This is a genomic window from Mammaliicoccus sp. B-M6, assembly GCF_022386965.1.
GTDB lineage: Bacteria > Bacillota > Bacilli > Staphylococcales > Staphylococcaceae > Mammaliicoccus > Mammaliicoccus sciuri_A.
On sequence record NZ_JAJNHJ010000018.1, the window covers coordinates 1 to 47,403 of the forward strand.

Annotated in this window: 44 protein-coding genes, 2 pseudogenes and 1 riboswitch; of the genes and pseudogenes, 21 read left to right on the forward strand and 25 right to left on the reverse strand. The window is 32.8% G+C overall.

Going from position 1 to position 47,403, the window contains the following annotated elements; translation table 11 throughout:
* Positions 1–1,838: YSIRK-type signal peptide-containing protein (locus LQ693_RS08040; RefSeq protein WP_239743652.1), on the reverse strand; the 1,838-nt coding region annotated here is incomplete at its 3' end.
* A gap of 377 nt (positions 1,839–2,215) precedes the next feature.
* A complete protein-coding gene (locus LQ693_RS08045) occupies positions 2,216–2,734 on the reverse strand; it encodes an NUDIX hydrolase (RefSeq protein ID WP_199185206.1) in 519 nt (172 codons plus the stop codon).
* Positions 2,735–2,868: 134 nt separating this feature from the next.
* On the opposite strand from LQ693_RS08045, the gene LQ693_RS08050 reads away from it, so the two are divergent.
* On the forward strand, positions 2,869–3,648 hold the full coding sequence (locus LQ693_RS08050) for a class I SAM-dependent methyltransferase (RefSeq protein ID WP_204172452.1): 780 nt from the start codon (positions 2,869–2,871) through the stop codon (positions 3,646–3,648).
* A 37-nt stretch (positions 3,649–3,685) separates the two neighbouring features.
* On the opposite strand, the gene LQ693_RS08055 is transcribed toward LQ693_RS08050, so the two are convergent.
* The 14 genes and pseudogenes from LQ693_RS08055 to LQ693_RS08125 form a co-directional block, all read right to left on the reverse strand.
* Positions 3,686–4,033, reverse strand: coding sequence for a DUF2200 domain-containing protein (locus LQ693_RS08055; protein ID WP_025906944.1), 348 nt, complete (start codon positions 4,031–4,033; stop codon positions 3,686–3,688).
* Positions 4,034–4,101: 68 nt separating this feature from the next.
* The gene (locus LQ693_RS08060; protein WP_239703151.1) at positions 4,102–4,497 is read right to left on the reverse strand and encodes a PTS sugar transporter subunit IIA; all 396 of its coding nucleotides are present in this window, start codon (positions 4,495–4,497) and stop codon (positions 4,102–4,104) included.
* 18 nt (positions 4,498–4,515) lie between these two features.
* Entirely contained in the window at positions 4,516–5,373 is an 858-nt protein-coding gene (locus LQ693_RS08065; protein WP_107590781.1) for a PTS system mannose/fructose/sorbose family transporter subunit IID, read from the reverse strand.
* A complete protein-coding gene (locus LQ693_RS08070) occupies positions 5,360–6,262 on the reverse strand; it encodes a PTS mannose/fructose/sorbose/N-acetylgalactosamine transporter subunit IIC (RefSeq protein ID WP_025906947.1) in 903 nt (300 codons plus the stop codon). The genes LQ693_RS08065 and LQ693_RS08070 overlap by 14 nt, the downstream gene beginning before the upstream one ends.
* A 27-nt stretch (positions 6,263–6,289) precedes the next feature.
* The gene (locus LQ693_RS08075) at positions 6,290–6,766 is read right to left on the reverse strand and encodes a PTS sugar transporter subunit IIB (protein WP_025906948.1); all 477 of its coding nucleotides are present in this window, start codon (positions 6,764–6,766) and stop codon (positions 6,290–6,292) included.
* Positions 6,767–8,551, reverse strand: coding sequence for a glycoside hydrolase family 35 protein (locus tag LQ693_RS08080; protein ID WP_239703152.1), 1,785 nt, complete (start codon positions 8,549–8,551; stop codon positions 6,767–6,769).
* A 22-nt stretch (positions 8,552–8,573) separates the two neighbouring features.
* Positions 8,574–9,515, reverse strand: coding sequence for a tagatose 1,6-diphosphate aldolase (locus LQ693_RS08085; RefSeq protein ID WP_107590783.1), 942 nt, complete (start codon positions 9,513–9,515; stop codon positions 8,574–8,576).
* The gene (locus LQ693_RS08090; RefSeq protein WP_107590784.1) at positions 9,512–10,447 is read right to left on the reverse strand and encodes a 1-phosphofructokinase family hexose kinase; all 936 of its coding nucleotides are present in this window, start codon (positions 10,445–10,447) and stop codon (positions 9,512–9,514) included. Before LQ693_RS08090 ends, LQ693_RS08085 begins: the two co-directional genes overlap by 4 nt.
* Positions 10,448–10,459: 12 nt before the next feature.
* Positions 10,460–11,560, reverse strand: coding sequence for an SIS domain-containing protein (locus tag LQ693_RS08095; protein ID WP_107590785.1), 1,101 nt, complete (start codon positions 11,558–11,560; stop codon positions 10,460–10,462).
* A 55-nt stretch (positions 11,561–11,615) separates the two neighbouring features.
* On the reverse strand, positions 11,616–12,326 hold the full coding sequence (locus LQ693_RS08100; RefSeq protein ID WP_025906953.1) for a GntR family transcriptional regulator: 711 nt from the start codon (positions 12,324–12,326) through the stop codon (positions 11,616–11,618).
* A 98-nt stretch (positions 12,327–12,424) separates the two neighbouring features.
* Positions 12,425–13,603 carry a YbfB/YjiJ family MFS transporter gene (locus LQ693_RS08105; RefSeq protein WP_107590786.1) on the reverse strand — a complete coding sequence of 393 codons (1,179 nt, stop codon included), beginning with the start codon at positions 13,601–13,603 and terminating at the stop codon, positions 12,425–12,427.
* Positions 13,604–14,078: 475 nt separating this feature from the next.
* Positions 14,079–14,201: pseudogene (locus tag LQ693_RS13830) on the reverse strand (LPXTG cell wall anchor domain-containing protein); the annotation flags it as partial.
* 30 nt (positions 14,202–14,231) lie between these two features.
* On the reverse strand, positions 14,232–17,237 hold the full coding sequence (locus LQ693_RS13710) for an NEAT domain-containing protein (protein ID WP_275584179.1): 3,006 nt from the start codon (positions 17,235–17,237) through the stop codon (positions 14,232–14,234).
* Positions 17,238–17,433: 196 nt separating this feature from the next.
* Positions 17,434–18,435: an NADP-dependent oxidoreductase gene (locus LQ693_RS08125; RefSeq protein WP_107577127.1), complete on the reverse strand. Its 1,002-nt coding sequence runs from the start codon at positions 18,433–18,435 to the stop codon at positions 17,434–17,436.
* A gap of 259 nt (positions 18,436–18,694) precedes the next feature.
* Here LQ693_RS08125 and LQ693_RS08130 point away from each other — a divergent pair, with 259 nt between their 5' ends.
* Together LQ693_RS08130 and LQ693_RS08135 are read left to right on the forward strand one after the other, a co-directional pair.
* Positions 18,695–20,074 (forward strand): amino acid permease, encoded by a 1,380-nt coding sequence (locus LQ693_RS08130; RefSeq protein ID WP_037590619.1) that lies wholly within the window; start codon positions 18,695–18,697, stop codon positions 20,072–20,074.
* Between the two features lie 97 nt (positions 20,075–20,171).
* A complete protein-coding gene (locus LQ693_RS08135; RefSeq protein WP_037590620.1) occupies positions 20,172–20,459 on the forward strand; it encodes a putative quinol monooxygenase in 288 nt (95 codons plus the stop codon).
* A gap of 194 nt (positions 20,460–20,653) precedes the next feature.
* Here LQ693_RS08135 and LQ693_RS08140 read toward each other — a convergent pair whose 3' ends face one another.
* Positions 20,654–22,099, reverse strand: a complete 1,446-nt coding sequence (locus LQ693_RS08140; protein ID WP_239703153.1) for a CoA transferase — start codon at positions 22,097–22,099, stop codon at positions 20,654–20,656.
* A gap of 126 nt (positions 22,100–22,225) precedes the next feature.
* Between LQ693_RS08140 and LQ693_RS08145 the strand changes: the two genes are divergently transcribed.
* The gene (locus LQ693_RS08145) at positions 22,226–22,816 is read left to right on the forward strand and encodes a TetR/AcrR family transcriptional regulator (RefSeq protein ID WP_239703154.1); all 591 of its coding nucleotides are present in this window, start codon (positions 22,226–22,228) and stop codon (positions 22,814–22,816) included.
* A 25-nt stretch (positions 22,817–22,841) separates the two neighbouring features.
* On the opposite strand, the gene LQ693_RS08150 is transcribed toward LQ693_RS08145, so the two are convergent.
* From LQ693_RS08150 to LQ693_RS08160, 3 genes are all read right to left on the reverse strand, one after another.
* Complete coding sequence (locus LQ693_RS08150; RefSeq protein ID WP_107590788.1) at positions 22,842–24,161, reverse strand: Nramp family divalent metal transporter; 1,320 nt, start codon at positions 24,159–24,161, stop codon at positions 22,842–22,844.
* Between the two features lie 130 nt (positions 24,162–24,291).
* On the reverse strand, positions 24,292–25,560 hold the full coding sequence (locus tag LQ693_RS08155; RefSeq protein ID WP_107590789.1) for a pyruvate MFS transporter: 1,269 nt from the start codon (positions 25,558–25,560) through the stop codon (positions 24,292–24,294).
* Positions 25,561–25,760: 200 nt separating this feature from the next.
* Positions 25,761–26,576 (reverse strand): MetQ/NlpA family ABC transporter substrate-binding protein, encoded by an 816-nt coding sequence (locus tag LQ693_RS08160; protein WP_204172457.1) that lies wholly within the window; start codon positions 26,574–26,576, stop codon positions 25,761–25,763.
* An 81-nt stretch (positions 26,577–26,657) separates the two neighbouring features.
* Positions 26,658–26,763: riboswitch (SAM riboswitch) on the reverse strand.
* Positions 26,764–27,131: 368 nt separating this feature from the next.
* On the opposite strand from LQ693_RS08160, the gene isaB reads away from it, so the two are divergent.
* Complete coding sequence (gene isaB / locus LQ693_RS08165) at positions 27,132–27,638, forward strand: immunodominant staphylococcal antigen IsaB family protein (protein WP_107590790.1); 507 nt, start codon at positions 27,132–27,134, stop codon at positions 27,636–27,638.
* A 70-nt stretch (positions 27,639–27,708) separates the two neighbouring features.
* Here the strand turns inward: isaB and LQ693_RS08170 are convergent, their stop codons facing one another.
* Complete coding sequence (locus tag LQ693_RS08170) at positions 27,709–28,419, reverse strand: MerR family transcriptional regulator (RefSeq protein WP_107590791.1); 711 nt, start codon at positions 28,417–28,419, stop codon at positions 27,709–27,711.
* A 288-nt stretch (positions 28,420–28,707) separates the two neighbouring features.
* Here LQ693_RS08170 and LQ693_RS08175 point away from each other — a divergent pair, with 288 nt between their 5' ends.
* The 8 genes from LQ693_RS08175 to LQ693_RS08210 all read left to right on the forward strand — a co-directional run bounded on the left by LQ693_RS08175 (position 28,708) and on the right by LQ693_RS08210 (position 37,152).
* On the forward strand, positions 28,708–30,336 hold the full coding sequence (locus LQ693_RS08175; protein WP_119475230.1) for an APC family permease: 1,629 nt from the start codon (positions 28,708–28,710) through the stop codon (positions 30,334–30,336).
* 347 nt (positions 30,337–30,683) lie between these two features.
* Entirely contained in the window at positions 30,684–32,669 is a 1,986-nt protein-coding gene (locus tag LQ693_RS08180) for a BglG family transcription antiterminator (protein ID WP_239703155.1), read from the forward strand.
* A gap of 19 nt (positions 32,670–32,688) precedes the next feature.
* The gene (locus LQ693_RS08185; RefSeq protein ID WP_037590476.1) at positions 32,689–33,156 is read left to right on the forward strand and encodes a PTS sugar transporter subunit IIA; all 468 of its coding nucleotides are present in this window, start codon (positions 32,689–32,691) and stop codon (positions 33,154–33,156) included.
* Between the two features lie 57 nt (positions 33,157–33,213).
* Positions 33,214–33,492, forward strand: a complete 279-nt coding sequence (locus LQ693_RS08190; protein ID WP_037590477.1) for a PTS sugar transporter subunit IIB — start codon at positions 33,214–33,216, stop codon at positions 33,490–33,492.
* An 84-nt stretch (positions 33,493–33,576) separates the two neighbouring features.
* The gene (locus tag LQ693_RS08195; RefSeq protein WP_025906970.1) at positions 33,577–34,836 is read left to right on the forward strand and encodes a PTS galactitol transporter subunit IIC; all 1,260 of its coding nucleotides are present in this window, start codon (positions 33,577–33,579) and stop codon (positions 34,834–34,836) included.
* 20 nt (positions 34,837–34,856) lie between these two features.
* On the forward strand, positions 34,857–35,888 hold the full coding sequence (locus tag LQ693_RS08200) for a zinc-binding dehydrogenase (RefSeq protein WP_103361799.1): 1,032 nt from the start codon (positions 34,857–34,859) through the stop codon (positions 35,886–35,888).
* A gap of 41 nt (positions 35,889–35,929) precedes the next feature.
* On the forward strand, positions 35,930–36,088 hold the full coding sequence (locus LQ693_RS08205; RefSeq protein ID WP_088592136.1) for a hypothetical protein: 159 nt from the start codon (positions 35,930–35,932) through the stop codon (positions 36,086–36,088).
* A gap of 26 nt (positions 36,089–36,114) precedes the next feature.
* Complete coding sequence (locus tag LQ693_RS08210) at positions 36,115–37,152, forward strand: galactitol-1-phosphate 5-dehydrogenase (protein WP_103361800.1); 1,038 nt, start codon at positions 36,115–36,117, stop codon at positions 37,150–37,152.
* A gap of 229 nt (positions 37,153–37,381) precedes the next feature.
* On the opposite strand, the gene LQ693_RS08215 is transcribed toward LQ693_RS08210, so the two are convergent.
* Complete coding sequence (locus LQ693_RS08215; protein ID WP_239703156.1) at positions 37,382–38,260, reverse strand: nuclease-related domain-containing protein; 879 nt, start codon at positions 38,258–38,260, stop codon at positions 37,382–37,384.
* Between the two features lie 156 nt (positions 38,261–38,416).
* Between LQ693_RS08215 and LQ693_RS08220 the strand changes: the two genes are divergently transcribed.
* Complete coding sequence (locus tag LQ693_RS08220; protein WP_103361802.1) at positions 38,417–39,001, forward strand: LysE family translocator; 585 nt, start codon at positions 38,417–38,419, stop codon at positions 38,999–39,001.
* 46 nt (positions 39,002–39,047) lie between these two features.
* Here the strand turns inward: LQ693_RS08220 and LQ693_RS08225 are convergent, their stop codons facing one another.
* Positions 39,048–40,691 carry an alpha-keto acid decarboxylase family protein gene (locus LQ693_RS08225; RefSeq protein ID WP_103361803.1) on the reverse strand — a complete coding sequence of 548 codons (1,644 nt, stop codon included), beginning with the start codon at positions 40,689–40,691 and terminating at the stop codon, positions 39,048–39,050.
* A gap of 214 nt (positions 40,692–40,905) precedes the next feature.
* Here LQ693_RS08225 and LQ693_RS08230 point away from each other — a divergent pair, with 214 nt between their 5' ends.
* Complete coding sequence (locus LQ693_RS08230; RefSeq protein ID WP_119475226.1) at positions 40,906–41,352, forward strand: MarR family winged helix-turn-helix transcriptional regulator; 447 nt, start codon at positions 40,906–40,908, stop codon at positions 41,350–41,352.
* Between the two features lie 56 nt (positions 41,353–41,408).
* Here LQ693_RS08230 and LQ693_RS08235 read toward each other — a convergent pair whose 3' ends face one another.
* Complete coding sequence (locus tag LQ693_RS08235) at positions 41,409–41,630, reverse strand: hypothetical protein (protein ID WP_151359212.1); 222 nt, start codon at positions 41,628–41,630, stop codon at positions 41,409–41,411.
* Positions 41,631–41,637: 7 nt separating this feature from the next.
* Positions 41,638–42,813, reverse strand: coding sequence for a DUF418 domain-containing protein (locus LQ693_RS08240; protein ID WP_239703157.1), 1,176 nt, complete (start codon positions 42,811–42,813; stop codon positions 41,638–41,640).
* 134 nt (positions 42,814–42,947) lie between these two features.
* On the opposite strand from LQ693_RS08240, the gene LQ693_RS08245 reads away from it, so the two are divergent.
* From LQ693_RS08245 to LQ693_RS08265, 6 genes and pseudogenes are all read left to right on the forward strand, one after another.
* Entirely contained in the window at positions 42,948–43,607 is a 660-nt protein-coding gene (locus LQ693_RS08245; RefSeq protein WP_048540557.1) for a response regulator transcription factor, read from the forward strand.
* A 4-nt stretch (positions 43,608–43,611) separates the two neighbouring features.
* Positions 43,612–45,075 carry a sensor histidine kinase gene (locus LQ693_RS08250; RefSeq protein ID WP_239703158.1) on the forward strand — a complete coding sequence of 488 codons (1,464 nt, stop codon included), beginning with the start codon at positions 43,612–43,614 and terminating at the stop codon, positions 45,073–45,075.
* A 13-nt stretch (positions 45,076–45,088) separates the two neighbouring features.
* Positions 45,089–45,442, forward strand: a complete 354-nt coding sequence (locus LQ693_RS08255; protein WP_107565956.1) for a hypothetical protein — start codon at positions 45,089–45,091, stop codon at positions 45,440–45,442.
* A 395-nt stretch (positions 45,443–45,837) separates the two neighbouring features.
* Positions 45,838–46,110: pseudogene (locus LQ693_RS08260) on the forward strand (transposase); the annotation flags it as partial.
* Positions 46,111–46,157: 47 nt separating this feature from the next.
* Entirely contained in the window at positions 46,158–46,349 is a 192-nt protein-coding gene (locus LQ693_RS13835; RefSeq protein ID WP_239709477.1) for a transposase, read from the forward strand.
* A gap of 290 nt (positions 46,350–46,639) precedes the next feature.
* The coding region (locus LQ693_RS08265; RefSeq protein ID WP_239703195.1) for an IS256 family transposase at positions 46,640–47,403 on the forward strand (764 nt) is incomplete at its 3' end.

Below are 47,403 nucleotides of genomic sequence, written 5' to 3' on the forward strand. Positions count from 1 at the left end.
GCGTCCGAATCACTGTCTGCATCTGAGTCACTATCTGCGTCTGAATCTGAGTCTGCATCCGAATCACTGTCTGCATCCGAGTCACTATCTGCGTCTGAATCACTATCTGAATCTGAGTCGGAATCTGCGTCTGAGTCACTATCTGCGTCTGAGTCACTGTCTGAGTCGGAGTCGCTGTCTGAGTCTGAGTCGCTATCTGAATCCGAGTCGCAGTCGGAGTCCGAATCTGCGTCGGAATCACTGTCTGCATCTGAGTCACTGTCTGCATCCGAGTCCGCATCGGAGTCACTATCGGAATCTGAGTCGCTATCGGCATCGGCATCCGCGTCATCTTCAATAATTATTGAATCAGAATCACCACTACTTGCTAATAAATCAACATCAATAAGACCACCTCCAACTGCTGATCTAAAGTTATATTCATGTCTTCCTGGTTGATCAGAGTCTGGAAGAATACCACCAGCTGTTAGCGCATTTAAATCTAAAGTTAAAGTATACGTAATTCTACTAGCAATAGATAATGAGATTAATTCCGGTGCTTGACCATATATTACACCAGTATTTGGATCGATATTTAGATTATTTCCTGTAATTGATCCTGTTCTTCTTGATCCTATTAACATTGGAGGCAAGTCATAATCAATTTTTACTGCGTTTCTAAAATTAGGATTCGACATTAATGCTCTAAATTGAGGAGGCAACTGAAATGTCGGATAACTAGAACCTAAACCAACATTCAAGACTGGATAGCCTTCTAATTTCAATTGTAACTTCCCATCATTGTGGGATGCGTCTAACTTCATATTGCTTAATAAATCTACATCAATTAAAGCATTAGTGCCAATATTCCCTATTCTCTTATTCGTAGCTTCGGTTTGTGTATTATTAGTTACACCTTTAGGCAATGATTCATCTTTTGATGTTTCTACTTTTTCGTCTGTATTTTTTTCAGACTCATCTTCTTTGATTTCATTATCAGATGCAACATCTTTTTCTGAATCTTTATTTGCATCTACGGCATCTTTTGTTGTCTCTTCTTCATTACTTGGTTCTTCAGCATTATCACTGTCTGTTTTCTCTGAATTATCTTCTAAATCATCTTTTGTAGCTGTATCATCTTCAGATGTTTCATCAGAGTTTGATGCATTGTCTTCATCTGCTTCAGAAACATCGTCAGTAATTTCACCTTTATCTTCTGATGTTATATCTTCCACATTCTCACTATTTTCTGAAGGACGATCATTATTTGATTGGTCAATGTCATCTTTAGTATTGTCTTCTACATTTTGTTCATCAGTTGGAGAATCTTCTGATTCATTCCCTTGTTCAGTTTGATCTACTGTTGTTTCTTCTGAATTTTGTTTATTTGTATCTTTTGAGTCATTATTACTTACTGGTTGCTCTTGAGACGGTTGACCGTCATATGTAGCTTCCCCTTGATCATTTGTTACTTCTTCATTATTTATTACTTCGGATGAATCTTCTGCAACATCAGAGCTATTACTATTCTCTTGTTCTGAAGTTGGTTCTTGAACTTCTGATTCATTTAATTCATTTCCCGTATTATTACTTGTAACATTGACTTTCGAATCTTGCTCAGTTGATTTTAAAGTAGATTGTTGTTGTTCAGAATTCAAACTACTTTCCTGTATTGCATCACTGTCTTGATCACTATCATCAGAATCATCTGATGCATTATCCGAAATCTTGATGGATGTTTCATAATTATTTTCGCTTGCTTCTACTGTATTTAATCCCGAGTACAGCGTTAAACCTATTAAAACTGATCCTGCTCCTACCGTGAATTTGCGTATCGAGTATCTTCTCTTTTCTCTCATATTTTACTCCTCCCAAATTATTTAAATACAACTTAATATTACTATATAATTTTAATTTTGCACCATATTTTTTTATACTGAAACTAATATTATACCATGTAGCTATATTTATATAAGATTTTCCAACTGTTATAAAATTACATTTAAGGAGTAAATGAAATAAATTAATCCAATTATTAGAATTTATATGATTCGTTTTATACATCATAATATATATCATTATCAATATTTATCATGATTTAACATTTTCAAATATAAAATATCCAAAATTTATTGTTATAAACTTAAACGTGTTTCAAAATAGAGTCTGACTATTTTGAATATTTTATTTATATAATAAAATTTACGCAAAAAAAAGAAACAGTTAAACTGTTTCTTTACTCTCTTATTGTTCCTAATTCATTATTCATTTCAAATATAAATTCTATAAGACTATTCCTATACGGAATAAATAAACCTTCTTTAATCATGTCTAATAATTCATCTTTTGTAACCCATTTTACTTCTTGTACTTCTTCTGTTGGAAAGCTTAGTTTTTCTATATTTATCTCTTGATGCACTATGAAAAAATCATCATATCCATCGTCAAAATTAATTGTGATATGTGGTCTTTGATTAGTTAAGTCTAATTTAATACCTAGTTCTTCATATGTTTCTCGTTCTGCTGCAACTCTATTTGTATCACCTTGAACCGCACTACCTCCTGCTGAGAAATCCCACTTACCTGGCCATCCTTGTTTGTCATCTCTTCTTTTTTGTATTAGTAATTGTCCCTGTTTATTAATAATACAGACATGAATCACAAGATGATATCGATTAGCAGGTACTACATTTCCTCTTGTCATCGTTTCATTTAATAACTGCCTATTTTCATCGTATAAATCCCAAGTCTCCATTCTCACCACTCCGTAATCATAGTAATTATATTTTATCACATTGAAATTAACACCTTGTTATAGCTATACATAAGTTATGTGTATTATTACAACTATCCATTTAGGTGTATTGTGTAAGGAAAGGGGATGATATTTTGAATAATATTTTTCATGATGAGCATAATAAGTATATGTATAGTGGACGAAAGGTTGATTATAATTGGGTAACTTTGATAAGTGGCATCATCAAACAATCTAATATTGATAAGAATAATGCACTAGACATCGGGTGTGGCGGCGGCATTTACACAAATCAATTAAGTGAATTTGGATTTAAGCATGTCTTAGGTATAGACCAATCTGAAATAATGATCGCATCAGCTAATGAACAAGCTTACAATAACCATATACAATTTGAAGTTGGAGATATATTCAGTAATCATTTAGCCAACCAGTCACAGAATTTTATCCTTTCAAGAGCGCTCATTCATCATATTCAAGATTTACAAAAAGCTTTTTTAGAAACAAAGCGTATTCTAAAAGATAACAGCATATTTGTCATTCAAGATCGAACTATTGAAGATTTAACGATTCCCGCTTCTTCAAACAATCTACGCGGATATTTATATGAACATTTTCCAAGGCTTCGGGATTTTGATTCAAAGAGAAGACATTCAGAAGCAGATGTTACAAAGGCATTATATGATGTTGGATTTAATAATGTTGAAACATTAAAAATTAATGAAATTAGACAAACATATGCAACGATAGAATCCTTACAGCATGATTATTTATCAAGAAAAGGTCGTAGTATTCTATTTGAATTATCAGATCAAGAATTAAAATCATTTGTAGCACAATTCCCTAAATATGTAAGAGCCGATTCTCCGATAATAGAAAAAGATCAGTGGACACTTTGGGTAGCATATCATTAAAAAAGCACGGGAGATTATCCCATGCTTTTACTTCATATCACCTAAATATGTTTTCTTTTTTCTTACCTCTTGCTAACTCATCTATTAATTTGTCTAAGTATCTAATTTCTTGCATAAGTGGTTCTTCGATTTCTTCAACTCTTATGCCACATATGACGCCTTTGATCAGTTTACGATTTGGATTCATATTTGGTGCTTCTTCAAAAAATGTTCTAAAATCAGTTTTGTTTTCTAACTGCTGATCTAATGATTCTTGACTATAACCTGTTAACCAAATGATGATTTCATCTACGTCTGCTTTTGTTTTACCTTTTTTCTCAGCTTTTGTGACGTAATGTGGATAAACATTTGATACTGGCATGTCATATATTTTTTCATTTTTCATTATGCATCCCTCATTTTTATCTTTACTTTATTATAAAGGGTAACAGCATTTATTGACTAATTTAATCGTTATTCATCATCTTCGTCTAAGTCTTGAAGTAAATCATTTACTTTTACGATACTTTTTTGTGTTTCATTAATGATGTCCGCTTCTTGATTCAACATTTCTCCATTTAGATAGGCAATAACCATAGGCAAATTCATTCCGGCATATAAATCAAACTGCTTTCCAGTCATTAAAGTTTTAGAAATGACATTAGCTGGAGTACCGCCTAGTAAATCTGTAAATACAGTTACTTCTTCATCATTGATTGCTTCTAGAAATTTCTTTTCAAAGTCTTCTTGTCCTTCATCCGGCAAAAGTGCAACAGTTTCAATATTATCTTGTGGTCCTAATATCATTTCGACACTTTCTTTTAAACCTTCACACATTGAACCATGACTTGCTAAAATTAATTTTCCCATTGTGAAAACTCCTATTGATTAAATTTTTGCTAATACACCTAATGCAGATAATATAACCGTTACAATGATAACGATAAAGATTGCACGTGTTGAATTCATATGTTTTTTGCCTAATAACCAATAAACACCTAGTACAATTGCTAATGGTAATAATTTTGGTAAGATCATATCGACATTATTTTGAATATTAACCGTTAAATCACCAATTTTTGGTTCCCAAGCAAATTGAACTTTAACCATCGTGGCGACGAGTGCTCCGACCATAAATACCCCGAGCAATGTAGCGGCATTTGTTAATGATTCGAGCTTATGTTGCATCGTTGTTACTAAAGATATACCCTCTTTATATGCAAATTCTAATTGTTTCCATCTAAAGACCATAACGGCAATTTGCGCTGCTAACCATATAAAAGCACCAAAAGGATTTCCGTTAATCGCCATATTGGCAGCTAACGCCCCAAATATAGTTGGAATTAATGAACCGAATATAGAGTCTCCTACTGCAGCGAATGGGCCCATTAAACCTACTTTCATACCACTTACAGATTCTTTAGATTTAATTTGTTCTTGTTCTTCCATTGCGACATCAATACCCGTCACAATTGTGTTGAAAAAGTTACTCGTATTGAAGAATTGAGCATGTGTATGCATCATTTCTTTTAGCTCTGGTGTATCGTCACCATAAATTTTACGTAATTGTGGAAGCATAATATATAAATAGCCAGATCCTTGCATACGTTCGTAGTTCCATCCGGCTTGGAAGCCTAATAAACTTCTTCTATTAATTTGTCTAAAATCTTTTTTAGTTAATTTATACTGACCTTCTGTTGTGACATTTTGTTCTTTAGGATCAACATTTTGATTATAGTTCGTCATCTTCAATCTCCCCTTCATCATCATTTTGAGAATTAGAAGTATTCATTTCTCCAGGTTGTACTGGTTTTGCTAAAGAAGTACGTTTGTATTCCATTGCAGCAAATGAAAATCCGATTAACGCAATGGCTAACATAGGTAGAGGATTGAATACCGCATCAAATTTCTTATCAAGTCCTGATACAGCTGTACCTAAACCACTCATACCATCAAATACTGTAGCTAATAACGCTGTTAATACAAATCCTAAAATGAAATACATATAATGTTTCTTAATAGGTAAGTATCTTAATAAGATTGCAAAACCGACTGCTGGTAATACAGCTCCTGCAGTTGTTAATCCATCTCCAAGCCACTTTAAGTCAGCGTTCAAGTAATTCACAACTGTTTTAACGACAGAACCACCAAATGCTAATGCTAAGAATACTGGAATCATTCTTGATAATGCCCATGGAATAATACCTGCAATATAATAACGTTCAATTCCTTTATAATCCATTTGTTCGATTTTAGCGTCTATACGATGTGCAAAGAATGTATTTGTAAATCGAGCTAGAATATCTGTTTGAATCATCAAACTCGCAACAGGTACGGCTAATGTAGCAATTGCTTGAGTCGGCTGCATACCTAATGCAACTGAGAAAGCTACCGCTAAAATTGTACCTGAGTTCGCATCAATTCTTGATGCACCTCCGAATGTACCAACCCCTAAAATTGTTAACTGCATGCTACCACCGATAATTAAACCAGTTGTTACATCTCCCATTATTAACCCTGCAATTAAACCTGCGAATACGGGTTGGCTTATTGAAGAATAAAGATGAAGCTCATCCCATATTTGATAACCCGCATATAATGTTAAAAGCAGAACTTGCCACCATAATATTTCCATAATTAAAAACCCCTTTTTGTTTAAATATTATTTAATCAATGACATGAAATCTTCACTATTATCATTTGGAACCATTTGCGAAATAATTCGAATACCTTTGTTGTTAAGTTCTTTAAATGTTTCTATATCTTTATCCGTAACATTAATCGAACGTTTGATTGATCTTGTTTCATTTGTTTGAGACATATTACCAACATTTAACTCATCAATTTTTACACCATAGTTTACAAGTTCTAAAAATTGATCAGGTCCTTTGGCAATCACCATTAATCTTTGAGAGTCATATTTACCATTTAGTATATTATCCGCTGCCTTTTTAACAGGTAATACACTTAATTTAACACCAGCTGGCGTTGCTAATTTAAGCCCGCTTTTATCTACTGTACTTTCAGCAACAACATCATCAATAACCATAAGTCTTGTAATATCTAGTTTTGTCGTCCACAAATTTGCTACTTGCCCGTGAATCAGCCTACCATCAATTCTATTCGCTATAATTGTCATTTAAATCTCTCCCTTTTTTTGAATAAATTTAGGTTCTTTCACCAAATTAATTTCTTGGTTATATGTCCCCTCAGTATCAAAAATAATAATTTCGTTTTCCCCTTCATGAAGCAGTGCTTTTGATATATATAGGGATGCTGTTGGTCCAACATTCCAATATCTACCTATGTTCACGCCATTCACTAATACTACACCTTTTGAGAAAGCGCTTACATCAATATGCGTATTGTTTGCTTCATTTAACGTAAACACATACCTGTAAAATGCAGGTGTCCCTTCAATCCATTCCTTTTCAAAATGCTCCTTGTTTAGTTGCTCTAATTGAATATGGAATTGTTCATAGTCTTGAACAAAGTGCAAATCTTGCATTAAACCTTGTCCTAAACCTTTTCTTTGTGTACTCGCAAGCAATTTATATCCATAATTGACACGCCCCATATTTTCAACGAGTATATCGATTTGAGGTTCTTCTGAATGTAACTCAACTTCAAAAGCATCGCCGATTTCTTGTTGATAAGCCGTATAAACATGTTTACCATCTATATACATCTTTACTCTATCTCGTGCATCAACAATTCTAAATTTTTCAAATGGTGAATCTTTGTGTATTTTCGTATGATAAAGCATGTAACCAAGTCCATCACCCGCTTCTTCCATCGTCTCTGGATATTTAGAAGTCGTCTTGTACGATATTTCATCTAGAACATTAAACAAACTGACTTTATCTTGTAGTTGAATGTGATCCAATTCAATAAAATCTTTTATTAAAGGTGCTGATTGCTCGATATGTGGTATTTCTTCTTTAAGCATTTTCTGCAAATCATAATACTTTTGAGTCGGATTGCCCATTTCATTAAGCGGTGCATCATAGTCATAAGAAGTGATTTGAGGTAAGTCTACCGTACCTCTAGCTGAGCAACCGTTCCAAAATCCATAATTCGTACCACCATGAAACATGTATAAATTGATATGTCCTTGTTGAACGGCAGTTCTTACTTCGGCAACTAAATCATCACTTTCTCGTTTAATAATGTCATCGCCCCATCTATTAAACCAACCATCCCAAAATTCCATACACATGAGTGGCCATTTTTTCTGAAATTCTTCATGGAATGATTTTAAATTTTGAAAGTTTAAATCCGTCTTAGATCCAAAGTTTGCGGTTGGTAAAATATTCTCTTCTGCCATACTGCCCGCTCTCAAAGTTTGTGCCCATCCACCATCAGATGTAAATAGTGGCACTGTTGTACCATGTTTAATCATTAAATCTTTAATCATATTTAAATATGATTTATCTTCACCGAATGAGCCATATTCATTTTCAATCTGCATCATGATAATCGGTCCATTATGATCAATTTGTAACGGCTTTAAAATTTTAAATAATTGTGTATAATATCGGTCTACTTTATCGATAAATCGTTGGTCTGACGAACGAATTCTCATGTCTTTGTAATTGAGCAACCATGAAGGTAAACCACCAAACTCCCATTCTGCACATATAAATGGAGATGGTCTTATAATTACGTAAAGACCTAATTCTTCAGCCAATTGAATAAAGTGTTGAATATCTTTTTCGCCACTAAATTCAAAGTGTTCTTCCCGAGGTTCGTGATAATTCCACGGAATATAGGTTTCAACTGTATTAAAACCGAGTGCTTTCAAATTGTATAACGAATGATACCAGTCATCTTTAGGTACTCTAAAATAATGAATGGCACCAGACAATATTTGAATAGGTTTATCGTCTAATAAGAAATCAGTGTCAATTTCAAATTTATGCATCTTTTCACCACCTGTTCTTTGTTTATCTTATTGGAGTTGCTGTCTTCTGTATGATGTCATTGAGCGTTTTTAAATTATGAATGCCTTCACTGTTTAACCATTCTTTAGCAGCTTCTTGACCTTGCTCTTTGAGTACAACAGTTCCACCTTGCCATGTTGCACGTCCGCATAATACACCATTGAAATGCGCACCACTTTCATGTGCAAAGACAAGTGTATCTTTAAATTGTTGTGAAGTTAAGCCCCCACTTAAATATATGTAAGGTATTGAAGTTGCACTGTCTTGTTCTTTAAAATATGATGCCGCTTCATCTTTACTAAAGACATAATCTTCTGTAAAACCTTCGACATAGTTCATATTAACGGGTGTTTCAACTTTAAGTACATCGACGTTATATTTTTTATCACTAAAAGCTTTCATCGCCTCTATCACTTTATGTGGTCTAACTTTAGCATAGGATTGACCTTTTTCATCACCTATTTGATCATCATAAGTTAAGATTTCTAATAGAAATGGAATATTCTCTTCGACCGTTTCTTGTCCAACTTGTTGCACTAAATCTTTCTTTACATCATTAATATCATCCGGCTCATCGACGTCATAATAGATGAGTAATTTAATACCGTCAGCACCCATCTCTTTTAATTGTTTAACAGATAAACCTTCAACTAATCTTGGTAATCTACCGACTACTGATTTATCGTATCCAGTTTGTTCATAAGCTAAAATTAATCCAGCATCTTTAGCCTTAGCTTGTATGCCATCTTTACCATATTCAGGGTCTAATAGAATACTAGAACCACTTGGTGAAAGTGTTTCAGATACAAGCTTTTTAAATAATGCAACGTTGTCATCCGTTCCTTGTTCACCAAGTAATCTTTTGAGTGCCCCTCTTTGGTCAACAGCAATTGCAGCGAATATCCCTTTATCATCGACGAGTTTATTAATATCTTTATTTGTCATCCTAATTTCTCCACTCCCACTTTTTTGATTAAATCATCCACTTCTTGTTGAATGATTTTTCCCGTTGCAGCCTGCATCGCATTTGAAGTACCACACGCTAATGCTGTTTGAATTGTCGTTACAGGATCTAAATCATGCTCCACACTATAAGCGATACCTGCCACAGTAGCATCTCCTGAACCTACAGGATTAACCGCATTTATATTTGGTAAAGTTGCTTTGTAAATCGTCTCTTTCAATTTAATAATCGCACCTTCAGAACCAAGCGTTACAAATACATCCACATCTTTAAATAACTGATTTGTTTTTAGAATCTTGAAAATGTCTTGGTGACTTAACCCCTTTTGATTAACTAAGTCTTCAAATTCTGATTGATTAGGTTTTATCGCATGAATATGAGCACTCTGTCCTAAAATTGCTTTTAACGATTGACCATCTATATCGACTATGTTGTAAGTATTCGTTAATGGATTTAATACTTTGATCATATATGCAGTCTTTGACTGATTCATTAACTTTGGTGTGCTTCCGCTGATAGTTACAACTTTGTACTGATGCGCGATATCCGCCAATTGTTTAAGATACAACGCTTGAGATGCTTCAGATACTTCTGGACCACCTTCGAGAATTTCAGTTTGATGTTCACCATCGTTAATGGCGATACACTGTCTTGTATTACCTTCTATATCAATGAATTGAAGTTGAATATTTCTTTGTTCGAGTTGTGTTTGAATCCATTGTCCATTCGTTCCACCTAAATAACCTGTAGCTGTCACGTCTGCACCTAAATCATTCAGAACTTTCGTCACATTTATACCTTTACCGCCAGCATTTTTAATCATTTGCGTTGGTCTATGCACCGCCCCAATTTCAAGACTTTCAACTTGATAGCTGATATCGATAGATGGATTTAATGTATTGGTCAAAATCATTCTTCTCACCCTTTAGCTATATGAATATATTGTTACCCCTTTAACAACACGATTGATAAAGCCATCTGGACTCGGATTATCAGGATTCAAGCCAAGTTCGACAGATTTTTTGCTTGCTAATAATTGACCAAACATTAAGTAAATCAGCCCTATTTCAAAGTCGTTATAATCCTCGATATTCGGTATTTGTGTACTTTCATCTGAAGATTGACCATCTAATATAAGCAACTGGTACTTATCTTTAACTTTGTTCACTTCATTTAATAAGTCACTTTCATAGTCACGTTTATACGTTTCATTACTTCTAAGCAATATAAAAATAGACCCTTTCTTTAGTCCTGCTTTAGGACCATGTCTAAATCCTAATGTCGTTTCTCTAGCAATCTCAACATGACCGCCTGTTAGTTCATTTAATTTTAAGCTAACTTCTTTAGTAAGTTCACCTAACAAACCAGTTCCTACGTAAAATACTTTTTCAAATGATTTTTGTAATGTTTGATCTGCTAGTTCTTCCAAATATTCAAATAGCGAATCTGCAGTATCATAAAAGCCATTCGTAATCGATCCATTAAATAATAAATAACCTGCTACAAGCATTGAAGAAAAGCTTGATGTCATTGCTAATGATTTATCATTTGTTTGTTTAGGAAGAATCACTTTAAAAACATGTTTTAAACTTTCTTCAGTTGCTAAATAACCACTTTTATTATTTGTGATAAATAAATGATGTACGTTATCTGATAATTGTTCGACTAAATCAATCGTTGCTTTCGTTTCAGGACTATTACCAGATCTAGCAAATGACACAATTAAATACGTCGTTTCTGAATCTATATACGCTTCAGGACTCGTAACAAAGTGTGTCGTTGGTACAGATTCAAAATCCCACTTAGGCATATGTTTCGTATCAATTGCTGTTCTTAAAATATCTCCGACATACGCTGATGACCCTGCACCAGTAAATAGCACCTTTAACTTCCCAGTTGCATTTTTCTCTATATCTTTAATAAATTCATCAAAATCTGATTTAATATCTTTAATAATCTCTTCTGTTAATTGCCACATTTCAGGTTGTTGTTTAATCTCCGAATATGTGTCCGTTGTGTTTAACAATACTTTCCCCTCCAATATTGGTAATGTTGTCATAACCAGTTTGTATATATAAAGACTATATTAAGTCTACTGTGTACTTATAGTCTTTACCGCTTGCAACACTCTCTGTGTACTCAATAATCTCATCATTTACAAAACTATATCTTTCTATAAACATACATGGATCATTAACATGTTTTTCTAAATGTTGCGCTTGTTCTTTAGTTATATTTTTTGCTGTTAATGTTTCATAGGCATGATTGATTTGAATTTGGTAATGCGTATTTAATGTTTCGTATAATGATACTTCATTAAAATCAAATCGATCCAACCCTTCGCAATTCTTTAAAGGTAAGTAACTAGTCTCAAATACTAACGGTTTATCATTGGCTAATCTTAACCTTTTAAGTTCATACACTTCTTGAAATGATTTGAGCTGCATTTTTTCTTGAATATAAATACTAGGCTTTACTCTTTGAATACTTATTACCTTTGTACTTGCTTTGTCGCCGCTTTTTTCAACTTCATCTTTGAAGCTATAAAGATTATTCATCTTCTGATTATATTGATTACCTAATACAAAAGATCCTTTACCATGTTCTCTTTGAATTAAACTTTCTGCTTCTAAGTTATCTAGCGCTTCTCTAATCGTTATTCTGCTAACTTCGTATTCATCGCAAAGCTTTCGTTCTGAAGGTAACTTGTCGCCTTCTTTGTATTCACCTGAAATAATCTTATCTTTAATTTTTGCATAAACTTGATAATATAAATGTGTATTTTTTAGCATCTCAATCATTCCTATTCCAACTGGTTATAACCAGTTTTAATTATAAATCATTCTCTTTAAAATGTAAACACTTTATAAAAATGTATATTTGCACTACTCTAACTTTTAGGTCGATACGGTCTTATGCTCATAAATATTGCGACAAGAGCGAGTATTAATAATGAAGAGGCAAATATCAATGCGCCATTATAGTTATTAGAACTTCCGATAAGGATACCTGCAAAGTAAGGTGCTACAACTTGTCCGAGACTATAGATAAATGTTAGTAAAGCGACTAAATTTCTTCCTGAGACAGCACTCATAAGCTGACCACGAGACATAAATAAAGTCGTTAATCCTAAGAATGTCCCACCAAACAGACATGAACTTATGATTAAGCTTATAATATTATGCGAAAACACTGGTAAAATCACGCCAATAATTTGTAGAATGAACGCTAAATATATCGCTTTAATAAATCCAATTTTATTGCCTAAAATAGACCATAATACACATGAAGGTATTGCTGCCATACCAACAAACATCCAACTAAGTGCTGCATATTCTTTTAAATCTGGAATAGATTCAACAATCGCAACTAAGAACGTACCTGTGACAATATATCCTGCACCTTCTAATAAATAAGCTATTGAGAAACATACCATAAACCATTTTGTATATAATGCACTATTTTGATCATTTATATGTATTGTCTTTTGTTCTAAGTTAACAGGTTCTTTAATTTCTTTCATAAAGAATATAACAATAAAGCCTAGCATCAATGAAGCGATACCTAAGATAATCCATGTTGATGCCCAAGTATTATAATCTGTATAAATTTGAATAAATATGCTACTTGTAAAGATACCAATCCCTACACCACTATATAAGAATCCAGATAAATGAGATTTTCCACCTTTATTTAAAGACTCGAGCACAACATTTGAAGCTAACACAAATACAGTACCACTAGTAATGCCAGCAATGAATCTTAAAATATTCCATACAAGAAAACCTTGCGTAACACCCATCAATAAAACAGAAATAATATTGATTAATAAATAAATTTTTAAATCTACCACTTTACTTTTAATAATTAAAAAGGTCGGAATCATCGCACCAATTAAATATCCTAAGTAATTGACCGTGGCCAGTAAACCAGCATTTTCGTTTGTTAAATGAGTCGCCTTTTGCATAAAAGGTAAAATAGGTGTGTACGAAAATCGCCCAATTGCCATGACAATAAATAGTGATAACATTCCTAGTAGTAATTGTTTATATGCTTTATTTGCTGACAATTTATGCACCTCATTTTCTATATTTAAACATTATTATCCTCCTCATATCATTAATATACAAGATGAATTTATAGGAGAAAGATATGGAGAATGAAGAAGGATATGGGGAATGAGTGTGATGAGGATTGTTGCGGGTTGTGAACACTTCTGCCTTAACTTGTTCATAACGAGGGCGTTGTGAACACTTCTGCCTTAACTTGTTCGTAACGGGAGCGTTGTGAACACTTCTGCCTTAACTTGTTCGTAACGGGAGCGTTGTGAACACTTCTTCCTAAACTTGTTCATAACGGGGGTGTTAGTTACAAAACTCATCCGAAATGTTACTATGGACCCCCTTAGTTACAAAACTACTAAGAATTGTAATTACTGGACTCCTTATTTGCACTTCTCACCAAAACTGCTTATAAAAAATGCCAACAAAATCACAGTTGTGACTTTGTTGGCATGATGAATTACTATTTTTTATGTCTCATATTTATTTACTATTTTTTGTTTTTCTTCTACCGATGAAGAATAATGAACCTAATCCTGCAATAGGTGATCCAAATAATGCATATTGTGTATTATCAAGCTCACCTGTATTTGGTAATTCATTTTTATTTTCTTGTTTCTTAGCTTGTTCTTTTGGTTATTCAGTTGTTGCTTTTTCTTTACTTGCTTCTTGTTTTGTTGATTCAGTTTCTGCTTTTTCTTTATTTGCTTCTTGTTTTGCTGGTTCAACTTTATCTTTGCTTGCTACTGGCTCAACTGATTTTTGATCTGGTTTAACTGTTGGTTGTTGATCTTTTGTTGGTTCTTGTTTTTGATCTGGTGTTGGTGTTGATGGCTGATCTTTTGCCGGTTCTGGTTTTTGATCTGGTGTTGCTGTTGATGGCTGATCTTTTGTTGGCTCTTGTTTATTATCTGGAGCTGGACTCGGTTCTGGCGTTGGTGCAGGTGCTGGTTCAGTACTTGGTGTTGGTTCTGGTGTTGCTGTTTCAGCTGCATCTCCTAAGTCCTTAATTCTTACATGGTATGATCCTTCATATTCAATATGTGGTGTTATTAAATGAATTTTAATGATTGCATTATAGAAATCTTTACCTTCTACAACAGGGAATAAGATTGTTCTTGTATCTTTTTCACTATCTTTACTAATTGTAATAGGACGTTTATATCCATCTTCACCTTCTACTTGGAAATCTTTCCACATTGAATCATGTTTTAATGTAACGGCTAACATCTTCTTACCATTATATTCAACTAATTTAGCTGGGTGCTCTACTTCAAAGTCCATATGAGATTGATCCTCTTTAGAACTGTGTAAAACTTTAAAGTTTCTATCTTTTGCTTTTGAAGTGTCTACATTTGTAACTGGTGCTTTTTCAAATTCTGTAACCGCAGTTTCTAATTCTTTAGCTAATTTATCTTTAAGTCCTTTTAATTCTTCTTGAAGTTGTGGTTTTTCATCATCAGAAACTTTATCGATTAATTTCTCAAGCTCACGCACTTTATCTTCTAAAGTAATAGCTTTATCATATTTCTCTCTATCTTTTTGTTTCTTATAATCATCTGCTGTTGCATAATTAGAAGCATCTTTAGTAATTGGTTTATCAAATACGATATGACCAAGCTCATGTTCAGTCTTACTACCTAGTGCAAGTGCAGTTCCTTTTACTTTTAATTCTTTCGTATTTTCATTAACTTTAACTCTAATAGTTGCTACTTCATTTTCAATATCATATGAAACAACGTCGTAGTCTAATTTTTTATCGCCATCAAATAAGTCAAATTCTAACCATGTAGAAGGTGCATCTACATGCAATTCTAAAATAGGTTGATCGCCATCAAAAACAATATTTGCTGGATCTTTAATCATAGCTGCATAATAGAATATTTCTGAATTATCTTTAGGATTAATAACTTTAAAGTTAATTGGTCGTTTTTCACCATCAACTGTTTTATTATGGATTTCTTTATTTTTAATATCTTCTCTTAATTTAGAAGTTTGTTCTTGATCCGCTTTAGGTGTTTCTGTATCTGTTTTTGGTGCCTCCGCATCTGTTTTTGGTTTTTCTGGCTCTGCTTTTGGTGCATCTGGTTCTGCTTTTGGAGTCTCTGCATCGGATTTTGGTGCCTCTGGAGCTACTTGAGATCCATCTGGAATAGCTTTATCAAAAACAACGCGTGTTGTGATATCGTAATCATAGGTATCACCATAAGGGATATATAAATGTAATTTAGATGTAAGTGCTGATACACCTGTAGGTACTTCAACCTTAACAACACGTTTCTCTTCAGTATCTTCTATAATTGTAGTATTTAGTTTTTCATCACCATTATATAATTCAAACTTCTTCCAAAAATCAGGACGTTTCAATGTAAAGGTAACAAATGTTTTTCCATTTTCATGGCTTATTACTGAAGGATGTTCAAAATAACGATCTGAAACTAATCTAGCATCTTCTTTTTCTTTTTTCACAATAAAACCGAAGTCTTGTCCTTCTTTATTTGCAGAAACTTTATTTTCATCTTGATCTTCTGTATCTTCACTTGGTGTTTCCTCTTTTGGCGTTTCTGCTTTCGGTGTTTCTTCTTTCGGTTTTTCTTCCGTTACTTTGTCGTCTTTCGGTGTTTCCGCTTTTGGAGCTTCTTCTTTTGTTGAATCGTCTTTTGGTGTTTCCGCTTTTGGAGCTTCTTTTTCTACTTTAGGTGCTTCTGGAACTGCTTCATCAAAAATAACGCGTGTTGTATATTTGTTGTCATAGTTAATAAATGGTACAACGATATGTACTTTTGATGTAAGTTCTGTAACGCCTGATGGTACTTCAACTTTAACAACACGTTTATCATCATTTTCTTCTAATGTTGTCATATTAAGTTTTTCGTCACCATTATATAATTCAAACATCTTCCACCAGTCAGGGCTTAATAATGTGAAATTCACATATGTTTTTCCATTTTCATGACTTACTTTTGAAGGATGTTCTAAATAATTATCCATTACTGATTTTTCATCTTCAGCTTCTTTCTTTACAATAAATCCAAAGTCATGTGCTTCGTTTTCTTCAGATACAGCACTTTCCTTTTTATCAGTAGTCGCTGCAGTTGTTGCATTGTCTGCCGCTTCGTCAGATCCAACAGCTGATTCTAATGTTTCATCTTCATTGTAAAATTCTCTCTCTTTATTTGTAACTGCTGTTCCAGTTTCTTCTTCCTCTGCTGCTTCAGATTCTTCTCCCAAACTTGTTCCATCATCTGCAGTTGAGTCGTCTGCAGATACGCTATTTGCCTTTGCATCATCTGCATTTACATCTGACGAGTCAGTCGCATCAGAACCTTGAACTTCTTCAGTTACACCGTCATTACTTTCTGTTTCATCATCTGTATTTTCTGCAGCTGGTGCTTCTGCTTTTTCAGTAACTGTAGCATCGTCTGCCACGACTGGTTCACTTTGATTATCGTCTGTAGCAGTCGTTGCTTCATTTACTGTATCAACTTTATCTTCCATTGCATTAGCTGTTTGACCTGCTCCTAAAAATAAAGTCGCACCAATTGCAATAGAAGCTATCCCTCCCGACAATTTTCTAATAGAAAAATGATGTTGCTTCTTGATTGTTGAACGATTCTTGTTGTGCTCGTGTTGTGTTGTCATATTCATCTCTCCCGTATTTTAAAGTCGATAATGATAATCGTTATCATTTGTTAATTCAAAATTATACCATCTAATCAAAATTTTAGGAATAAATAAATGGATATTTTTGTCATTTTTCGACAGATTATACTCGTCTAAATGAGCGCACAAAAAAATCAGTTTAGGGCATGTTCACCCTAAACTGATTTCAAATCTTTTATTCAGCTACTTTTATAACTTGTTTACCAAAATTATCGCCTGTAAATAACTTACGGAATGCATTTGGAATTTGATCAAATCCTTCATCTATTGTAACTTCGGATTTAATTTTCCCTTCTTGTACCCATTGTGCTAACTGTTCACTTGCTTCTTTAACATCTTCATTAAATTGTGCAACTATGAATCCTTGCATCAATGCTTGGCTTTTAATCAATGTTTGTTGAATACGTGGTCCAATATCTTCGCCTTTAAGGTTATATGAAGAAATTGCGCCACAAACTGGTATACGCGCAAATTTATTTAAATGTTTAAACACTTCATCTGAAAGTGCACCACCAACATTTTCAAAATAAACATCTATACCATTTGGAACGGCCTTTTCTAATGCTTCAGCAAAGTCATCTTTCTTATAATCTATACCTTCATCAAAGCCTAATGTTTCAGTTAAGTAATTTACTTTCTCTGATCCGCCTGCAATACCTACTACGTGCGCACCTTTCAGCTTAGCAATTTGTCCTACGACAGAACCAACCGCACCAGATGCTGCTGAAACAACTACTGTTTCACCTTCTTGAGGTTTACCAATTTTCAAGAGTCCTTGATAAGCTGTCATACCAGGCATTCCGAGTACACTTAAATATAGATATAACGGTACTTCAGTTGATGGTATTTTAGTAACATATTTCTCATTAATTGTTATATATTTTTGCCAAGGTAAAATACCTGTTACAATATCGCCTTCTTTAAGGTCAGAAGCATTTGATTGAATGACTTCTGCAACGATATGGCCGTTAAATGGTTTGTCTAATTCATATGACTGCGTATAACTTTTAGAATCATTCATACGTCCTCTCATGTATGGATCTACAGAAACATATATTGATTTTAATAATACTTCTTCATTATTTGGTTCTTTCACTTCTATTTCTTCATAACGAAATACATCATCTTGAGGGATACCTTCAGTTCTTTTAGCTAATACAATTTGTTCATTTTTCATGGATTATCCTCCTCATTTATAAAAAGTAATTACTTACTTTACGCTTGTAAATATTAAACGTGATTATGAAGTGAGTCAAACAGTCTGTTCGTAATTTAATTTTTTTATAACTTTTATCATATTTTATTTATAATTCACTAAATTTTCAAATTAAATACATAATAATTCCTTTTTTAAAACAAAATTACACTAATAGAATTATTTAAACATATAGAATTTTTAGACAAATCTCTGTATAATTGTCTGCCGGAGGTGCAACATGAATCAATTTTTCAAGAAGAAAGAACACCTTTCTTCTCAATCAAATAAAAAACTTAAAAAAACACTCGGCGCTTTTGATTTAACCATGCTTGGAGTCGGAGCTGTTGTTGGTAGTGGTATTTTCATCTTGCCTGGTGAAATCTCCTCAACAATAACCGGACCTGGAATTATGCTTTCATTTATTATCGCTGCAATCGGCTGTGGTTTAGCAGCTTTATGTTATTCTGAATTTTCATCAAAAATTCCACAAGCTGGTAGTGCCTATACATATAGTTATTATGTTTTTGGTGAAGGTATTGCTTGGATATTAGGTTGGGCATTATTACTTGAATATGGCTTAGCAATTGCAGCAGTCGCAAGTGGCTGGTCTTCATATGTTGTTAACTTATTATCTGGTATGAATATCCATGTCGTAAAAGCTTTATCTGGTTCATATGACCCTTCTAGTGGTCATTATTTTGATTTACCAGCATTTATTATCATTATGATCATTGGCGCATTATTAATTATTGGCGTAAAAGAATCTACGCGCATCAATAATATTATGGTTATTGTTAAAATAATGGTTGTCCTACTCTTTATAATAGTAGGTATTTTTTACGTTAAACCTGATAATTGGAGTCCGTTCTTACCATTTGGTTTCAATGGTGTGTTAACAGGTGCTTCAATGGTGTTCTTTGCATATATTGGATTTGATGCAGTATCGTCTGCAGCTGAAGAAGTTAAAAATCCTCAAAAGAACATGCCAATCGGAATTATTGGTGCATTAACGATTTGTACCATTTTATACATTATTGTTTCAGCTGTACTCACAGGTGTCGTACCTTATCAAAATTTAGAAGGTGTCGGCGCGCCAGTTGCTTATGCATTACAGTCCATTAATCAAAATTGGATTGCTGGATTCCTGTCACTAGGTGCAATCGTTGGTATGACAACAGTGATCTTCGTCATGTCTTATGGTGGAACACGTTTAATTTTCGCAATGAGTAGAGATGGTTTACTTCCAAAAGTATTCTCTAAAACGAATCAAAAGCAAACTCCCGTACAAAATACTGTCATACTCACATTATCTATGGGAATCGTATCAGGTCTTGTACCTTTATCAGAACTCGCTTCATTAATTAATATCGGTACATTATTTGCATTTTGTACCGTTTCAATAGGCGTTCTGTTCTTAAGAAGAAATCGTACATTACCATCAGAAGGCTTTAATGTACCTTTATATCCTGTATTACCAATCGTATCCTTTATCATCTGTTTATATTTGATGACAAACTTAACACGTACAACTTGGATAGCATTTATTATATGGTTTATTTTAGGAATTATCATGTACTTCACGTATGGAATAAGACACTCAAAATTAAGAACCAAATAAAATTTTCAATTCCAAGATTTCAAAATTTACAATTCTATCGCTTTCTGTCATGATTCAAATATAGAAATCAAATTGATAGAGAGAAAGAGGTTATCTTATGTTAATCATAAATGCGAAGTTTGAAGTTCAAGCACAAGCAGTTGAACAATATGAAGCATTGATTAAAGATTTAGTAGCATCATCAAGACAAGAAACAGGAAACATCGGTTACGAACACTTCAAATCAACTGAGTCAGACAATACTTATTTAATGTATGAAATTTGGGAAAACCAAGAAGCTATAGAAGCACATAATAATAGCGAGCACTTCCAACAATTTATTAAAAGTGTGAAACCATTATTAGCCGGACCTTCAGATATTAAAGTAAGTGCAAGCAAAGAATAGAAGCTATTCGTAGCTAAAGAACTCTATAAATAAACGAATAAGCATATCACTTATCTGAGAAACTCAGAAAAGTGATATGCTTATTTTTTTGTGTGATTATGTTGAGCTAACTTCCATTATTTCGAATTCTGGTAATTAGGTGGGCGCTCACTTAGAGACACTTCTCCGAATTCTGTCCCTAACAGCACCACTTTCTACTTCCATGCTGGTTTATCTGATCCTCTGACCATCAATACTGTATCGTAGTGTCCTGGTGTTTCACTCATTTCTACTTGATCTGTTACACCTACATATGTTCCAAGTGGTGTTTCTGCTTCAAATTGTTCTGGTGCTACGGCACGGTGTTCTTCATTACTATTTGCTACTTCTTGTGCATATGCTTTATCAAATATACCTAAAGACATTAAATACGCAGACACTTTACTTAATGATACAGATACACTATAACTACCGCCTTCTACTGTTCGTCTTTCTAATGCTTTAATTGTACCGAGTTCTAACAACCATGAAATAACATAATCATTTACAACAACAATCGGTGGCAATGCAGGTTGTTCATCTGTTCCTTCTAAACTCATGACACCTGTGACACTTCCTGCCGTCTGATCAAATCCATTTCTATCTGACCATGGTCCAGCATGTCCATGTAAATTAACAGACGCATGTATGATACCTGGTTTCTTCTCTGCTAATGCTTCAGCTGTCACATTATATTTTTCCATAAATCCATGTCTTTTATTGATGAAGAATATATCTGCATCACTTAATAATTCATCAAATTTATCTCTATGTGACTGTTGATTTGTAATATCTAAATAAGTTGAACGCATTCCTACATTAGAAGTTAAATACATTGTTTCTACTTCTAACTCAGTTGGTCGCCAAACATTGAGTACGTCTGCTCCGTGTAATGCTAAACCTCTACCGAGTCCTGCTCCTGCTATAACATGTCCCATTCCTAATGCTCTTATACCACTTAATGGTTGTTCTGGGTTCTCAGTGAATGGTATCGGTTCAGATTCTCCTATTTTCTTAATTTCAATGAGTTCTGTTTCTGCAATATATTTAAACTGTTCTTCTTCAACAAACTCTTCAACAGAGCGCACGAGCGGCATAACGATACCTTTTTTAGAACCCGCTTCTTTCGTTCCACGACAATCTAATAAATCCAATACATGTTCTTTAGCATTTGGATAAGGGTCTAATGGCATTACCCATCTATTATCTTTCGTTTCATAAAAATTAAATCTAAATGGTGTATGTGGATCTTCTTGACCTTTTGCAGGAAATCCATTTAATGTTTCCCATTTTCGTTCGTAAAAAGGTGATAATCTTTTTAATGCTTTTCTAATATCGACATGAATGTCTTGTCCTTTACCGCCTCGAACTTGCCATAAATGCGCTAAAGCAACTGATTTAGCCGCCAAACCTAACCCTGCTAATCCAGCAATTCGTAATGTACTTGGTAACACTGGATCTTTACCATAGAATGTAACGTTACCACCACTATCTGCAGTCGTATAACCAACTGAATTAAGAATTTCTTCTAAAGCTGCATTTAAATCAAAGTGGTCGTCAGTTACTCTATTCTGTTTATTATTTAACAACGTTTCTTTCAACATTTCGGCATCTTGTTTCAATTTGTTCTCCTCCAATATTTTTCATATTATTATTATAAAAATGTTCGACTTTAAAAAACAATGTGTGTAAAATGAGAGAAGCAACACATTTTCTAATTATGTTGCATTCATAAGAAGGTGAACAGTTTGGACAAGAAACAAAAACAATCCAGAAACAAAATTCAGAATGCATTATTAACATGTTTAAATACAACGAGCATTCAATCCATAACAGTTAAAAAGTTATGTGAAGAAGCTGAAATCAATCGTTCAACATTTTATAGACATTATCCATCAATTGAAGTATTAATGTCTCATACGATATCAAGTTACTTTCAACTACTATTCGGTGAGCCTTATAAATTTTATTTAAAACATCATAGCATTAGCGAATCACAATTCTATATCGCTAATAATATCTTTAGCCATATATCTCATAACGCGTATTTCTATCAAACGATGTTCAAACACTATCCTAATTTCTATATTTTACTTAAAAATCATATTCATCAAAGATATATTATCTTTTTTGAAGATACTGGCGTTCAAAATGACATGATATTAGATAAAGACATTGTCGCTGAATACGTTGCGTCAGCATATGCAGGCATGATACAAGGTTGGGTCATTAGAGCATTAGACACACCACCTGATGAAATGGCACAAAGATTAACCACACTTAATTCGACAGGTCCTATCAAATTATTAATAGACGCAGAAAAAAAGCCAAGGCAATAAAATCATTGCCTTGGCTTTAAATGAACTACATAAATTCTGATATTGTTTCTACAATTAAATAGATATTTAGCACACTTAGAACAACTGCGAGTATCCAAGATATAATATTAACCCATCTTTTATTGACGAATTGTTTACCCATGATGTTTGGATTACTTGTTGCCATAATTAATGGAATAATACTATATGGTAAAGCTAAACTTAAAAATACTTGTGTGAAAATTAATAAATCTTCTATTTTTGTATCGCTTGATCCGTATAACCATAAACAAAGAAATACTGGTATAACTGCGATAACTCTTGTAATGATTCTACGTACCCATGGTTTAAGTTTAATTTTCAAGAAACCTTCCATAACAATTTGTCCTGATAATGTACCAGTTATTGTAGAATTTTGTCCTGAAGCTAATAATGCTATAGCAAACAGTGTACTCATAACAGCGCCACCTATTGCACCGCCTACATGAGAGTGGCTTAAAGCATCATATAAATCAAAGAATCTTCCTAAAGCTTCATGACTACCAAAGAATAATGCTGCGCCTAATACTAATAATAAACAGTTAATAATAAACGCAATTGTTAATTGAATATTAGAATCGATTGTTGCATATTTAATCGCACTTTTTTTACCTTTATCTGTTCTTTCATAATTTCTAGACTGAACGATTGATGAATGTAAATATAAGTTATGTGGCATAATCGTTGCACCAATAATACCTAACGCAATATATAAAGCGCCTTTATTCGTAACAATTTCAGAACTTGGTAAAAATCCTGCCATTAACGAACTAGCATCCGGTGAAGAAAGATACACTTCAAACATAAAGATAATAAGAACTGTAAATATAAGCACACCGACAATTGCTTCTATTTTTCTAAATCCGAGTTTAATAATTAAAAGTAAAAGTAAAACATCTAATACTGTGATCGTTACCCCTAAAGTCAATGGAATGTTAAATAGTAAATTTAAAGCAATCGCACTACCAATTACTTCAGCAATATCAGTTGCCATAATAGCTAATTCAGCTAAAATCCAAGCAAATACACCTAAAGATTTATTAGTCATATGCTCCGTAACTTGTGCTAAATCCATCCCACTTGCTATACCTAATCTTGCACACATGCTTTGTAACAGCATAGCAGATAAACTAGATATTAAAATCACAAATAATAATATATAACCGTACTGAGCCCCACCAGACATAGAAGTAATCCAGTTACCCGGATCCATATATCCGACTGCTACAAGCAAGCCAGGACCTAAATACATTAGGAACTTTCTAAAAGCATTTGCTTCAGCATCAAAAGAGACCGTACTATTAATTTCTTCTAAACTTTTGCCCATGTCTAACACCTCTATATCAAGAGGATATACCTATTTATTTAATTTGTAAACATTTTAATTAGGGCAACCTAAACTTTTTGTTATAAAAAAAGAATCCAAAGCACATAACATGCCTTAGACCCTTAAAATATTATACATTTTCTTCTTTTACTAAAGGATTGTCAGGTTTAATAAAGAACCACATGATGATTGCGAATGCTACTGGAACCATCATTAATTGTAGTGTCATTGTCCAACCAATTTTATCTGCTAATAAACCAGCTAAAATTGGACTTAATAATGCACCAATATTGCCCCATAAGTTCATCCAACCTGAAACTGTACCAGAGAAGTTACGTCCTAAATCTGTAGCAGTTGCCCAGCTCATACCCATTGATAAACCTACACCACCAAGACATAAAGATAACCAGAAAATATTCATATATAAATTATCTGTAGCTAACGCAAAGTATAGTGATATACAGAATACTACAAATCCAGAAATTGCGATTACACCACGTGCAACAAATTTAGATTTACCTGTAGATAAAATCTTATCTGAAATTGTACCACCTAGCATAATCAATATAAACATTGCTAACCAAGGAGCACCAGCGATAAAGCCCATTTGTTTAAATTCTACATGATATTCTTCGTGAATATAAGTTGGTAACCAAATTAAGAATAATGTGATGACAAATTGTACAACGAAATATTGTGCTGCAATTGCATAGAAACTGAAACGTTTGAAGAATACATTCCAAGGTGCAGTTGTTTTACCTGTATCTACAACGTCACGTGTTTCCATAATAAATCTTTTTTCTGCTTCATTAACCATTTTATGTTGTTCTGGTAAATCTTTAGCGATAATCACCCATAAGATCGCAATTACAATACCGATTAAACCGAAAATATAGAATACTGCTTGCCAACCAAACGCGTTCATAATTGCGATTGTAACGATTGGTGCGATTACTGGACCGAAGTATGAACCTGCTAATAATGCAGAAGATGCACGACCTTTTTCATTCTTATTAAACCAGTAACTATTAAATACAGCATTTGATGGGTACATAGGCGCTTCACCTACACCAAATAAGAAACGTACTAAGTATAGTAAACCATGATTTTTCACAATACCTGTAAGAATTGTGAAAGCACTCCACCATAATAATGCGATTGTTAACATTTTCTTAGGACCAAACTTTTCAGCTAATATCCCTGAAGGTACTTGCATTAATGCATAACCAAGTGAGAAGAATGAAGCTAAAAGCCCGAATTGAGCTTTGTTCATATTTAAATCTTCCATCATAGGTCCGGCGATAATAGAGATGTTTGAACGATCCATATATGCGATAATCCCTATAATAAAGAATGCAATTGCAAAAAACCATCTTATATTAGTTCTTTTTTCTTTCATAAATATCCAACTTTCTTAATTAATTTCCCTTCTAATTCATGTGGTCATATGATGACTCTATTTATTAATAAGTTGAATATAGCACAAACAGGAAACGCTTACAACATAAATTTTAAAGATTTATAATATTATTTAATTGTGAATAAATACACAAATATATAATATTAAAACACAGACATATGCCTGGGTTCATTGTATTATTACTTTTCATATGGGATAACATTATCGCCATATTCATCTTTAATATATTTCTTCATTTCTTTAGACTGTAGTACTTTCAGAAGTTCTTGGAATTTCTTATCATTTTTATGTCCTTCTTTTACAGCTAATATATTCGCAAATGGTGATGACTTATCTTCAATAGCTATCGAATCTTTCACTGGATTCAGTCCGTTATCAATTGCATAGTTTGAATTCATAATGACTAAATCGCCTTCACCACTGTTATATGTCTTAGGTAAAAATTCTGCACCTTGTTTATTATTAAAGTTCAAATTCTTTTTATTTTCTATAATATCATCAAATTTGGCATCTTCAATTTTCACTTTTGGATCTATTTTGATCAATCCTTCATTAACAAAGAATGATAAAAATCTTCCTTCTTCAGCTGGGTTGTTAGACACGTATATTGTTCCGCCATCTGGTAAGTGTTTCAAATCTTTATGTTTTTTACTATAAACACCCATTGGCGTTGTGAAAACTTTTCCTACCTCTTCAATTTTATATCCATGTGTTGCTTTTTCAGCTTTTAAATAAGGCACATGTTGAAATAGATTTGCATCAACATCACCTTTATCTAATAATTTGTTAGGTACTTTATAATCATTCACTGTTTTAACTTCTAAGTCATAACCTTTTTCTTTCATTTTTTCTTTCGCATGTTCAACGACATCACCATGCGGAGCCGGAGAAGCAGCAACCGTAATCTTTGTATTTTCACTTCCACTAGACTTTCCACACGCAGCTAATAATAAAATAATACCGATAAAACTAACAAACTTTACGAATTTACTCATATGTATACACGCCTCTTTCCGATATAAAATTAAAAATAAAAAAACTTCCTCTAAAAAATTAGAGAAAGTTAGATAAACCTCCTCTCATCTTCAAAAGTTTAGACAAACTTTATGTGAATTAGCACCTTTCCAAATAGAAGGTTGCTGGGCTTCATAGGGCACATCCCTCAGCCACTCTTGATAAGAGTCTTTTATTATTTTTATTAATCCTATCATCGTACTCAAGATTAGTCAATTTAAAATTTTACACTGATGAATGAGTGGTATTGGATTGGATGGTGGTGATAATGGCAATAAGATATGTGAGTTGGTGGGATAATTTGGAATTTAGGAATATCTTGGATGAACTTGTGATTTTACTACTTCTTTAACTCACATGTTTCTCAATCTCGTGTGTTTACTCCACCTTTAACTAACATCTTGCCTCATTCTAAATAACAAACCCACCTTCTTCACGATTTGATTATCTTCTTTTATACCGGGTAGTGTAATATTACAAACTTTTTTTGTCACTTAGCCAAAGGATTGTTATATCTATTAAAGGGAGTGGAGACATTGAAGAAAGTTTATCAGTTAATTGGTACGACTGCGTTATCGACGAGTTTATTACTTGGTGTGTCAGCTGTCGAAAATTCTGATCAAGCTATTGCAGCAAATTCAGAGTCAGAAACAACACCTTGGTATAACTATGATGGCTACACATATAATAACCCGTCCTTTGTATTAGATTATGATTTTGTAGAAGCACTTTATGCAGATAATGTAACGATTAATGGTTACCAAACGGAATATGATGCTAAAACAGGCACTGGTGGTCATTCATCTAAAGTCTATGACACGACAATATTAAAAGACGACAATGGTAAAGTTGGTACAATCATGTTTGATGTTAAATCTGGTGTTGTTACAAAGTCTGAATTTAAAAAAGCACACGAAGCAACGATGCTAGTTGATGAAGGAGACCAATATTTAAAATATGGTACTTTAAATCAACATTACCTCGCCTCTTTTGATAAAGATGGTTATTTAGTTCATATGGAAATTGGTGTTATACCTCAATAATTGATAAATTCATATTAAAATAAGCGAGATAGAATTCTGATTCCACAGCGTTCTATCTCGCTCTTTTTCATTATTCATGTGTCTCGATACAAAAACTTTCTACATTACAATGAGGACATAATAGCTTTCTTGTTTGATACGTATGATTAGATTTGAACCATTCTGAGAAGATCGGTTTAAATTCATTTTGGCAATTTGGACATAAGTAACTTACAACAGCATAGTATTTTTTAACAGCAAATACTGCATACAATAGTACGAATGGATAAACGATGATAACTGGTTTCCATTTTTTCTGTGTTATCGCCATGGCAATGCTTGTATATTGACCAATGCCGACAATCATAGATACTAACATAAATTTGCTTCGGAATTTTTTCATTAGTTGATGCTTTTTAGATTTATTTTGTAAATTTAAGATATTAGATACTGGATATTCACTTTCTTCACTTATATTCTTTCTAATAAATTGAATTTGTCTCAGTTGGTCACTTTCGTTTCGAATATTTTCCTCTAGTTCAATGATTTTTTCACTTAACAGTACATTGAGTGTGTTGATAGACTCATTTGATTTCAACAATTCTTTAATTTCTTTCAAAGAAAAATTCATATCTTTCAAAATCAATACAATCTTTAATTGATTTAAATCCGCTTCTGTATATAATCTTCTATTATTCTCAGATGTTTCACTTGGGCTGACAATGCCTTTCTTATCGTAATACTGTACTGTCCGAACTGTTACATGACATCTCTTAGCTACTTCGCCTGTAGTCATTTTCATACTAACCACTCCTTGTATTATTGGTTTTTATACTTATATTCTATTTTATGACGTAGCGTCACAAGCAACTTAAAAATACTAATTAATTTACTTTATAGCCGGTCAGACTGCCGGAACTCTAAAAACCTTTCATTCCTATAAAACTGGTGTGTACAGCGATTTGAAAACGCTCGATATTTACAACGGAATTTGACTATTAATTTTATAAGCGTATAATATTGTCCCGTGCTTTAAATTTAACAATAAAAACAAACAAAAATTGATTAAAAAATTAGAATGGGAGATTGGATGAGTAATCATAACGAAAACAAAAAAATTAACTTGACCCAACTCGTACTATTAGGACTTGGTTCTTTAATCGGTTCTGGATGGTTATTTGGGGCATGGGAAGCATCATCAATTGCAGGTCCTGCCGCAATTATATCTTGGGTAATAGGCTTTATTGTTATAGGATCGATAGCTTATAACTATATTGAAATTGGAACAATGTTCCCACAATCTGGTGGTATGAGTAACTACGCGCAGTATACACATGGTTCACTGCTTGGTTTCATAGCATCATGGGCTAACTGGGTATCATTAGTAACGATTATCCCTATCGAGGCTGTATCAGCTGTTCAATACATCAGCTCTTGGCCATGGGATTGGGCTAAACCTACTAGCCAACTTATGCATGATGGTTCAATTAGTAATATTGGATTATTTGCAGTATTTATTATCATTATTATTTTCTCATTATTAAATTATTGGTCAGTTAAACTATTAACATCATTTACAAGTTTAATATCATTCTTTAAATTAGGAGTGCCACTTGTAACGATTATTATGTTAATTATTTCTGGATTTGATACAGGAAACTATGGTTCATCAATAGGAGAATTTATGCCGTATGGTAGTGCACCAATATTTGCTGCTACTACAGCGTCTGGTATTATATTCTCATTTAATGCATTCCAAACAATTATTAATATGGGATCTGAAATTCAAAATCCTGAAAAGAATATATATAAAGGTATATTAATTTCACTTTCTTTAAGTGCTGCATTATATATTATTTTACAAAGTACATTTATTACATCTATGCCAGCAGACATGCTTTCTGAAAGTGGTGGTTGGAGCGGTATTAATTTCGACTCACCATTTGCTAACTTAGCCATCATATTAGGATTAAACTGGTTAGCTATTCTATTATATTTAGAAGCCGTTGTATCACCATTTGGTACAGGTGTTTCATTCGTAGCGATTACTGGTCGTGTATTACGTGCAATGGAGAAAAATGGTCATATTCCTAAATTCTTAGGTTCTATGAACGAAAAATACAACATTCCACGTGTCGCAATTGTATTTAACGCTATTGTCAGTATGATCATGGTTTCATTATTTAGAGATTGGGCAGTATTAGCAAGTGTTATCTCTACAGCAACACTTGTTGCATATTTAACTGGTCCAACAACTGTTATTTCATTAAGAAAAATGGCACCGAATATGCATAGACCATTCCGTGCGAAAATGCTTGGCTTTATGGCGCCATTTTCATTCGTTGTTGCATCACTCGCAATATATTGGGCTATGTGGCCAACAACAGCACAAGTTATATTTATTATCATTTTAGGTTTACCAATTTACTTCTTCTATGAATATAAGACAAATTGGACAAATACTAAAAAACAAATTGGTGGTAGTATTTGGATCATCGCATACCTTATGATTCTTGCTTTCTTATCATTTATCGGAAGTAAAGAATTTAACGGACTTAATTGGATTCACTACCCATATGATTTCATCGTCATTGCAGTTGTTGCACTAGTATTCTATAAATTAGGTACAACAAGCTACTTTGAAGGTATTTATTTCAAACGCGCGAAGAAAATTAATAAAAAAATGAAAGAAAACTTACCAGATGAATCACAAGAATAATGATTAATTAAAAGCAATCGCTAATCGAGCGATTGCTTTTTTTATGTACTTATCCCCTTTTTACCCCTTTTCTTACTTAAGTTAAATCTACTATGTATTCAATTTTAATAATATTCATGCATTTCGAATTATTCGTTGTGTCTTACAAACGTTGTCATATCAGTATAATCACAAAGGTGTACACAAAAGTTAATAACATTTGTGATTAAAGCTTGTACAACTCTTTGATGACTTGTGTTAAATTATGACTAACAACAAAGGAGGTATTCAAAATACAAAAAGAAAACTTTAATATCATTTCAGAAATGATAAAAAATCCAAAAGTAAAAGGCAAAGACTTAGAATCAATGTTTAACATTTCACGAAGACAACTTGGGTACAGGATTCAAAAGTTAAATGACTGGTTTAAAGAACATGATTATCCGGAAATCGAACGAACTAGCCAAGGTTATTTTATCGTTGATGACACCATTAAAGATTTTCTTAATGTTCCAATTGAATCCACCTATCAAGAGAATGAGCAGGTATATACCGCATACCAACGTGCACACCTCATTTTATTGATGTTGTTTAGTGAAGAAGAAGGTCTTTCATTAAATCACTTCTCAATTGATTTAGAAGTCAGTAAAAATACGATTCTAAATGATATTAAGAAATTGAAAGAACTTTTACAACCATACGAAGTTAATCTGAAATATAGTCGTACAAATGGTTATTACTTAGCTGGTAGTGAATTTGAAATTCGAAGGCTTCTTATGAGGCTCATCGATAAAGTCTTTACAATGCATATTGCTCAGTCTGATATCGTCAAAAGTTTAAGTATTATTGATGAAAAAATTGAATTAATCAATAAACAAATCACTAAAATCGAACAATATTTAGACAGGAAATTCATTGATCAAAGTACACAAACATTACCTTATAAACTTTATTTAATTTTACGAAGAATTAAGCATGACAAAATTGTTTCATCATTTTCTATAGGATATGACGATTTATCGGATACGAAAGAATATCAAGCAACAGAAATTTTGACATCGAACTATCCAAATATTCCGAGACAAGAAAAGTTATTTATTACTTTACAGTTGTTGTCAACGAGTGTTCAGTGGTCAGATGTCAGTGATGTTCAACATATCCCAGAACTCAAAAAGGCACTTATAGACATGATTGTTCAATTTGAAAAAATTACTTTTATTAAATTTAAAGATCGAGATTCTTTGATTAACCAATTAATGCTTCATATGGAACCTGCTTTTTATAGAATTCGATATCAATTATCTGATGTAGAAGGTTTGGAAAATTCCTTAAAAGAAGATTATAAAGAACTCTTTCATCTCGTTAAATTATCTTCAAAACCTTTAGAGAAGTTCTTCGGGCAATCATTACCCGAAAATGAGATTGCTTATTTAACCATACTGATTGGTGGCAGTTTAAGAAGGCAAGATGAAGAAATTGAACAAAAAGTAAAAGCAGTCGTTGTTTGTACACAAGGTACATCCATTTCTCAGCTCATGTTACAAGAGTTGCGAAGTGTATTCCCTGAATTTATATTCCTTGATGCATTGTCATTACGTGATTTCAATCAGTATGAATTAGACTTTGATATCGTCTTTTCACCGATGCATATCATGACACCTAAAAAATTGTATATCACGAAAACGATATTAACTGCTCAAGAAAAACATGAACTACGACAACATGTATTCGGTCAATTAAATAATACGATGGAAACAGAAATACAAGTCGAAAAAATGATTTCGGCTATTAGAGAACATGCAACAATTCATAATGAATCTGAGCTTTTCAAAATCGTAAAAGCACAATTTGAAGATACGTATGCATATTCATCAGTTAAAGCATCGACATTATCTATTAATAGTACTTTGAACTTACAAGATTTATTACCAACCAATCTTATCAATTTTGTAGAGCGTGTAGCTGATATTGAAGAAGCCATTCAATTAACGGCTAATCCGTTAGTAAGAATGAAATATGTCGACCCGCTTTATATAGATAAGATGCATGCAGCATTTGATGAAACGTATATGGTTATTAACCAAAATATCGCAATCCCTCATGCTGATGGTGATCAAGTCGTTCATAGAACTGCAATGAGTATGTTGATTCTTAAAGAGCCACTCAAGTTGAGTACTGGATTAAAAGTTCATATCTTCGTAGCAATCGCTGCTACAGATAAGTTCAAACATTTAAGACCACTACTACAACTGAGAGATATGTCTCAAGACGATGAAGCTATACAACAAATTGTTCAAACAGATTCAAAAATTGATGTATATAAAATCATTCAACACTTTTCAAAAATAGATTAAGTCAAAGGGGTTGCATAATATGCAAGATTTAAAGATCGATGCTTCTAACGTCATTCTAGATTTAGAAGCTAAGACGAATGTTGAAGCGTTGAGTAAGTTGTCAGATGTTATGTATCAAAATAATTATGTTAAAGACACTTACAAAGACGCAGTGATAGAAAGAGAAAAGTCATTTGCAACTGGTTTACCAACTGTATATTGCTCAGTGGCAATCCCACATACCGACATACAACACGTTCAGACGAGATCAATAGGTATTGCAGTACTAAAAGAAACCGTTCCATTTGTCATTATGGGAGAAATTGAAGAAACAACAGATGTGAAATTAATATTCATGTTAGCAATGGATAAAGAAGATGCTCAACTATCATTATTACAAAAACTAATGGGAATCTTCCAAAACGATCAATTACTTGAATTGATTGCCAATGCACAAGATAAACAAACAATTGTAGATGCAATAGATAAAGAATTAAGCGAAGTATAAAAAAATTAACAGGAAGAGTTCGATGTACACATCGACTCAAATTAGGAGGAAATTATTATGAAACAAGTATTAGTAGCATGTGGAGCAGGAATCGCAACGTCAACTGTGGTTAACAACGCAATTGAGGAAATGGCTAAAGAACACAACATTAAAGTAGATTTAAAACAAATAAAAATCTCTGAAGTTGGTGCATACGCTGATACAGCTGATTTATTAGTAACAACAGCAATGACACAAAAAGAATACAAATTCCCAGTTATTAACGCACGTAACTTCTTAACAGGAATTGGTGTTGAAGATACTAAGAAAGAAATTTTAGACGCTTTACAAAGTTAAACAAATTCAAAATTAAAAACTAGCATGAGGTTGGAATAAATCATATTTCATCCTCATTCTTCTAAAAAGAGGATGGTGTAGGGAATGAATGGTTTTGTAAATTTTATTCAAGCATTTCTTGATTTAGGTGCAACGGTAATTTTACCGATTGTCATATTCTTATTAGGGTTATTTTTCAGACAGAAAGTTGGCGCAGCATTTAGATCTGGTTTAACGATTGGTGTTGCCTTCGTAGGTATTTTCTTAGTAATTGATTTACTTGTTAACAATTTAGGACCAGCAGCACAAGCAATGGTTAAAAATTTAGGCGTAAGTTTAAATGTAATCGATGTAGGTTGGCCTGCTACATCATCAATTGCATGGGCATCTGTTATCGCTGCATTTATTATTCCTTTAGGTATTGTGATTAATGTCATCATGTTATTAACTAAAACAACTAAAACAATGAACGTTGATATTTGGAATTTCTGGCACTATACATTCTGTGGTGCAATGGTTTATGCCGTTTCAGGAAGCATTTGGCAATCATTAGTTGCAGCTGCATTATTCCAAATCGTCTGCTTAAAAGTAGCAGACTGGACTGCGCCAATGATGAGTAAATTCTATGATTTACCAGGTGTATCTATTGCAACTGGTAGTACGATTTCTTATGTACCTGGTATCTTCCTTGTTAAAGGTCTTCAAAAAGTGCCTGGTATTAACAAATTAAATGCTGACCCAGATACAATTCAAAAACGTTTCGGCGCTTTCGGTGAATCTATATTTGTTGGTTTAGTACTTGGTTTAGCAATCGGTTTATTAGCTGGCTACAACGCTGGTGACGTTATTAACTTAGGTATGTCAATGGCTGCTGTTATGGTCTTAATGCCTCGTATGGTTAAGATTCTTATGGAAGGTTTAATGCCTGTATCAGAATCAGCTCGTACATGGTTAAACAAACGCTTTGGAGATCGTGAAATTTATATCGGTTTAGATGCTGCGGTTGCATTAGGTCACCCAGCTGTTATCTCAACTGCTTTAATCTTAGTACCTGTAACTGTATTATTAGCTGTTATTTTACCAGGTAACCAAGTATTACCTTTTGGTGACTTAGCAACAATTCCATTTATCGTCGCATTTATCGTAGGTGCAGCACGAGGTAACATCATACATTCAGTTATCGTAGGTACAATTATGATTGCAATTTCACTATACATCGCAACAGATGTAGCACCTATCTTCACAAGCATGGCTGACGGTACTAATGTGAAAATGCCATCAGGATCTTCACAAATCTCAAGTCTTGACCAAGGTGGTAACATCTTAAACTATATTATCTTCAAGTTCTTTGCATTGTTCAACTAACATTAAGGGGATGACTTTAAATGAAAGCATTAGTAAAAACAGCACCTGGTTTTGGTAATTTAGAAATTTTAGATAAAGAATTTCCAGAACCAAATGAAAATGAGATAAAAATAAAAGTTCATTATGCCGGTATTTGTGGTACAGATGTCCACACTTATGAAGGTCATTACAATGTAAACTTCCCTGTAACACTTGGCCATGAATTTTCTGGAGAAATCGTTGAGCTTGGTGATAAAGTTGAAGGATTCGAAATTGGTGATCGTGTAACATCTGAAACAACATATTATATTTGTGGTGAATGTGAATACTGTCAATCTGGAGACTACAATTTATGTAATCATCGTAAAGGTTTAGGTACACAACAAAACGGTGGCTTCACACAATATCTTGTAGCAAGAGCAGCAAGTGTTCACAAGTTACCTGACAATGTTTCATATAAAGCCGCTTCAATGACTGAACCACTTGCTTGTGCACATCACGCAGTATCTAAAATTGAAATTAATCAAGGTGATACGGTTGTTGTTATGGGACCAGGTCCAATTGGCCTGCTCGTTGCACAAGTCGTTAAAAGTAAAGGTGGCAAAGTCGTTATAACTGGTTTAGATAACGATAAAGCGCGTTTAGCAAAAGCAGAAGAATTAAATTTAGATCATGTTGTGAATATTCAACATACAGACTTAAAAGAATATGTTAATAACATTACAGACGGATACGGTGCAGATGTTGTATTAGAATGTTCAGGCGCTGTACCTGCTGCTAAACAAGGTCTTGATCTATTACGCAAAAAAGGTCTATATGTTCAAGTTGGTATTTTTAAAGATCCCGAAATACCTTTTGATTTAGAAAAAATCGTTCAAAAAGAAATTAGAGTTGTTGGTAGTAGAAGTCAGAAACCTGCCGATTGGGAACCATCATTACAACTCATGAGTACTGGACAAGTAAATGCAGAAGCACTCGTTACTGCTGAGCTTGATATTACTGAATGGGAGGAAGGTTACAATCACATTAAAGGCGGCGAAGGTATTAAAGTATTACTTCGCCCTATCGAATAAACAAATAATCTTTTAAAAGATAAAAAAGGAGAATGTTGATTATGGTTGAACACATGTTAGATTTTATGCTTGGGCCAATGAGAGGTATTACGCAATTCTATATGGATAATTTACTCGTATGTAATAGTGCTGTCTTCTTAAGTTATTTCGGTTCTAAACTTTTCAAGAAGAAGAAAGTTACTTCTGAACAAACCTCATAATATAAATAGAGGGGAGGATATTACTTTTGAAAGCCTTAAATTTATATGGTATTGAAGATTTAAGATTTGAAGAAACAGCTGTACCAAAGATAGATGCACCGAATGATGTCATTATTAAAGTTAAAGCAACGGGTATCTGTGGATCAGATACCTCCCGCTACAAAAAGCTTGGACCTTACAAACAAGGTATGACGTTCGGACATGAATTTTCAGGAATTGTTGAGGAAGTTGGTAGTGACGTATCAGGGTTAAATGTCGGAGATGCTGTAACAGGATGCCCTGCTGTCGTATGCCACCAATGCCATTACTGTGAAAAAGGCGAATACTCACGTTGTGAAAATTTATATGTGATTGGATCATATGAACCTGGTTGTTTTGCAGAATATGTTAAACTCCCAGCAAGCAATGTACTTAAAGTACCAGACAATGTAGATTTAGATACTGCAGCAATGGTCGAACCTTCTGCAGTCGTTGCACATGGATTTTACAGAACACGTATGAAACCGGGTGCTACTGTAGCGGTCATGGGATGTGGAAGCATCGGGTTACTGGCCATTCAATGGTCGAAAATATTTGGAGCAGCTAAAATAATCGCAATAGATATTGATGACCATAAATTAGAAATCGCTAAGGAACTCGGCGCGGATTATACGCTTAATTCTAAAGAAACAGACTTAGATGAAGCTATAGCTGCAATACCTGAAAAAATTGATGTTGCTGTTGAATCAGCAGGATCACCGTTTACGATAGGACAAGTACTTACCTTACCAACTAAAGGTGGCGAAGTCTTACTATTAGGTATTCCATATTCAGATATCGAGATTCATCGTCAACATTTCGAAAAGATATTAAGAAATGAGCTTAATGTTATAGGTTCATGGAACGGTTTATCCGCCCCATTCCCAGGAGAAGAATGGGCAGCTACATTACATTATATGTCTACAGGAGAAATTGATGTAAAACCCATTATCTCCGATGTACTTCCTTTATCAAAAGGACCAGAAACATTTGATAACTTAGTAAACAGAAAGAAACAGTACGATAAAGTAATCTTCCACCCATAAATAAACATAACCATATATCAATAATACCTTAAGAAGGAACAGGGGCGCCATGTGCGCCCCTGTTTTTTGGTTGGGGATTGGGGGTTGAGGGATTGGAGCTGGTTCAGGGTGTTCTGGTTGGGCAAAATTGCAATGTTTGTTGGTTCTATGTTGCTAGTTGGGGCTGTCTTGCAATGTTCATCCCTCCAATATTGCTAGTCAGCCTCCTCTTGCAATGTTCACTGCTGTTTTATTGATTTTTATAGTATTTTTTTGGATTCTTATTTGTACTTCTAAAATATTTTTCACACACCCTTTTTATAGTATATTTATTCTCCACCTCACACCATTTTTGAGCTTCTGATAAAGTAAAAGGCTCCCCTTTACACAAATTAAGTTCTAATAAATTAAACAAATACACATTTTGTCTTATGTCTTTGAAATCACATAATCTACATTTCAGGTTTTTCTTTCGTTCTTCTACCTCAACTGTATTCAATCTTTTACATTTCGGGCATTTCAATCCTGGTCTTAAACTAGACATTGGGACTTTTTTAATATTGTTATAAAGATGTGAAAAGTCACTATGCTCTTGTTGAAACATATGTAAGATATTAGCATTTTCTATAGTATGATTATTTTTAAACATATATTTAAGTTTGTGTAATTCTGTTGGTAATAGGATATTGAATTGATTAGGCATTGTACCTTTTAAAGTAAATTTGGGGTTTGAAAAAATAAGATAGGAATGTAAGGGTTTGTTGATATTCAAATGGGATATTAAATGATTCAATTCGTGATTGGCTCGTCGCAGTTGTTGAAAAGGTGTATAAAACATGTTTCCAAATTCGTTCATAAGCTGACCATCTTTAATCGTATAATCTCCAGAATAATGCTTAACCTCACAGTGACATATAGCATCATCCGTTACAATTAAGAAATCAATTTGAACGCGATTTTTGTAGTTTATATGAAAATCATATAAATAATGAAGATCTGGATGTTCATCAAGAATATCTTTAATGAAAAGTTCACCCTCCAGACCTTTAATATAGTTCCTCGTATCTTCATCAAGTTTATCTTGAATGATACGATTTTTGAGAGCCAGTAAGTATGTTTGACTGTTCATCGATGCACCTCCATAATTCTTTACAATTATTATAGAGAATGCGCAGGAAAATATAAACTAAAATATTCTCTTTCTCTCCCCCACCACCAACCATTTACAATCCTTTCTTCTAAAGATACAATACTCTCAATAGTTTAATTTGAAGGGGCGTTTTATATGACTTTATTATCTATGACGATTTATGCGATTGTTTCTAGTTTCACGCCTGGGCCAAATAACATTATGTCTTTATATTATTCTAAACAAACTGGTCTAAGAGGTACAGTAAGATTCTGTATTGGTGTTGCGCTTGGCTTCTTTTTATTACTCCTTGTATCTAATTTCTTTAGTTCTGCTTTGTACCACCTATTCCCTAAAATCCAATTATATATGAAGATTCTCGGGGCAATTTACTTACTTTATTTAGCATACAAAATTGGAACGAGCAAAGGTACTGATGCTCAATCGTTTAGTAATAGATACAATAATATTAAATTTGGTATGTTGTTACAGTTTGTAAATCCTAAAGGTGTGATTTATGCGTTAAGTGTAGTGGCGGCATTTATAACTCCAAACTTTGAACATTTCTCTATCCAAATCATCTTAATTACATATTTAGCACTCATCGGATTTCTATCCTCATTCAGTTGGAGTGTCTTTGGTTCAATCTTTAAAAAGTTTATTAATCAATATGAATTAGCATTTAATATCATAATGGCACTACTTCTCGTTTATACTGCCATATCCATCCTCTTCACATAAAAAATTTCCCCCTAATCCATGATTAATGGTTTAGGGGGGTTTTGTATTAACTATTTTGTTTAGAGAATGCTTGTCCGATTGCGTCTAGTTTTTCTGGTGCGTCTGATACGCCCATTTTAACTTCTATGAAATGCATTTGATTTGGTTCCTTGTTAATTTTTAAGAATACATTTTCTAAATCGGCTGATGTTTCTACGTCGTGAACGGCTACTGTATCTTTACCACCAAATACGGCTGGTAACATTTTGTAGTCCCACATTTGAATATCATTATAAACTTGGTGTTCACCGTGGATTTTTCTTTCAACTGTGTATCCATCATTATTAATAACAAAAATAACGGGTTTAAGGTCGTTTCTAATCATTGTTGATATATCTTGTGCTGTTAATTGTAATGAACCATCACCGATTAATAATATATTTCTTCTATATAAATTAGACATTTGTGTGCCGATTGTTGCTGGCAATGTATAACCGATTGATCCCCATAATGGTTGTCCAATAAATGTATTGTCTTTGTATAAGTTAAGATCATACGCACCGAAGAATGAAGTACCTTGTTCTGCTAAGATGATATCATCTAATCCGATAAAATCTTGCATCATTTTAAAGTAAGTTTCTTGTGTAAGTGGCGCATTATCAACTGTGTAATCACCTTTTTCAGGACGATTATTTTCTGGGAAATTTGTTGCATTTTTAAATTCAATATCAAGTAATCCGTTCATTAAACTTGGTAATGTAAATTCTGATGAAGTTGTATCATTTAATTTGAAATCTAAGTGATTGATCATCACGACATCATCAATATCAAATCCATAAGAATAACCTGCAGTTGCTGAATCTGTTAATTTAGCTCCAATATTTAAAATAGCATCACTGTTATCTACATAATTTCTAATTTCTTCTTCTGCAATACTACCATCATAAATGCCCATATAATAACGACTTTCTTCATTAAATGCACCTTTACCTAAAGAAAGTTGTGCAACTGGAATTTGTGTTTGTTCTACAAAGCGTTCTAATTCATCATGTAATTTAAAGCTATTAATTTCATGTCCAGTAATGATAACTGGTTGCTGAGCTGTTTTTAATTTTTGTTGTACCATTTCAATGTAATGTGAAACATCTTGATTGATCATTTCTGCTGGTTTGAAGTCTTCTTCAACTTCAATTTCTGCTTGTGCTACATCGATAGGTAAATGTATATGGACAGGTCTTTTTTCAGCTAATGCTGCATTTATTAATCTTGGAATTTCAGTCTGAGCATTTTCTACTGTAATATAACCTTGAGCAGTTGTAATTTCTTTAAACATTTTTCTATAACTATCAAACTTACCTTCACCTAATGAATGGTGAACATATTTACCCGCTTCTTCAACAACTGTTGTTGGTGCACCTGTAATAGCTATTACTGGCACGCGTTCTGCATATGATCCGGCAATACCATTAACTGCACTTAGTTCACCAACGCCAAATGTAGTGACCATTGCACTAATACCATTCATTCTTGCATATCCATCCGCAGCATAACTTGCATTTAATTCATTCGTATTGCCTACCCATTCCATATCTTCTCTACTTACGATATCGTCTAAAAATGCTAAATTAAAATCTCCAGGAACACCAAATACTTTTTCTACCCCTACTGTACTTAATGAATCCATTAAATATTCCCCAACACGTTTTTTCATATCCGATTCTCCTTTTCTATTTTTACGAATCAATTTAAGTCAATATAGTTGACCTATTAATGTAAAAAATAAACCTTTGATTAAATATCAAATGTTTAATAATCCCTATAACAATTCTTAGTATATACCTACTTTAAAATTAAGTCAACATCATTGACCTAAAAATGAATTTTTAACAACTATCCTTTATAATAGTTGAAAAGGAGTCGACACAATGGATAATAAAAACAATTATGATCATATGCTTTTTTATTTCGCATACAAAACATTTATCAATACAGCTGACGATATTATTAAAAATCATGGCATGAACAGACAACATCATAGATTTTTATTTTTTATAGATCAAATGCCAGGTATAACAATTAAAGATTTATTAGATACACTTGAAATATCTAAACAAGCTTCTCACGCTTCATTAAAAAAATTAAAAGAGAAAAAATTAATTAGATATGTAGACTCTGATAACGATAGACGTGTAAAACATTTATATACTACTGAAGAAGGTAGTGCATTAGTTCATAAATTAAACCAAGCACAAAATGAATTATTACAGCAAACGTTTGAAGAAGCTGGTACAGAGTGGCACGATTTCATGGAACACCTTGCAAGTATGAAAAGCGGATTTAAAAATGTTAAATCTATTAAACCGAAAGAATAGCAATCAAAAAAGGGAGCTGGACAACACGTCCGGCTCCCTTTCTTTATATACTTAAACTAATCTCTTTGTTCATATGTACGCAATGAACTATAAACGACAATACAAATAAAATATAAAATAACAATGATGATGAAACTATATGGCACATGTTCTAAATAGAACCAACTTAATTGCAAATCAGTAAATTGATTAAGCTGCTGAATGACATATCTTGCGACTAATAGTCCTGAAAATACGACAAATAATATGCGTGCGATTTTCTTAACTGTTTCAATCATTATTATTTCATCTCCTCTTCCCTACTTTAATTTTCCAATGTGTAAACATACGAAGTATATATTCTAGCGGACCATATCGCCAATGCTTTTGATACCATGTTGCGAAAATCATTTGTAATACATAAATTAACATAAAACTAAACGATGTCACTATGAGTATATCTTTACCAAAGAATCCTAATCCATAGCCATATAGAATGAGTGTTCCGATAATACTTTGTAGAATATACATCGATAACGACATTTTACCGAGGCTTTCAAATCCTCTAAATATTACGTTTTGTTGATACGTTTGATATAAGTATTTAAATAAACAAATAAAACCAATGGCCAGCGATATACCAAATATTATAGCTATGTTATCTGTCACATTTTCATTCGATAACCATAAATAAGATGACTTCCCTAATATCCATACGGGTATTAAATATATAAACCATTTTGAAATGTGTTGATCTTTGATACTTTTTTCAAACCATTTATATTTGGACAAACATATACCTAGTGTGAAATATGGAACTTCTATAAACAGAATCATTACAAATAACCATCCTGTATTATCGCCAAGCATTGCTTTTAATTGCATGAATTTCGGATCTTGTATAGTATCATCCGCTTCACGAATATCCCAATAACTACCTTCACTAAATAATGTTTTAACTTCATGCACATACGAAGCTTTATCACTCGTTTCTATAATAGGACCTGAAGTATCAAATAAAGAAACCACTGACATTGCTAATATGAACCCAAATCCAATAATCGTCACCCATTTAAAAAATTTACGATTCAATAAAATGAATGGAATCACGATTAACATCGATAGTGCATAACCAAATAAGATATCTCCTTCCCATATAAAATAAGCATGTAAACTACCTAATATTAATAAGAAAATGGCTCTTCTTAACAGCTTAATTCTCGGACGTTTAACTTGTTTACTTTTCATAGATTGATAGAGCTTATCTAAAGAAAAACCAAATAAAATCGCAAATATGGGCATAAAGCTGCCTTCAAATATAATCTTGATAATATGATAAATTGTTTGATTCAAACCACTTAAATGATACTGATCTATGTATAATTGCCCTGTTAAACCAAATTGAAAAATTAATAAATTGGCCATAAATATGCCAAATAAACTAAATCCTCTTAGTGCATCGGCAACTTCTATTCTGTTCATTCTATTCACCTCACATATTATATTAACAAGTTAAAATAAAATCTGACTTATATAAACCTTAAATCTGACTTAATTTTACATATACGTGTAGATACATATAAAATGAAAATATACAATAATATAGAGGTGTAAAAATGACTGCCAAAATATTAATAGTAGAAGATGATTTAGATATACAAACATTGATAAAAATATCCTTATCTAATAAACAATTAGGTGACATATATTTAGCAAGTGACAAACCAGAAGCTGAAGCAAAATTAAAAGCCCATCGCTTTGATGTCGTGTTACTTGATTTAAACTTAAAATCAGAAAACGGCTATGAACTCGTGAAATATATTAAACATGAAGATACTAAACTTATTATCGTTACAGCGAAAGATTCTGATTTAGATGTTTATAAAGGGTTTGAAAATGGTGCCGTAGATTATGTAAAGAAACCATTTGATCCTATTGAACTTGCTTATCGCGTCTCTGTACATATTAAAAATATCAATACGCATCACAATAAGAACTTGCAAGTCAATCTAGATACAACTGACGTTATCACAAATAATAAAAAAGCTAATCTGACATCAAGAGAATATGACCTTCTAGCTTATTTCATTAAAAATAAAAACCAAGTTTTGACGAAGAGTCAAATATACGAACGTGTATGGGGTTATTCAGTCAGTGTGGATGACAATACATTAATGGTTCACATTCGAACATTACGCAAAAAAATAGAAGATGACCCGAATAATCCTCAGCTCATACAGACAGTTCGAGGAAAAGGTTACATATATAGAGGTTAATGAAATGAATAAAAGATTCACATGGAAATTCACGAAATACATTTTTATTTTTCTTACGATTACTTTTATTATAGGTGTTATTGGCATATGGATTTTCTTTACAAATGTTATAAAAATTTCTTATTCCGATTTAGATGATGTTGATGATTTTTATATGGATTTTTCAATATCAAATGAAGAAAATGGCTATAAACTGAGTGATGATTTAAAACAAAAATTAAAAGACAATCATGTTCAGTTGTATATTATCGATAAAGATGCCAATGTCCTTTATCCTAAAAAACAAATGAATTTGAAAAATAAAATTGTTGAAAACTTATACAATATACAAGGCATTCCATTTCGTAGTGATGACTATAGCGTCATATTAATTTATCCAAAATCTCACAACCATCACATACATTCAATAGAAAAAATTGATACTAAAAAACTGATAAGTAGCTTGTATATCAATAATTATAATAAATATTATCATGTCGAAAAGGATAATCAATTAAAATTTATAGATAATCCTGCTTATCATAAAGTTCAATATACAGATGAGTTTAATGACATTGAAAATAAGACATTTAAATTTTTAGCATTAACATACTTATTGTTACTTTTACTCAACATGATTTTAGTAATTATTTTCGCATTTATCATTTCTAAAAGACTTTCTAAGCCATTATTCTTCTATACGGATTGGATAGAAAATCTTTCTAAAGGTAAATTGTTTAAGCCAAGCTCTAAACACTACAACAAAAGAAGCAAAAAATTATTTAAAGAACTTAATGATTCTGTAGAAAGCTTAAACTTACAACTGACTGAAGATAAAATTTATCAAAATCAAATTAATTACTATCGCGAGAAATGGCTTAATCAGCTATCTCATGATTTAAAATCACCTTTAACATCTATTTATGGTTACGCCAAACTATTATCATCAGAAGAAATAGACACTAAGAAATATGCGATTTTAATTTCAGATAAAGCTGCATATATGACTGAATTGATTGATAGTTTAAACAATAACTTCAGATATGAAACAGATCAAATGACCATTCATAAAGAATCATTCGATATTACAGAAACATTAAAGCAGCTGAGAAGAACGATACAATATGACAAGCTTGAAATTATCAATGAATTAACAGAACAAAAATTTTATGGCAATAAACTATATTTTGAACGTATGATGATGAACCTTATAGATAATAGTATCGATCATAATAAACGCAATCCAAACATCGAAATCAACATTAAGAATATAAATGAAGGTTTAGAAATTAACTACAAAGATGACGGTGTCGGCATAAGCAAGACAACAGAGAAACACATGCTTCATTCAAATTACACAACAAAAGACAACAAAGAAGGACACGGTATCGGTTCAACGATTATTATGGATTGCATCACATTTCATAACGGAACCTTTAAAATTATGCCAACTACAAAAGGTGTAAACTTCAAAATCCATTTAAATTAAGGAGCTGAGAAGAATGAAGGAGAAATTGTTTTATAGTGTGACGTATGGATTGTATATGATTTCAATTATTGTATTAACCCAACTTATTATCTTCAATAAAGTGGATTTAGCGTCATTAATTGGTGCAATAATAGGAATATCAGTAGCTACACCACTAGTTTTAGAAAATAATAAATATAAAAAAGATAGATATAATATCTTTACTAAAGAATACTTAATACAGTTTAGCTCATTAATTATCGCATTCATCTTGATTAGATTATTCGTTTCTCCCGATTACAGAATATACCCTATGCTGGTGATTGTTGTTATTTTGATTACACAAGAAATCATTAAGAGAAGAAAGAAAAAGAAGCTCGAGAATTGAGCTTCAGGTGTTTAAGACACTAGACAAATTGTATTTTTTCATGATATTCTATAATCAAATAAAGGTAACGTGCTGGAACACATTACCTCAACAAGCCCGTTTAAGTGACGGTAGCTGTATAATTATTTTTAAATAACCATTAACTAGCTAAAGTTGTGATGATTATTTTTTTATTTCTTTTATTCAAAAAAGACGCTCAAGAATTGAGCGTCTCAGAGTGTCGACAAAGTCTTAGACTTTGCCGGCATTTTTTTATGCGCATGCTTTCCGCGGGCATGTTCTCAGCCTGTAGTCTTCGAATCATGCTATTCCCGCAGGAGTCAGCGCTAAAAAAATACCAAAAATTAACAATCCATTTTATAATATAGTTGAAATTTTATTTAGGAGTTGATTCTATGTTAAATAAATCCGAGAATAAACGTGACCAATATGAAATGATTTCTGTTTCAGAGTTAGTACCTAAAAATCATTTATTGAGAAAAGTTGATAAAATATTAGATTTAAACTTCGTTTATGAACTTGTTGAAGATAAATACTGTTTAGATAACGGACGTCCTTCTATTGATCCTGTTATCTTAGTTAAGATCTTACTGATTCAAAGATTATTTGGCATAAAATCAATGAGGCAAACTATTAAAGAAATTGAAACTAACGTAGCTTACCGTTATGGCAAGATGATTTAGATATAATCGAAGATTTAAGGTTTGTAGATACAATAAAAAAAGCATATAAACTAAGAAGTCAAACAGTAGAAAGACGATTTGGTGATGCAAAAGAACAGCATGGTATGAGATGGACTAGATATAGAGGAATTAAAAAAGTTTCCATGGACACCACGCTTATTTGTGCTGCCATGAATCTTAAAAAGTTGGCAATGTGGCTCGTAAAAGAGCCACAAATAGCCTAGATTAAACGTAGTTTAATCATGATTTTAGTGGAAAATATTAATCCATATAAAAAAACAAACTGATCATTTATTCTTCATAATTATTAATAGAGGGAGTGTAAAATAAACTGTGTAAGTAGAGAACGTACGACTCTACTTCACAGTTTATTTTTTATATAATCTAGCGCGCTATCGCTTACTATATCCGTAAAAAGTGTTGGTTAAAACTCAAACCAACTACTTGTTACGGATGCCGAGCTAAATACTATGCATAGTGTTAAAATACACTTATTAAAACTTGGAGGTTAGTTATGGCTAGAAAAAAACGAGATCCTAAATCTGTCGAACTTGCTAATAGAATTATTGCTGAGTATGCACCTGAATCTGTTGAAGATATGGAAAATGCACTAAAAGATGTTTTTGGACCTATGTTTGAAGCTATGTTACAAGGTGAAATGAATAACCACTTAGGATATTCTTCGAATGATAAATATGATAAAATTACCGAAAATAGACGCAATGGATATGGGAATAAAACACTTAATACCACTAAAGGTAACATTGAAATCAATGTCCCAAGAGATAGAGATGCCTCATTTGAACCACAGTTAATAAAGAAACGTCAGCGTGATGTTTCTGAAATCGAAGATAAAGTAATTTCTATGTATGCCAAGGGCATGTCACAACGTGATATTTCTTCAACAATAGAAGATATCTATGGTTTCTCGGTATCTCATGAAATGATCTCTGATATTACTGATGCCGTTATTCCTGAAATGGAAGAATGGCAAACTAGACCATTGGAAAAGTGCTATACATTTGTATTTGTGGATTGTTTATATACTAAAATTAGAACTGATTATGAAATTAAAGAATATGCAGTATACACTATTCTAGGGTACACGATTGATGGAAAGAAACAAATACTTGGTTTATGGCTTAATGAAACAGAAAGCAAGCATAAGTGGATGCAAATATTTGATGAAATTAAGGCTCGTGGTGTCGAAGACATTTTCTTTTTATCTATGGATGGTGTTTCTGGCTTAGAATCCGGAGTTAAGGCTATTTTTCCTAA

Bases quoted from the DNA above. Each gene is read 5' to 3' on its own strand.
- LQ693_RS08045 (WP_199185206.1), bottom strand. From the start codon at position 2,734: ATGGAGACTTGGGATTTATACGATGAAAATAGGCAGTTATTAAATGAA.
- LQ693_RS08055 (WP_025906944.1), bottom strand. From the start codon at position 4,033: ATGAAAAATGAAAAAATATATGACATGCCAGTATCAAATGTTTATCCA.
- LQ693_RS08060 (WP_239703151.1), bottom strand. From the start codon at position 4,497: ATGGGAAAATTAATTTTAGCAAGTCATGGTTCAATGTGTGAAGGTTTA.
- LQ693_RS08065 (WP_107590781.1), bottom strand. From the start codon at position 5,373: ATGACGAACTATAATCAAAATGTTGATCCTAAAGAACAAAATGTCACA.
- LQ693_RS08070 (WP_025906947.1), bottom strand. From the start codon at position 6,262: ATGGAAATATTATGGTGGCAAGTTCTGCTTTTAACATTATATGCGGGT.
- LQ693_RS08075 (WP_025906948.1), bottom strand. From the start codon at position 6,766: ATGACAATTATAGCGAATAGAATTGATGGTAGGCTGATTCACGGGCAA.
- LQ693_RS08080 (WP_239703152.1), bottom strand. From the start codon at position 8,551: ATGCATAAATTTGAAATTGACACTGATTTCTTATTAGACGATAAACCT.
- LQ693_RS08085 (WP_107590783.1), bottom strand. From the start codon at position 9,515: ATGACAAATAAAGATATTAATAAACTCGTCGATGATAAAGGGATATTC.
- LQ693_RS08090 (WP_107590784.1), bottom strand. From the start codon at position 10,447: ATGATTTTGACCAATACATTAAATCCATCTATCGATATCAGCTATCAA.
- LQ693_RS08100 (WP_025906953.1), bottom strand. From the start codon at position 12,326: ATGCTAAAAAATACACATTTATATTATCAAGTTTATGCAAAAATTAAA.
- LQ693_RS13710 (WP_275584179.1), bottom strand. From the start codon at position 17,237: ATGACAACACAACACGAGCACAACAAGAATCGTTCAACAATCAAGAAG.
- LQ693_RS08125 (WP_107577127.1), bottom strand. From the start codon at position 18,435: ATGAAAAATGAACAAATTGTATTAGCTAAAAGAACTGAAGGTATCCCT.
- LQ693_RS08130 (WP_037590619.1), top strand. From the start codon at position 18,695: ATGAATCAATTTTTCAAGAAGAAAGAACACCTTTCTTCTCAATCAAAT.
- LQ693_RS08135 (WP_037590620.1), top strand. From the start codon at position 20,172: ATGTTAATCATAAATGCGAAGTTTGAAGTTCAAGCACAAGCAGTTGAA.
- LQ693_RS08150 (WP_107590788.1), bottom strand. From the start codon at position 24,161: ATGGGCAAAAGTTTAGAAGAAATTAATAGTACGGTCTCTTTTGATGCT.
- LQ693_RS08155 (WP_107590789.1), bottom strand. From the start codon at position 25,560: ATGAAAGAAAAAAGAACTAATATAAGATGGTTTTTTGCAATTGCATTC.
- LQ693_RS08160 (WP_204172457.1), bottom strand. From the start codon at position 26,576: ATGAGTAAATTCGTAAAGTTTGTTAGTTTTATCGGTATTATTTTATTA.
- LQ693_RS08170 (WP_107590791.1), bottom strand. From the start codon at position 28,419: ATGAAAATGACTACAGGCGAAGTAGCTAAGAGATGTCATGTAACAGTT.
- LQ693_RS08175 (WP_119475230.1), top strand. From the start codon at position 28,708: ATGAGTAATCATAACGAAAACAAAAAAATTAACTTGACCCAACTCGTA.
- LQ693_RS08180 (WP_239703155.1), top strand. From the start codon at position 30,684: ATGTTTAACATTTCACGAAGACAACTTGGGTACAGGATTCAAAAGTTA.
- LQ693_RS08185 (WP_037590476.1), top strand. From the start codon at position 32,689: ATGCAAGATTTAAAGATCGATGCTTCTAACGTCATTCTAGATTTAGAA.
- LQ693_RS08190 (WP_037590477.1), top strand. From the start codon at position 33,214: ATGAAACAAGTATTAGTAGCATGTGGAGCAGGAATCGCAACGTCAACT.
- LQ693_RS08195 (WP_025906970.1), top strand. From the start codon at position 33,577: ATGAATGGTTTTGTAAATTTTATTCAAGCATTTCTTGATTTAGGTGCA.
- LQ693_RS08200 (WP_103361799.1), top strand. From the start codon at position 34,857: ATGAAAGCATTAGTAAAAACAGCACCTGGTTTTGGTAATTTAGAAATT.
- LQ693_RS08205 (WP_088592136.1), top strand. From the start codon at position 35,930: ATGGTTGAACACATGTTAGATTTTATGCTTGGGCCAATGAGAGGTATT.
- LQ693_RS08215 (WP_239703156.1), bottom strand. From the start codon at position 38,260: ATGAACAGTCAAACATACTTACTGGCTCTCAAAAATCGTATCATTCAA.
- LQ693_RS08220 (WP_103361802.1), top strand. From the start codon at position 38,417: ATGACTTTATTATCTATGACGATTTATGCGATTGTTTCTAGTTTCACG.
- LQ693_RS08225 (WP_103361803.1), bottom strand. From the start codon at position 40,691: ATGAAAAAACGTGTTGGGGAATATTTAATGGATTCATTAAGTACAGTA.
- LQ693_RS08230 (WP_119475226.1), top strand. From the start codon at position 40,906: ATGGATAATAAAAACAATTATGATCATATGCTTTTTTATTTCGCATAC.
- LQ693_RS08235 (WP_151359212.1), bottom strand. From the start codon at position 41,630: ATGATTGAAACAGTTAAGAAAATCGCACGCATATTATTTGTCGTATTT.
- LQ693_RS08240 (WP_239703157.1), bottom strand. From the start codon at position 42,813: ATGAACAGAATAGAAGTTGCCGATGCACTAAGAGGATTTAGTTTATTT.
- LQ693_RS08245 (WP_048540557.1), top strand. From the start codon at position 42,948: ATGACTGCCAAAATATTAATAGTAGAAGATGATTTAGATATACAAACA.
- LQ693_RS08250 (WP_239703158.1), top strand. From the start codon at position 43,612: ATGAATAAAAGATTCACATGGAAATTCACGAAATACATTTTTATTTTT.
- LQ693_RS08255 (WP_107565956.1), top strand. From the start codon at position 45,089: ATGAAGGAGAAATTGTTTTATAGTGTGACGTATGGATTGTATATGATT.